The sequence below is a fragment of the Methylobacterium brachiatum genome (genome assembly GCF_020523825.1).
In the GTDB taxonomy this organism is placed as follows: domain Bacteria; phylum Pseudomonadota; class Alphaproteobacteria; order Rhizobiales; family Beijerinckiaceae; genus Methylobacterium; species Methylobacterium brachiatum.
Genome location: NZ_JAJALK010000014.1, coordinates 54,094 through 109,491, shown reverse-complemented (window position 1 = coordinate 109,491; position 55,398 = coordinate 54,094). Strand labels below are relative to the sequence as shown.

Below are 55,398 nucleotides of genomic sequence, written 5' to 3'. Positions count from 1 at the left end.
GCAATGGTCGGTGTATTGCGGGCAGGCCGCATTGCGCTCCTCCTCGCCCATCGCCCGGTAAAGGCCGGGGATCGACAGGAAGGCCAGCGAGTCCGCGCCGATATATTTGCGCATCGCCTCGAGGTCGTGGGTCGCGGCCAGAAGCTTCTCCCGCTCCGGCGTGTCGATCCCGTAGAAGTCCGGGTAGGTGATCGGCGGCGAAGCGATCCGGAAATGCACCTCGGCGGCACCGGCCTCGCGCATCATCCGGACGATCTTCACCGAGGTCGTGCCGCGCACCAGGCTGTCGTCGACCAGCACGATGCTCTTGCCCTCGATCGCCGCGCGGTTGGCCGAGTGCTTCATCCGCACGCCGAGCTCGCGCACCGACTGGGTCGGCTGGATGAAGGTCCGCCCGACATAGTGGTTGCGGATGATCCCCATCTCGAACGGGATGCCGGTCTCCTGCGCGAAGCCGAGCGCCGCCGGCACGCCGGAATCCGGCACCGGCACGACGACGTCGGCCGCGACGGAGGCCTCGCGGGCCAGTTCCCGGCCGATCGCCTTGCGCACCGCGTAGACGCTCTTGCCGTTCACCACCGAATCCGGCCGGGCGAAGTAGATGTACTCGAAGATGCAGGGCCGCATCGGCACCGCGTCGGCGAAGCGGATCGACTCGATCCCCTCCTCTGAGATAACCACGACCTCACCGTTCTCGACGTCGCGCACGTAGCGCGCGCCGATGATGTCGAGGGCACAGGTCTCGGAGGCCAGCATGTAGCGGCCGTCGAGCTCGCCCAGCACCAGCGGGCGGATGCCCAGCGGGTCACGGGCGCCGATCAGCTTCTTGTTGGTCAGCGCCACGATCGCGTAGGCACCCTGGATCGCCTGCAGGGCGTCGATGAACCGCTCGACGATCCGCGGCTTCCGCGAGCGGGCCGCGAGGTGGAGGATCACCTCGGTGTCGGAGGTCGACTGCGTGATCGCGCCGTCGCGCACGAGATCGCGGCGGATCGACAAGGCGTTGGTGAGGTTGCCGTTATGGGCGACCGCGAGGCCGCCGCTGGCGAGCTCGGCGAAGAGCGGCTGCACGTTGCGCAGGATCGTCCCGCCGGTGGTCGAGTAGCGCACATGCCCGATGGCGGCGCGACCTTTCAGCCGGGCGATGGTGTCGCCATCCGAGAAGGAATCGCCCACGAGGCCCGGGCGCCGCTCGGAATGGAACACCGAGCCGTCGAAGGAGACGATCCCGGCCGCCTCCTGGCCCCGGTGCTGCAGAGCGTGCAGCCCGAGCGCCACGATGGCCGAGGCCTCCGGGTGCCCGAAGATGCCGAAGACGCCGCATTCCTCGCGCAGCGTATCACCGTCGAGGTCGAAATCGGAGGCGTAAGCGTCGGATTGGGACATGCTGCGATCGATCACTTCACGAGTCCCGGCGGCGACGGGCCGGCGCGCCGGTCGTCGCGGATATCATCCGATCGTCTCCGGAACCGCTATCTAGGCGTTCCACGGAGAGCGACCAACGGCGCGCGCCGCAGGTCAGCGTCGCGTCGGGGTCGGCGCGGTCTCGGTGCGGCGCTGGGGCGCCACATCGGTCTCGGCGGGGGCGTCGGCCGCCTCGTTGGGCGGCGGGCCGGCCTTCGGCTTCTTGAACTGCTTCAGGAAGCCCTCCGGATTCTCGGGGAGCTGGGCCACCAGGGCGTCGCCGGATTTCTCCAGCATCGGGCGCGTGCGCGCCTGCGCCGCCCAATCCGGCACCTTGCCCTGCACCAGCCAGGACAGGAACACCCAGCCGATCACGCAGATCAGGAAGCCGCGGCCCGCCCCGAACAGGAAGCCCAGCGACCGGTCGACCGCGCCGATGCGCGAGTCGAGCACCACGTCCGAGATCTTCACGGTGATGATCGAGACGATGATCAGCGTGCCGAGGAAGATCGCCGCGATGGAGGCGACCAGCGCCACGGTATCGCTGTTGACGTGCTGCTTCACCAGCGGAAGCAGCATCGGATAGAACGACCAGGCGACGGCGGCGGCGGCGACCCAGGCGATGATCGCCAGCACCTCGCGGGTGACGCCACGCACGGCCGCGAGCAGCGCGGAGACCGCGACGATGCCGAGCACGACGAGATCCAGAACGGTAAACGGCATCTGTGAGCTTTTAGGAACCAGAGGGGATGCCGCGGCGGCCATGCGGCTCCCCGGGACCGGGGCCGAAGTATACCAAGCCGAAACTCGGCCGTCACCCTCGGGCGCGGACTGCGCGTGCGGCCTGTGCCGTCCGTGCATCAGCCCGCGCCGATCGTGAGTGACGAGAGGGCTTCCACCGGCCCCGTTTACCTCGTTCCGATCGCCGGCCTGTTTGGGGCGGTGCTGATGATCTCGCTGGTGCTGGCGGGCAAGATCGTCTGCGTGGGCGGCCTGACCTTCACGGCGGCGGTGATCGTGTTTCCCGCCTCCTACCTGTTCGGCGACGTGCTGACCGAGGTCTACGGCTATTCCAGCACCCGGGCCGTGGTCTGGACCGGCTTCCTGGCGCAGGCGCTCTGGATCCTGGCCTACGGGATCGCGGCGGCTTTGCCGCCCGCGCCGTTCTGGCCGCACCAGGCGGCGTTCGAGGCGGTGCTCGGCGCCACCCCGCGGCTCGCGCTGGCCGGGCTCGCGGCCTATCTCACCGGCGAGTTCCTGAACGCCTACCTGCTCGCCAAGCTGAAGCTGCGCTTTCGCGGCCGGGGACTGCCCGCGCGGCTCGTCGCCTCGACGCTGGTCGGCCAGGGCATCGATTCGGCCCTGTTCATCGGTCTCGGCTTCGGCGGGCTCTATCCCGCCGCGGATCTCGTCCGCCTCGCGCTCTCGATCTGGGCGCTGAAGGTCGCCTGGGAGATCGTGGCCCTGCCCCTCAGCGTGCCGCTGATCGGCTTCCTGAAGCGCGCCGAGGGCCGCGACGCCTTCGATACGGATACGGATTTCAACCCGTTCCGCTTGCGGGGGTGAGGGATGTTGCGGCATCGAAAAGGTGCTACCTTTGTAGCACTTTCCGGAGGAGCGTGACCATGCCGGCAGCCAAGCGAACGCCTGGCGTGACGAAGAGCGCCAAACCGCCGACTCAAGCGTCACCCACGGCGGTTGTGACCGTTCGGCGCCAAGGCGGAGCCCGCGTGATGACGCTCCCCCCCGCCGTTCTGGCCGCGATCGGAGCCGATACGGGCACCGACCTCACACTCGCCGTACAGGACGGCGCTCTGGTCGCGACACCGGTCGCGAAGCGAAAACGTCGCTATACCCTGGCGGAGCTTCTGGAAGGGGCCGAGCATCTGCCGGCCTTGTACGCGGATACGGCCAAGGCTCTGGAAGGCCCTCCAGTGGGCAATGAGATCGGGTGATGGGCCCGCGGCCGAAAGTTCCGAAACGTGGCGAGATCTACTCGATCAACCCCAACCCGGTCATCGGCCGGGAAATGCGCGATCGACATTACTGGATTGTCCTGACGCCGGAGGCCGTGAACGTTCACGGCACGGCAATCGCCGTGGTGATCTCCACGGTGGCGGCGGGCGCCCGCGCCGCGGGCCTCACAGTCCCCGTCACGGCGGATGGCGTGACCGGCGTGGCGGTCTGCACGCAGGTCCGCAGCTTCGATCTCCGGGCGCGCCTCGCCGATGGCAGTGCGAGCCTCGCCGGTATCGCGGATCCGGACACCGTGGGCGAGATCGCCGCGCGGGTTGCCAGTCTCGTCGACCCCTGAGAGCAATGCCGCGAACCGACTCGCCTCACGGGTCCGCATCGTGCATCCGTCCGCGGGGAATCGAGGATCGGGGGCGCTTCGGTGGCGGGTAGGCGATCGGTGACGGAATCCGGAACAGATATCGGCGCCCACGGCGCCCGGCTGACCATCGATCTCGGGGCGATCGCGGCGAATTGGCGGATGCTGGCCGCCCGGGGGACCGATTGCGCCGCCGTGGTGAAGGCCGATGCCTATGGCTGCGGCATCGCGCAGGTCGGGCCGGCCCTCTGGGCCGCCGGGTGCCGGACCTTCTTCGTCGCCCACCTGTCCGAGGGCGTCGCCGCCCGGGCCGCCCTGCCGGAGGCCGCGATCTACATCCTGAACGGCCTGCCGCCCGGCGCCTGCGCGACCTTCGTGGCGCACGACCTGCGCCCGGTGCTCGGCAGCCGTGAGGAGATCGCCGAATGGGCCGCCTTCTCGGGCGGGGGCCGGCCGTCGGCGCTCCATGTCGATACCGGCATGAACCGACTCGGGCTGCCGGTGCCGGAGGCGCTGGAGCTTGCCGGCGATCCGGGCATCGCGGCCGCCGGCATCGACCTGCTGCTCAGCCACTTCGTCAGCGCCGAGAAGCCGGAGGATCCGGTCAACGCCCGGCAGATCGCCGATTTCGCCCGGGTCCGGGCGGCCTATCCAGGCCTGCTTGCCTCGCTCGCCAATTCCTCGGGGGTCTTTCTCGATGGCGCCCGGCACGACCTGCTGCGGCCGGGCTACGCCCTGTTCGGCGGCAACCCGACCGCCGAATCCGCCAACCCGATGCGCCCGGTGGTGCGGCTGGAGGCCCTGATCGCCCAGGTGAGGCATGTCGAGGCCGGAACCAGCGTCGGGTATAACGGCCGCTGGACCGCGCCCGCCCCGAGCCGTCTGGCGACGCTGTCGCTCGGCTATGCCGACGGCTTCCCCCGGTCGATCAGCGGGCGCGGGCAGGCCCTGGTCGGGGGCGTGCCCTGCCCGATCCTGGGCCTCGTCTCCATGGACCTCATCATCCTGGACGTCACCGCGGCCCCCGCGGCCGGGCGCGGCGCCAAAGCCGTGCTGATCGGCGACGAACTCGACATCGACACGGTCGGCCGCGCCGCCGGGACGATCGGCTACGAGATCCTGACGGGGCTGGGTTCGCGTTATGTTCGAACCTATGTAGGGTGATCCGACCCCTTCTCGAATGCCGGACCGGCGGCACGCGGACCCGAATGGCCAAGATCCACCAGACCTTCGTCTGCCAATCCTGCGGGGCGGTCTACAACCGTTGGCGCGGTCGCTGCGAGGCGTGCAACGGCTGGAACACGATCGTCGAGGAGGCGGCCGCCGCGCCCGGCCAGTCCGGCCCGGTGGCGACGCGGCCGTCCCGCGCCCGCGGCCGGGTCTTCCCCCTCGAGGGGCTGACCGGCGAGACCAAGGAGGCGCCGCGCATCCCCTCGGGAATCGGCGAGCTCGACCGGGTCACCGGCGGCGGCTTCGTGCGCGGCTCGGTGATCCTGCTCGGCGGCGATCCCGGCATCGGCAAGTCGACCCTGCTGATGCAGGCTTCCGCCGCCATGGCGGGGACGGGCGAGCGGGTCGCCTACATCTCCGGCGAGGAGGCGGTGGGGCAGGTGCGCCTGCGGGCCGAGCGGCTGGGCTTGAGTTCCCGCCCGGTGGATCTCGCCGCCGAGACCAATGTCGAGGACATCATCGAGACCCTGAGCCAGGGCCGGCCGCCGGCTCTGGCGATCATCGATTCGATCCAGACCATGTGGACCGAGACCGTGGAATCGGCCCCCGGCACGGTCACGCAGGTGCGCTCCTCGGCTCAGGCGCTGATCCGCTTCGCCAAGACCACCGGCACGGCGGTGATCCTGGTCGGCCACGTCACCAAGGACGGGCAGATCGCCGGCCCCCGGGTGGTGGAGCACATGGTCGACGCGGTCGCCTCGTTCGAGGGCGACCAGGGCCACCATTTCCGCATCCTGCGCGCGGTGAAGAACCGCTTCGGGCCCACCGACGAGATCGGCGTGTTCGAGATGACCGATGCGGGGCTCGCCGAGGTGCCCAACCCTTCGGCCCTGTTCCTGGCCGGGCGCGACCATCAGGCCGCGGGCACCGCGGTCTTCGCCGGGATGGAGGGGACGCGGCCTCTGCTGGTGGAGATCCAGGCGCTGGTGGCCCCCTCCTCGCTGGGCATGCCCCGACGGGCGGTGGTCGGCTGGGACCCGAACCGGCTGTCCATGGTGCTGGCCGTGCTGGAGGCCCATGGCGGCATCCGGCTCGGCACCCACGACGTCTATCTGAATGTCGCCGGCGGCCTGCGCATCACCGAGCCGGCGGCCGACCTCGCGGTCGCCGCCGCCCTGGTCTCGTCCCTGTCGGGGGCGGTGCTGCCGCCGGAGACGGTCTATTTCGGCGAGATCGGCCTGTCGGGAGCGATCCGCCCCGTGGCCCAGGCCGGATCCCGGCTCAAGGAGGCCCAGAAGCTCGGATTCGCCAAGGCGCTGATCCCGCAGGGCCGCGGCGAGGGCGACAAGGCCCTTTCGGTGGAGACCCTGCGGCACATCGCCGATTTGGTCGCCGGGATCAGCGCCGGCGCGCCGCGGAAGGGCTCCGGGCAGCGCGGGCGGGCGCAATCACGCTACGCCGATGAGGAGGTTTAGGCTTGGCTGTCGCTTTGCTCGCGGCGACGGACGAGGCAATTTGAAGCGCGCGGCGGCTTGTGAAGGCCGCGACATGCCCCCTCTCCCGTGCGGGAGAGGGCTGGGGTGAGGGATCAGGACTTTCCGGAGAGGTCGCACCCCTCACCCTGTCCCTCTCCCGCACGGGAGAGGGGACCCGCGCTTTCCGCCTCCACGGTACAATCACAACGACGATCGAATCCTGTTGCGCCCGTGGCTCCCAAGGGGAGGAGAACGCGTTGCGCTACCCGCCGGTCACGCTCATGTGCCGGGGCACCGCGGCCGGGCGCTGACGCTCGATGACGAAGTCGTGGCCCTTGGGCTTGCGGGTGATCGCTTCGACCACGGCGGCGGCCAGCACGGCATCGTCCGGGGAGGCGCGCAGCACGGCGCGCAGATCCGCCGAATCCTCCTGGCCGAGGCAGAGGTAGAGCTGGCCGGTGCAGGTCAGGCGCACACGGTTGCAGCTCTCGCAGAAATTGTGGGTCAGCGGCGTGATGAAACCGAGCTTGCCGCCGGTCTCCTCGACCCGGACGTAGCGCGCCGGGCCGCCGGTGCGGTCGGACAACGGTGTCAGCGTGTAGCGGCTCTCCAGGCGCTGCCGCGCCACTGAGAGAGGCAGGAACTGGTCTGTGCGGTCGGCCTCGATCTCGCCGAGCGGCATCACCTCGATCAGGGTCATGTCCATGCCGAGCCCGTGGGCCCAGGCGATCATGTCAGGGATCTCGTCGGCGTTGACGTCCCGCAACGCCACCGCGTTGATCTTGACCTTCATGCCGGCCTTGCGCGCGGCCGCGATGCCGTCGAGCACCACCGGCAAATCGCCCCGGCGGGTGATCGCCCGGAATTTGCCTGCGTCCAGCGTATCCAGCGAGACGTTGATCCGGCGCACGCCGAGGCTCGCCAGCTCGTCGGCGTAGCGCGTGAGCTGCGTGCCGTTGGTAGTCAGCGTCAGCTCCTCCAGCGCGCCCGAATCGAGGTGGCGCGACAGGCGGCGGAACAGGTGCATGATGTCGCGGCGCACCAGGGGCTCGCCGCCGGTGATCCGGAGCTTGCGCACGCCCCGGGCGATGAACACCCCGCAGAGCCGGTCCAGCTCCTCCAGGGTCAGCAGGTCGCGCTTGGGCAGGAACTGCATGTTGTCCGACATGCAGTAGGCGCAGCGCAGATCGCAGCGATCCGTCACCGAGATGCGCAGATACGAGATCGCCCGCTGGAACGGATCGATCAGCGGCGCGGGCGACGGCGCGCGGGGCGCCTCGGCCGTAAACCCCTGCGGCGTGCTGGAGATGTCATCGAGCATGATTGAGCATATGATGCCCGATACGGTCGTGGGCAAGCCGACCCCGGGCCGCAATCCCGGAATGCTTGAGGAGTGTGACCTGTGAACGAGGATCTGTGGCCCACCGAGATCCGCCTGTCGGCCGATCGGCGGGTTCTCAACGTCGCCTTCGAGGACGGGTCGCGCTTCGCCCTGCCGGCGGAGTATCTGCGGATATCGAGCCCGTCGGCCGAGGTGCAGGGCCATTCGCCCCTGGAGCGCAAGGTGATCGGCGGCAAGCGCGCTGTGGCGATCCTGGCCGTAGAGCCGATCGGCAACTACGCCGTCAAGCTCGGCTTCGACGACATGCACGACACCGGGATCTACGGCTGGGAATACCTGCACACGCTGGGCCGCGAATACGAATCCCGCTGGCAGACCTACCTGTCCGAGCTGGCCGAACGCGGGCTCGACCGCGAGACCGCGCGTTCCGCCCCGGCCAAGCAGAGCGGCGGTTGCGGCTCGGGCTCGTGCGGCTGCCATTGAGCGCGAATGGTCAGAGGCTCGGAAGCTTCCGAGCCAGGACGACTTCTCTCGGCAATGATTCTGACGCACGATGACGGCATGACCGAGCTTCTCGACCGAGCCATCGCGCGCGTACGCACGCTGCCATCCGAAGCTCAGGACGAGTTGGCCAGCGTTCTCCTGCGCCTCGCCGGGGAGGAAGAGTCTGTCTACCGGCTCACCCCGGAGGAAGAGGCGTCTTTCGCGGACTCACGCGCCCAGGCAGCACGCCGTGATTTCGCGTCCGATGAGCAGATCCGGGCGATCTGGGCGAAGCACGGGCTTTGAGGGCCGACCTCACCACGGCTATCCAAACCGCCCCCTCATCCTGAGGTGCCGAAGCGTAGCGAAGGCCTCGAAGGAGCCCTCCAGGATTCGCCGAGGCTTCTGGAGGGCTCCTTCGAGGCCCGCTGACGCGGGCGCCTTAGGATGAGGGGGCGATTTGGATCTTCGTTGATCGACAGCACCAGCCCCGGAGCCATCATGGCCTTCACCTGCACGATCCCCGCTCTGCCCACGGTCCAGCAGGACGATGCCACGGTCCGGATCACCCGCTGGGACTTCCCGCCCGGGGCGGTGACCGGCTGGCACGAGCATGGCTGGCCGTATTTCGTGGTGATGCTGGTGGCCGGCGTGCTGCGCGTCCATGACGGGGCGGCGGTCAGCGAGACCGCGCTCGCGGCGGGGCAATCCTACATGCGCCCGGCCGGCATCCGGCACGACGTGATGAACGGGTCGGAGCACCCGATCGCGTTCATCGAGATCGAGGTGAAGCGCCCCGACGCGCTGGTCACGCTGCCCGACGCCTGAACGCAAAAGGGCCGACCTCGCGGCCGGCCCTCACCGAAACGGTCCGAAAGAAATCAGCGCTGGACGACGACCTTCGTGCCGACCTTGGCGCGGGTGTAGAGGTCGGTCACGTCGTCGTTGGTCATGCGGATGCAGCCCGAGGACACGGCGGTGCCGATGGTCTCCGGCTCGTTGGAGCCGTGGATCCGGTAGATCGAGCCGCCGAGATACATGGCGCGGGCGCCGAGCGGGTTCTCGATGCCGCCCTTCATGTAGCGCGGCAGGTCCGGCCGGCGGCGCAGCATGGTCGACGGCGGGCGCCAATCCGGCCATTCGCGCTTCATCGTGATGGTCTGCACGCCGCCCCAGGTGAAGCCCGGGCGGCCGACGCCGACGCCGTAGCGCAGGGCCTGGCCGCCGCCGAGCACGTAGTAGAGCCGCCGCTCGGCGGTGGAGACGACGATCGTGCCGGCGCCGTAGGGGCCGTTATAGGCGACCGTCTCGCGCGGGATCGCCGACATCTGCGGCACGGCCGCGTCGAGCGGGTCGGCGGGGTTGAGCGAGGCGTTGGCCACCGGCACCGCGACGGTCTCGACCGCCTGCGGGCGCACCCGCACGGTGAGCGCATCGTTCAGCGGCTGGCGGGTCAACGGATCGATCTCGTAGGCCAGTGCCGGCGCGGCGCAGGCGGCCGCGCCGATGAGCCCTACGAGGGCGGGAAGGAAACGACGCATCAAAGCCTCTCGGGGCAGGCGCGAAATGGGTTGGGAACGCGGCGAATTACCGGGGCACGATGCCGTGCCGATCCTCGCCAAGGGGTAAACGCTCGCGTCCCAAATCCAAGCCGGAAACCGCCACGCTTAGCCGGTTCCGCCCCTCCGTGACGGGATGGCAACACTGTGGCAGCTTAGCCATAACCGCGGGATTGCTCTGGGCGGTCGGGCGTGTCCCGACCTGCCCGGCCGCCGAGACCTCACGCCTCGTCGGCGGCGAGCCAGATGGCCGGTTCCAGCGGTGCCGTGCGGATGAGCGCGGGGACGGCGGGCAGGCCGCGGATCTGCGCCAGCTCGGCCAGTTCCGGAGCCTGCGCGGTGTCGTCGGCGGTGAGGAACAGGCCCCGGGCGCGGGCGGCGCGGCCAAGATCGGCCCGGCTGGTCCAGACGCTCTGGGCCGGGCTCGCCAGCAGCGCGAGGGCCAGCGGGGCCAGCCACAGGCCGAGCCAGGCATTGCCGGCCCAGACCAGGGCGAAGACGATCAGCGCCCCGACCACCACGGCGTCGGCCTGGAGCCGGAACGCCTCGGCCCAGGAGACCTGCCGGTCGTCGCGATCCTGGGTCTCCCAGCGCACCACCCGGCCCAGGAAGGTCGAGACCACGGCGCCGGCGGTGAACAGGGTGAGGACCGGCCACAGGAACACCCACACGACCTGCTCCAGGGCGGCGCTGGCCAGGAGCGATCGGGCGCCGCCGAAGGAAGCCCGGCGCTCCGGCGAGACCAGGACATGGCCGAGGCTCAGGACCTTGGGCAGGGCCAGCACGGCGAGGCTGAGGACGGCGAGGCCGTGTGCGGCCGCGCCGTGACCGGTCAAGCCGTAGGCGAGCAAGCCGAGATCGCCGGTCCGGGCCGCCTGCCAGGAGGCCAGGCCCAGGAAGGCGATCCAGAGCGGCAGCATGCCGTAGGCCAGGATGCCGACCGCGAGGTGCCAGCGGCTCGCGCCATGCAGCCCGGCCCAGGGCAGCACCCGCAGGTGCTGCAGGTTGCCCTGGCACCAGCGGCGCTCGCGTCCGAGCAGATCGATCAGGTTCGTGGGCATCTCCTCCCAGGTGCCGCCCATCTCGGGCAGCAGGCGCACCTCCCAGCCGGCGCGGACCATCAGGGCGCCCTCGACGATGTCGTGGCAGAGGATCTCGCCGCCCAGCGGCGCCCGGCCCGGCAGGACCGGAAGCTGCGCGTTCTCGGCGAAGGCCTCGATCCGCAGGATGGCGTTGTGGCCCCAGTAGCTGCCCTCCGGGCCCTGCCAGGTCTCCAGGCAGCGCAACGCCAGGGGCGCGTAGAGGCGCACGGCGAATTGCTGGATGCGGGCGAAGAGGGTGTCCCGGCCGGCCGCGTAGGAGACGGTCTGGATCAGGCCGGTGCGGGGGCTCTCGTCCATCAGGCGGACGAGCCGGGTCATGGCGGCGCCGGTCATCAGGCTGTCGGCATCCAGCACGATCATGTAGGCGTAATCCGCACCGTAGCTGCGGCAGAACTCGCCGATATTGCCGGCCTTGCGGCCCGTATTCTCGGTCCGGCGCCGGTAGCGGATCCGCGGCAGGGCCGGGTCGGCCTCAGCCCAGGCCTGGATGCGGGCGAATTCGTGCTCCTCCACCGCCGCGATCGCCCCGTCCCGCGTGTCGGACAGGACGAAGATATCGATGCTCTGCGCCTGCGCATCGGCCAGCGAGCGGGCCATCACCCGCAGCCGGGCGAAGACCGCCACCGCGTCCTCGGCATGGATCGCCACCACGGCGGCGGTGCGCCCGGCCCCGGCGGCGGGTCGCAGGGCGGATTCGGACCGGCGCTCCAGCACCGACTTCGCCCGGTCGCCCAGGAGGGCGGCCACGAGCCCGTAGACGTATTGGCAGGCGACGAAAGCCTGCCAGCCCATCACCAGGGCGAACAGGATCAGGATGGTCCAGGCCAGGGGGCTGGCGCCGGCCGGGTAGGCACGATCGGCCAGCCATGCGAGACCGCCGGCGGCGGCGAGGCTCGGGATTGCCAGGGCGAGACGCCGGGCCAGCAGGGCCCGGCTGCCGCCGGCCCAGGCCTCGGGTTCGAGCGGCGTGGCCGGACTCGTCACGATCTCGGGATCGGGAGCGCCCGGATGGGCGTTCCGGTGCGGCCGCTCGGCGGAGGAGGTGACCCGTGAGGACATGGCGCGAGGAACTCGACCGTGGAAGGCTGCCGGCTGCCTCGCCGCGGGCGGGCGGGAACCGATGAGCGTGGACACCGATATGCGGGACGAGGACACGCAGCCGACCCGGCCGCACAGGCAGCCGGAGGCCGAACGGATCGATCCCCCCTCCCGGCGCCGCGTTCTCAGAACCGTCCTGACCGCGGCTGCCGGCAGTATTGTACCTAGCGCTATAGATCTGAATGGCGCCCGAACATGGGCCGGGGCGGCGCTTCAGCCGCAGGGCCCGGCGCCCGGGGCCGCGCAGGACGGTGCGATGACCTTCGAGACCCTGTCGGCCGAGGCCGAGCGCCGCGCGGCTGCGCCCTACGCGGCCCCGCCCACCGACCTGCCCCCGGCGCTCGCGGGCCTCGACTACGACGGCTATCGCCACATCGTCTTCCGGCCCGCCGAGAGCCTCCATCTCGGCCGCCATTTCAGCGCGCAGCTGTTCCACCGCGGCTTCCTGCAGCGCAAGCGCGTGGCGCTCTACCTGCAGCCGCGCGGCGGCCCGGCCCGGCCGATCCCCTACGAGAGCCGGCTGTTCGATTTCGGCGGGCGGCTCGCCGGCCAGAGTTTTCCGGCCGATCTCGGCTTCGCGGGCTTCCGCCTGCACTACGCCTTCCCGGAGACGCCGGCCTGGCGGCCCAAGGGCTTCCAGGAGGAGTTTCTGGTGTTTCTCGGCGCCTCCTATTTCCGGTTGCGCGCCGCGGGCCAGGAATACGGGCTCTCGGCCCGGGGCCTCGCCATCGGCACGGGCGCACCGGAGGGGGAGGAGTTTCCCGATTTCACCGCCCATTGGCTGTGCGAGCCCGAGCCGGAGGCGCGCAGCCTCACGGTGCTGTCGCTCCTCGACAGCCCGAGCGTCTCCGGCGCCTACCGGTTCGTGATCACCCCCGGCGACCCGGCCCGGATCGCCGTCACGGCGGCGCTCTATCCCCGCAAGCCGATCCCGCGGCTGGGGCTCGCGCCGCTCACCAGCATGTTCCTGTACGGCCAGAACGGGCCCGGCGCCCGGGACGCCAAGCCGTTCGACGATTTCCGCCCGCAGGTGCACGATTCCGACGGGCTCTGCGTCGCCACCGCGGCCGACCGGCTGTGGCGGCCCCTCATCAACGGCCGCAAGCAGCCGCAGATCTCGGCCTTCGCGGCGAAGCCCCTCGGGGGGTTCGGGCTGCTGCAGCGGGAGCGGAGCTTTGCCGCGTATCTCGACGTCGAGGCGCGCCAGGAGGCCCGGCCGGGCCTGTGGGTCGCGCCGGAGCCGGGCGGCGCCTTCGCGGAGGGCGCTGTGCAGCTCTACGAGATTCCCTCGGCGGAAGAGTACATGGACAACATCGTGGCGGCCTACGTGCCGGCCGCGCCGGTGCAGCCCGGCGCCGCCCTGCGCCTCGGCTACACGCTGACCACCGTGGGGGCGGAACCGGCGGAGGCGATCCCGCAACCGGCATTGGCCCGGGTCACCGAAACCCGGTTCGGCTCGGCCGAGCGCCTGCGCCCGACCGACCCGCCGAACCCGGCCCGGCGGCTCTGCGTGATCGATTTCGAGGGGCCGTCCCTGCCCAAGGGCGCGGACGAGGCCGTGGCCGCCGAGGTCTCGGCCAGCGCCGGCACGCTCCACGAGCCGGTGGCCAACTTCGTGCCGCAGACCGGCGGCTGGCGCATCTACGTGGAGTGGCGCCCGCCGCAGCCGATGCCGGCGGGGGATATCGTCCTGCGGGCGCGGCTGGTGCGCGGGACGACCCCGTTGAGCGAGACCTGGGACGCGGTGGTGTGACCTACAGCGTTCGCGTATCGGTCCGTTCCGATCGCGACGCGCCCCCTCTCCCGTGCGGGAGAGGGTTGGGGTGAGGATCAAGACCTATCCGGAGAGGTTACACCCCTCACCCTGTCCCTCTCCCTCCAGGAGAGGGGACCCGCGCCAATCTCGCGAACGATCCGCCGGCGCGGGGCCTAACACCCCTCAGGCGCTGCGCCGCTCGCGCTCCAGGCGCTTGGCCAGGCGGGTGGCGCCGTAGACCTCGCTCAGGCGGCGGCGGGCGGCGTAGACCGGCGGCGCCTGCCGCTCGACATGGGCGGCCGCGATGACGCGCAACGCGGAGTCGACCGAGCGCTCCAGGCGGCGTTCGGCCGAGACGGCGAAATCCTGCTTCGAGTCCAGCATGCGATGATCCCTCGTGCGAGGCCGGGCCCGCCCTCTCGCGGGGCGGTGACCGGCGGCATGGGGCAGCTTCGGCATCCGGCTTGACCGCATCAAGGCAGCTTGGCCGTAAGCCGGGGCGCGGTGTTACCGCAGCTCCTCGTGCCAGGTCCGGCCGTCGCGCTCGATCAGCGCGATGGCGGCGGTCGGCCCCCAGCTCCCGGCCGGATAGGGCCGCGGCGCCTCCGGGCGGTCGGCCCAGGCCTTGAGCACGCCGTCGGCCCAGGCCCAGGCGGCCTCGACCTCGTCGCGGCGCATGAACAGGGTGGCGTTGCCCCGGACCACGTCCATCAGCAGGCGCTCGTAGGCATCCGGGTAGCGCTGCTTGAAGGTCTCCTCGAAGGAGATGTCGAGGTCGGTCGGGCGCAGCCGCAGGCCGCCGGGGCCCGGATCCTTGGTCATCACCTCGAGCTTCATGCCCTCCTGTGGCTGCAGGCGGATGACGAGGCGGTTGGGCTCGCGGCCGAACGCCTCCTCGGGGAAGATCGAGAAGGGCGAGGCCCGGAACTGGACCACGATCTCGGACAGCTTCTGGGGCAGGCGCTTGCCGGTGCGCAGGTAGAACGGCACCCCGGCCCAGCGCCCGGACTGCACCTCGAGCTTCATCGCCACGAAGGTCTCGGTCCGGCTCTCGTGGCCGAGCTCGGTCAGGTAGCCCTCCACCGGCTTGCCGTCGACGGCGCCCGCCACGTACTGGCCGCGCACGGTCACGGTCTGGATGTCGTGGGCGGTGATCGGCTTGAGGGCGCGCAGCACCTTCAGCTTCTCGTCGCGCACGGAGTTCGCTTCGAGGTTGAGCGGGCTCTCCATGGCGGTCAGGCACAGGAGCTGCAGCATGTGATTCTGCAGCATGTCGCGCATGGCGCCCGACGTGTCGTAATAGCCGGCCCGGCCCTCGACCCCCACCGTCTCGGCCACGGTGATCTGGACGTGGTCGATCACGTCCGAGGTCCAGAGCCGCTCGAAGATGGTGTTGGCAAACCGCAGGGACAGCAGGTTCTGCACCGTCTCCTTGCCGAGATAGTGGTCGATCCGGAAGATCTGCGATTCGGGGAAGACCTCGCCGACCGCGTCGTTGATCGCCTGGGCGGATTTTAGATCCTTGCCGATCGGCTTCTCGAGCACGACCCGGGATTTCGGCCCGATCAGGCCGTGGTCGGCGAGGTTGCGGCAGATCGAGCCGTAGAGGTCCGGCGAGGTCGCCAGGTAGTAGGGCCGCACCTGGTCGGGCCGCTCGCCGAGCTTGGCCGCGAGGTCGGCCCAGCCGCTCTCGCCGGCGCCGTCCACCGCCACGTAATCCACGTGGTCGAGGAATTTGTGGAGCACGTCCTCCGTCAGGTCGGAGGCGGGCACGAAGCGCTTGAGCGCGTCCCGGGCGTGCTCCCGGAACGCGTCGGCCGACAGGTCCGAGCGCGAGGCGCCGATGATTCGGCTGGTCTCCGGGATCTGCCCGTCCCGGAACCGGTAGAACAGGGCCGGCAGCAGCTTGCGCGCCGTGAGATCGCCGGTGGCGCCGAACACGACGCAGTCGAACGAGGCAACGGGGATGATCGTGGCCAAAAGAGCGGCTCCCTGGTGTCGTGCGCGGTTGCAGCGCGGCGCGCCGCACTGACCTAACCTGGGTGCAAACGCTTCGCCAGACGAGGGGCGGCCGTCAGCAAGGCCCGCGGCGCATGCCTTTGTGGAACGGTCGCGGCTCGATGCACCGGCCGTGAACCGCGCCCCGTCATTGCGAGCGCAGCGAAGCAACCCAGGGAACCGCTGCGCATAAGAGCGTCACGCAAGGCCGGGATACAAATCGCACCAATCCGGGTTCATCGCCTCGATCAGGGCGAGCTTCTTCTTCCGGGAGCCGCCCTTGATCTGCTTCTCGCGGGCGATGGCCTCGTTCATCGTCGGGTAGCCCTCGTACCAGACCAGGAGCTTGCATCCGTAGCGGCGCGTGAAGCCGGGATGGAGGGATTCGCGGTGCTCGTAGACGCGCCGGGACAGGTCCGCGGTGACGCCGGTATAGAGCGTCCCGTTGCGGCGGCTGGCCATGATGTAGACGGCCGGCGCGCGCATGGTGGCAGTCCCGTCCAGCAGAACGATCGGCCGCGCGGTTCCCTGGGTTGCTTCGCTCCGCTCGCAATGACGGGGTGGGCGTCATAGCGCGTCGCGCGAGGCGTTTCAGGCTTGCGCTGCTGCGCGAGCTTGCCGCCGCTGGATTGCGCCACGCTGGTGGGTTGGGTTCGGCCCGGGGGCGTTCAGGAATTTCTTGGTGGCGTGAGAGCATCCACCGTCATTGCGAGCGCAGCGAAGCAACCCAGGGCTCCGCGCGGCACATCGCTCCGCTCGACGGAACGGATGCGGAGAGGCGCAGGTGAGATGCGAGGTGGAGCGCTCCCGCCGACAGTGACGCTGCCCCAAAGCGGGATTTCAGTACGATCCGTCTTCCATCCTCGCTCGAAACATCTTCGCTCGCGAAGCCCTGGGTTGCCTTGCTCCGCCCGCAAGGACGGTTGCGATCACCCCGCCATGAACCGCTTGAACGCCTCGGAAAAGTCCGGATGCCAGCGCGACAGGGCGGGCCGGTTCTCGATGATGTCGCCGGCGGCCCAGGCGATGCGTTTCTCGTCCTGCGCCCGGGTGGTCTCGTTGTCGGGGCAGAGGATGTAGAAATCGCCCGCCTCCAGCCGCTCCAGCATGAAGGTGACGGTCTCCTCCGGCGTCCAGGCGCCAGCCGGCTTCTCGGCGACGCCCCTTGCCTTGGTCAGGCCGGTATAGACGAAGCCCGGGATCAGCAGGTGCGCGGTGGTCCGGCAGCCCTCGCGGGTGCGCAGCTCGTGGGCCAGCGCCTCGGTGGCCGCCTTCACGGCCGCCTTCGAGACGTTGTAGGGCGCGTTGCCGGGCGGCGTGGTGATGCCCTGCTTCGAGCCGGTGACGATCACCGCCCCGGGCTTGCCCCCCGCGATCATCCCGGGCGCGAAGGCGTGGATGCCGTTGACCACGCCCCCGAGATTGGTGGCGAGGATCCGGGTCCAGGTCTCGGCATCGGAGAAGAGTTTTCCGCCGGCCTCGATCCCGGCATTCAACATCACCACCGCCGGAGGGCCGGCCTTGGCGACATGGGCCGCGAGCGCCTCCACGGCCTCCCGGTCCGAGACGTCGGTGGGTAAAGCCCGGACCTCGACGGCGGCGAGCTCGGCGACCGCGCCGTGGGCCTCCTCGAGGGCCTGGCCGGGCAGGTCGGCGAGCCAGACATTCATGCCGGCCCGCGCGAAGGCTTTCGCCGCCGCGAGCCCGATGCCGCTCGCCGCCCCGGTGACGACCGCGCTGCGGCCTGGGCTGATGGCGGGATGCTGGCTCATGGGTCGGTCCTCGGCTGGATGGCGTCCCGAAGATGGGGCGGGTCGGGGCCGAAGGCGAGTTGGAACCGGCGTGATCGGTCCGCTGCCAGCGCCAATGGCAACTGGGGCGATCGCATAAGGAAATGGTATTCCTCCGGGCGTTGATAACGCCCGCGGCGAACGCTCCCTCGAAGCCCTCGAACCGAGAACCCGGCATGACCCCATCCCCCGGCCTGCCGAGCCGCCGGGCTCTCCTCGCCGGGGCGGCCTGCGCCGGCCTCGCCACGGCTGCGGGGGCTGCGCCCTCCGGCTTCGGGCCGCTCGGCAAGCCGTCCTGGTCGGCCGACAGCCTTCAGGCCACTGCGGCCGCCAAGGGGCTGCTCTACGGCTGCGAGGTGCCGTTCCATCGGTTCGACGCGACGCCGGCCTACCGGCAGGCCGTGGCCCGGGAATGCGGGATCCTGGTCTGCGGCACCGAGATGAAGATGGAGGAGGTGCTGCCCGCCCCGGGCCGCACCGATTTCGCCCGCGGCGACGCGATCCTGCGCTTCGCGCGGGCCAACGGCCAGCGGATGCGCGGGCACACGCTGGTCTGGCACGCCGCCCTGCCGCCCTGGGTCGTGCCGCTGCTCGGCCGGGCGAGCCCGGTCCAGGCCGAGGATTTCATGCGGCGCTGGATCGAGACCGTGGCCGGCCATTACCGCGGGCAGATCGTCGCCTGGGACGTGGTCAACGAGATTTTGGGCAACGAGGCCGATCCCGACCGGGGCGGGGGCCTGCGCGATTCGCCCTGGCTCGCCGCGATGGGGCCCGGCTACGTCGACCGCGCCTTCCGGATCCTGCACGAGACCGACCCGGCGGCCGCCGGCACCTGGAACGAGGACGCGGTCGAGCAGGGCGCGCCCTGGATGGAGGCCAAGCGCACCAAGGTGCTGCGCCAGCTCGAGGCGATGCGGTCGCGCGGCGTCCCGATCCGGCGGTTCGGGCTGCAATCGCACCTGACCAGCACGGTGCCGATCGACCAGGGCCAGCTCCGGCGCTTCCTGCACGAGATCGGCCAGATGGGTCTGGGGATCGCGGTCACCGAGCTCGACATCGACGACCGGGCCTTCCCGTCCGACGTGCCGACCCGGGATCGGATGGTGGCCGATTTCGCCCGCCGCTACCTCGACGTGGTCCTGGCCGAGCCCGCCCTGCTCGACGTGCTCACCTGGGACATCTACGACCCCGACACCTGGCTGAACGATCACGTCTACCGCAAGCGGCCGGACGGGCTGCCCCAGCGGGCGCTGCCGCTCGACGCGCAGTTCCGGCGCAAGCCGCTCTGGCACGCGATGCAGGCCTGTTTCCGTGCGGCGCCGGACCATGCGGCCGCGCGCGAAAGACTCAGGCGGGGGTGATGCCGGTTCGGTTTTGCCGGTCTTCAGAGGTTAGTGGACCACCCGGAGGCGCCGGACGAGGCGCGGGTCCCCTCTCCCGTGCGGGAGACGGACAGGGTGAGGGACGTGCCCTTTCCGGAAGATCCTGATCCCTCACCCCAACCCTCTCCCGCTCGGGAGAGGGGGCCGTGTCGCGCTCCGCATGGGATCGTGTGAGCGCCCCACGGTCCCGAGAACGGGCTCCGGCGGGCGGTCCGCCAGCAGCCGGCGGCGCAGGCGGGCGCAGGGGCGCTCGACCAGCCCGTACATCCCCCAGCACCAGAGCAGGGTCAGCGGGAAGGCCGCCAGCATCAGCGTCAGCCCGTGCAGGCCCGGCGCCAGGTGCAGCACCAAAGCCACCACAGCCATGTGGGCGAGGTAGAAGCTGTAGGACCAGAGGCCGAGCTGGCGCATCGGCCGGGCGGAGAGCCACCGCACCGCCCAGCCCTCCCCGTGCAGCAGATAGGCGAAGGGCACGAACAGGGCCGCGCTCTGGAGCGTGTAGCGCAGGGTCTCGCGGAAGGCGGGATCGCGCACGGCCAGGGTCAGCAGGATCACCGCGAGGCTCGCGGCGACAGGCCAGAGCGTCGGGCGCCAGGCCCGGTCGGCCGGGATCACCGGGTTGTTCCACAGGCCGAGGCAGCAGCCGAACAGGATCGCGTCGATGCGGGTGTGGGTCCAGGAATAGTTCAGGCTGTAATCGGGGAGCCGCCAGACGTTGACGCAGCGGATCGCCAGCACCGCCGCGCAGATCCCCAGGCAGGCCAGCGCCGCCCAGCGCGGCTGCAAGCGCCCCAGCCACAGGAGGTAGGCCACGGGGAAGACCAGGTAGAAATGCTCCTCGATGGCGAGGCTCCACAGCGGCACCGGCAGCACCGCCTCGGTGCCGAACAGGCCGGGATAGTTGGTCAGGAACAGGACCTGGCCGAGCACGGCCGCCGGCTCGACCCGCATCCAGTCGAGCAGCCTCGCCGCGTAGAGCGCCCCGGTGGCCGCGAGCGTCAGGTAGAGCGGCGGCAGGATCCGGAGGCTGCGCCGCAGGTAGAAGGCGGCGAGCGAGACCGTGCCGGTGCGCCCCCGCTCGATCCGCAGCAGCGTCGTGATCAGGTAGCCGCTGAGGAAGAAGAACACCGTGACGCCGAAGCCCCCCGGCACCAGGTGGCTGTAGCCGCAATGGGCTGCGAACACGATCAGGATGGCGAGCGCCCGCACCCCGTCGAGTTGGGGCAGGTACGGCATCGCACTCGGGACGTCCCCGGTGCGCTGGGATCCGGAATCCGGCATGGCGGCGGCTGATCGTCCTTCACGGCACGGCCCCGCAGGGTGCGCCCTTTCCGCGCCAACCGATATCGGCGGACGGCTCCGGGCGCAGCGCCCCTCGCCGGATGGTGAATACCGGTCCCGGCCAGCGCGATCCATCGGAGGAGATTGGTAACCGTACCGCCCCATCATCCCGCCCGACCGCGCCGCCCCGGGCGCCGTCGGGAGTGTTGTGTATGGTCCCGGCCCGTTTCCGCCTGTCCGCCCGCCTCGGCGCGGGTCTCTCGGTGCTGGCGCTACTCGGCGGCCCCATCGGCGCGCTGGCGCAGGGGACCCCGGCCGGACCCGCGGCTGCGCCGGCCCCGCCGCTCGCCGTCCCGGTGGCGGTGCCGCCGGCCCCCGATCCGTCGAAGAATGCCGAGCCCAAGCCCCAGGATTCGGCGAAGAATCCCGAGCCCCGTCCGATTGAGGCGAAGAGTTCCGAGGCCAAGCCGCCGGAAACGCCGAAAAAATCGCGGGAGCCGGCGCCGCTGGTCTACGCCAAGGTCTCCACCGACCCGACCCCGACGCTCACCGCCCGCACCTTCCTGGACACGCTCAAGGTCGCCGACCGCTACGCCGCCTTCGCGGAGGCCGGCGGCTGGGAGCGGCTGCCCGACGACCTCATCCGCCTGAAGCCCGGGGAGCGCAGCCCGGCGATCCCGTCGCTGCGCCACCACCTGACGCTGACCGGCGACCTGCCGGTGGACGCGCCGCCCAGCGACCGGCTCGACCCGCCGCTCATCGCCGCGATCGCGGCGTTCCAGGCGCGCCACGGCCTGCCCGACAGCGGCATCCTGGGCCGGCTCACGATCAACGCCCTGAACGTGCCGGCCGCCACCCGCCAGCGCCAGCTCGCGGCTTCCGCTTCCCGGCTGATGGGGTCGAAATTCCCGTTCGGCGAGCGCTACGTCGTGGTCAACATCCCCTCGGCGAATGTCGAGGCGGTGGAGAACGGCGCGGTGGCGCGCCGCTACGTCGCCGTGGTCGGCTCCCCCGACAAGGCGACACCCACGGTGGAGACCCGGATCACCGACATCAACTTCAACCCGACCTGGACCGTGCCGGCCTCGGTGGTGAAGAACGAGATCATTCCGCAGATGCGCAAGAACCCGGGCTATCTGGCCCGGAACCACATCCGCATCCTCGGCCCCAGCGGCGAGGTCGATCCGACCAAGATCGACTGGGCGGGCAACAAGGCCGCGGCCTACACGCTGCGCCAGGATTCCGGCTTCGACAATTCGCTCGGCCAGGTGCGGATCGACATGCCGAACCGCTTTGCCGTCTACATGCACGACACCCCGGCCAAATCGCTGTTCGCCGCCGCCGTGCGCTTCCACAGCCACGGCTGCGTCCGGGTCGGCCAGGTCAAGGAGCTGGTCGGCTGGCTGCTGCAGGGCACCGACGGCCCGAACGGGCCCGGCACGAGCTGGGGCCCGATCGAGATCGAGACCGGCATCGCCGACGGCGAGCGCCGCGACATCAAGCTGGTCAAGCCGGTGCCGGTGACCTTCGTGTACCTCACCGGCTACGCTACCCCGGACGGGAAGGCGCATTTCCGCGACGACATCTACAACCTCGACACGCCGCCCCCGGCACCGGAGCCCGCCGCCACCGGGGCGATCCCCCCGGCCGGCGCCGCGCAGCCCGCGGCGATGCCCAAGCCCGCGGCGGTCAAGCCGGCTGTGCCCAAGCCGGCCGCGGCGAAGCCCGCTCCTGCCAAGCCGGCGGCCAGCAAGGTGACGGCGGTGAAGCCGGCACTGGAGGGCCTGAACCCGGACGCGTCCCAGCCGCCGCGCTGAAAGGCGGCTCATTCACCGGGCAACTTAGGAAGGCCGTCGCGGTGATACACCTCACGCGGCCTGGACAGCAGCGCGCTGACCGGACAGGACTTTTCCTTTCGCGCCGTCATCGGGCATCATGGCGGCGCGCGGCAAGCGTCCGGCGATGCGGACGGGATATGTGTCGGGCCGCGATGCGGAATTCGGCATGGCTTCGCAGTTGGCAAAGATCGAGGCTGACGGGACGCTCGTCATCCCCGCCGATTTCCGGCGGGAACTCGGGCTTTCGATCGGTGACACCGTCATGGTGGAATTGGCCGAGGACGGTCTGCGGGTCCGCTCCTTGTCTGCAGCAGTCAGGGAAGCGCAGGCTATCGTCCGCGACTTCGCCCCGGCCGATCGGAGCTTGGCCGACGAGCTGATCGCGGAGCGTCGGGCCGAGGCGGCGCGTGAGTGAAGCCTTCGTCCTCGACGCCTCGGCGATTCTCCAACTCAACCCCCTCATCCTGAGGTGCCCGGCGATCGAAGATCGCTGGGCCTCGAAGGAGCCCTCCAGAAACCTCTGCGATCCCTGGAGGGCTCCTTCGAGGCCTCCGCTCTGCTTCGGCACCTCAGGATGAGGGATGGGGGGTGGGATGAACCGTGCAGCGTATCTCAGCCTGCATAGCCGGTTCGCCCGATCCTCTTCACTCGCCATGCTACTATGGCCCGTGCCGTCGCGACCGGAAACGGACCGAAGGGTCCAATCCGAAAAGACGATGCCGATCGGGCGCTACCCCCCTACCCCACCCCAAGCTCCAGCTTCACAGTCACAAGCCCCGGATCCTCCGGGTCCCGCCCCTGCGTGAAGCCGAGCCGGCGGCAGACGGCCAGCATCGGGCGGTTCTCGGCGAGCACCATGCCCTCGACCCGGCCGATCCCCTCGGAGCGGGCCCAGTCGATCATCAGGCGCATCAGCGCGAAGGCGAGCCCGGTGCCCCGTGCGTCGCGGCCGACCGCGATGGCGTATTCGCCGCTCTCATGGTTGGCGTCGGCGTGCAGCCGGACGGCGCCGAGCATGCGCTCGCCGCCTTGCGGGTCGACCTCGGTGGCCACGAAGGCGATGGCCCGGGCGTAGTCGAGCTGGGTCAGCCGGGCCAGGAAGGCGTGGCTGAACTCGCGCACCGGGCCGAAGAAGCGCAGCCGCAGGTCCTCCGGGTCGAGGCCCTTGAAGAAGGCGAGGAACAGGCCCTCGTCCTCGGGGCGCACCGGGCGGACCCGGATCGTCCGGTCCTTGAGCTTGAGGGTGCGGACCCATTCGGCCGGATAGGGACGGATCGCGAAGCGCGGGTGGCCGCGGCCGTGGCGACCCCGCTCCGCGCGCCCGATCCGCACCCGTGCGTCCAGCGCCAGCACGCCGGTCTCGTCGGCCAAGAGCGGGTTGATGTCGAGCTCGCGCACCTGCGGCAGGTCGGCGGCGAGCTGAGACAGCTTCACCAGGGTCAGGGCGATCGCCCCGATATCGGCGGGCGGCACGTCGCGGTAGCCTTCGAGGCGCCGGGCGACCCGGGTGCGGCCGATCAGGTCGCGGGCGAGCGCGAGGTCGAGCGGCGGCAGGCCCAGCGCGCGGTCGTCGATCACCTCCACCGCCGTGCCGCCCCGGCCGAACACCACCACGGGGCCGAACACCGCGTCCTCGGCAAGCCCCGCGATCAGCTCCCGGCGCTGGCCCCGGCGGACCATCGGCTGCACCGCGAAGCCGGTAACCCTTGCATCCGGCCGCTCCCGGCGGGCGCGGGCCAGGATGCTGCGCGCGGCCTCGCGGACATCGGCCTCGCTGGTCAGGTCGAGATGGACGCCGCCGATATCGGATTTGTGCACCACGTCGGGCGAGACGACCTTGAGCGCCACGGTGCCGCCCGCCGCGATGATCGGCCAGGCGGCGGCCGCGGCGGCGTCCTGATCGGGGGCGAGGGTGATCGGCACGGTCGGGATGCCGTAGGCCTCCAGCAGCCCGTTCACGGCAATCGGATCGAGCCAGGCGGCGCCCTGGCGCAGGGCGGCGGCGATGATCGAGCGCGCCCGGGCCATGTCGGGGGAAAAGTCCCGCGGCAGCGAATCCGGCGTGCGCATCAGGTCGTCCTGCGCCTCGCGGTAGCGCACGAGATGCAGGAACCCCTCGATCGCCTCGGAATCGGTGGTGAAATGCGGGATGCCGGCCTGCGCGAAGGCCGCACGCGCGGCCTCGGCATCGCCGAGCGACACCGCGAAGACCGGTTTCTTGCGGGTCTGGCCGGCGCGGGCGCGCTTGACCGTGTCGGCGATCGCCCCGGCCACCGCGCCGGCATCGGACCGGACCGTGGGGACGTGGATCGCCAGCACCGCGTCGCTCGCCCGGTCGGCGAGCAGCGGTTCCAGGGCGGCCGAGAAGGCCGGGCCGCCGGCATCGATGCCGAGGTCGATCGGGTTGCCGGGCGCCCGCCCCTCGATCTCGGGGATCTGCGCCAGGATGCCGGCGCGCTCGGTCAGCCGGTCGGCGGCGAGCAGGCCGATGCCGCGGCCGTTGGTCAGGATCGCCAGCCGGTCCCCCGGGAACGGCCGCTGGCGCCCCAGCGCCTCGACCGCCGAGAACATTCCGTCGAGATCCTGCACGGCCAGCAGGCCGGCCCGCCGGAAGGCCGCGGCATAGACCGCGTCGGGCCGGGCGAGCGCGCCGGTATGGGTCACGGCGGCCCGGGTGTCGGGGCGGTGCCGGCCGGCGCGCAGCACCACCACGGGCTTGGCGCGGGCGGCCGCCCGGGCCGCCGACATGAACCGGCGGGCATCGGCCACCCGGTCGAGGCAGAGCAGGATCGCCCGGGTCCGGTAATCGGCGGCGAAATAGTCGAGGCAGTCGGCCACACCGATATCGAGGACGCTGCCGAGCGACAGCACCGCGGAGAAGCCGGTCCCGTGCCGGGCGGCCCATTCGACGATGGCGGCCGCCACCGTGCCGGATTGCGAGACCAGCGCGAGGTCCCCCGCCGCCGGGGCGTGGGCGAACAGGCTGGCATCGAGCTTGGCGCCGGGCACCGCCAGGCCGGCGCTGTCGGGTCCGAGGAGGCGCAGGCCCTGCGCCCGGGCGATCCGGTGCGCGACCGGGCCGGGATCGTCCGGCCCGCGGCCGAGCCGGGCGGTGAGGATCACGGCCGCCCCGGCGCCGATTGCGGCGGCCTGGGCAACCACCTCGGGCACGCTCGGCGGCGGCACCGCGATCAGCACGAGATCCGGCACCATCGTGAGGTCGGCCACCCGCGGCACGCAGGGCAGGCCGTCCACGGAATCGTGATCGGGCTGGACCGGCAGGATCGCGCCGGGAAAGCCCGCCCGGCGCAGGCTGTCGAGCACGCTGCGCCCGAGGGAGCCCTCCCGCGCCACGGCCCCGACCAGCGCGACCGAGCGCGGCGCCAGGAGCTTGTCGAAGCGGTAGGTGCTCACGGCGCCGAAGGCTTGAATCTGTGCGCGCGCATGGGGTGCCCCTCGCCCGGGGTGACGCGCGCGGCCGGGGCGTGCGGCGCCCCGCCCGCGGGCGCACCCGTCGCCCTACCAGATGGCACAATCTCCCGCGCGTGCAACGCCCGGATGCACCGATACCGCGGCGCCCACTGGGCACCGGAACCGATCCGGGCCCCGATGCGACCGGGTTCGGCGCCAAACCCGTGTTGCGACGCGTTCGCGCGCCGGGCCGGCCTCCACTTGGGCGGCGAGCCTTCTAGCCGGCTCTGCACAGTATACGACAAAGCACGCCGCGACCAGGTCGGCTGTTGTGAGGACTTATAATTTGGTCTTGCCCTTATATTGATCGCACCATAGTACCTGCGCCTTTATAGGCCTGTATCAGCCTCAGCAGACACAGATTCCGGCCGGCACACGCCGAACGATGGCGGCCGAGACGAAGCGATGGGAGGTTTCGGAATGGATGCCACGGTCGGAGAGGACCTGGATTATCTCACGTTGTCCGTCGACATCGTGTCGGCCTTCGTGAGCAACAATCCGGTGCCCGCGCCGGAACTGCCCGGGCTGATCGCCGCGGTCCACGCGACCCTGCACGGCCTGAGCCAGCCCGCGGCCCCACCGGCGGAGGAACTCCGGCCGGCCGTCTCGGTCCGGCGCTCGATCCAGCCCGACTACATCGTGTGCCTGGAGGACGGGAAGAAGTTCAAGTCGCTCAAGCGGCACCTGCGCACCCACTACAACCTGACGCCCGAGGCCTACCGGGAGAAATGGGGCCTCGCCCCCGACTACCCGATGGTGGCGCCGAACTATGCCGCCGCGCGCTCCAGCCTCGCCAAGAGCATGGGTCTCGGCCACCAGCGCCGGAAGGGCCAGACGGGCTAGGTAAGCGGGCCGGCATCCACAGCTTTCCCGCCGGGATTCAGCATCGGGCAAGGGGCGCTTGCCAGGGTCGACGGGCTCATCCGCGACCCGAGATCCGATGCCCGGCAAGCCCAACCCCGTCGCCCGCCTGTTCTGGACGGCCGCGATCGGCTGCCCGTTCGGGCTCTGGTACGGACCGCCTGCCTTCGCGGCCACGGGGCTCGCCCTCGCGCTGGTGCTGATGCGCCATCTCGGGCGGCCCCGGCGGTTCCGGGCGCGGGTGCGCCGGATCGCCCGGGCCCATGCCGAGACCCTCGCGCTGCGGCGGCGGCAGGAGAGTTTTTGCGACGCCTACGGCAACCGGATCGAGGATGGCTGGCTGCGGGAGCGCGCGTATTTCCTCGACCGTACCGTCCTGCCGCAGATCGGGCCGCATTTTGCCGACCTCGCCGAGTCGGAGCGCCCCCGGATGCTGGCGATCGTGGAGGCGGAAGCGGCGGCCGTCGCGCTGCCCGAGGAGGACGAGGCGCCGGGCGACGGGATCGATTACGAGCGCTACTGCGCCGAGCGCCTGGCCCGGGCGGGGTGGCGGGCGCATCGGACCCCGCCGAGCGGCGACCAGGGCGCCGACATCGTGGCGGTGCGCGACGGCCTGCGCCTGATCGTGCAGTGCAAGCGGCTGGCGAAACCGGTGGGCAACGCCGCCGTGCAGGAGGCGGCGGCCGCCCTGCGCTACTGGGCGGGCGACCGGGCCGCGGTGGTCTCGAATGCCGGGTTCACGCCGGCGGCGCGCCGCCTGGCGGCGGCGACCGGCGTGCTGCTCCTGCACCACGACGCCCTGGACGACATCGACCTCGCCGGCGCGCACCGGAGCTAGCGCAATCAGGTCCCGGGATCCCGAAGGGCCGAGGCCCTTTGGCGGGGATCGGGGCGGGGCCCCGACGACCTCAGAGAACCTTGAGCAGCGCCTCGGCGCCGGAGACCTCGGTCTTCGACGGGGTCTCCTCGATGTTGAGGATCTTCACCACGCCGTCCTTGACCAGCATCGCATAGCGCTTCGAGCGGATCCCGAGGCCGAAGCCGGTGCCGTCCATCTCGAGGCCGATGGCCTTGGCGAAATCGGCATTGCCGTCGGCCAGGAATTCGAGGCCCTCCGCGCCGCTCGCCTTGGCCCAGGCGTCGAGCACGAACACGTCGTTGACGCTGGTGACCGCGATGGCGTCGACGCCGCGGGCCAGGATCTCGTCCTTCTTGGCGACGAAGCCCGGCAGGTGGTTGCGGTGGCAGCTTGGCGTGAACGCGCCGGGCACGCCGATCAGCACCACGCGCCGGCCCTTGAACACGTCGTCGGTGGTGCGGGCGATCGGGCCCTCGGGGCCTGTCACCCGGAAGGTCGCCTGGGGCAGGTGGTCGCCGACCTGGATCATCGCGGGTCCCTTCAGCTGACGCGCGCTCGGATCGCGCGCTGAACAATCGCGCCTGACCTAGCGTGGCGGGCCGGGCCTGTCGAGGACGGGGCGGCGGCGGTCGTCACGCGCCGAGCAGCCTGATGAAGGCGGCGCCGGCGCCGAAGAAAGCCGCGCCGTGAGCTTGGCCGCCGCGGCCATGCGCTTGCGCTGCCCGGTGGATCCGGGCGGCTGCGCCGCGCTGCCGAAGGCGGCCGGTGATGCCGCTTCCGCCAGGGAACGCCTCCCTCTCACGGCCGGATCGGGCCTGCGCGCGGTCCAAGGCCCGAAGGCCGAGAAATATAGCGATCCGTCCGCAGATTCGACAGCGCCTTTCGGGGGCGGCGCCGGCAACGGGCCCGCGCGCTTTGTCCGCTGGACAAGGCCCGGCGGCCGCGTAGCATACGCGCATGCCGAACCCAGCGTCGCCCACGCATTCCACGCTCACCGGCTCGAGCTTCCTCGACGGCCAGTTCCTCGTGGCGATGCCCGGGATGGCCGACGAGCGCTTCGCCCGCTCGGTGATCTATGTCTGCGCCCATTCGGCCGACGGCGCGATGGGCATCATCGTCAACAAGGCGGCCACCGACATCAGCATGCCGGACCTGCTGGTCCAGCTCGACGTCGCCCCGGAGGCGGACGCAATCCGGCTGCGCGAGCGGGTCGGGCACATGCCGGTGCTGATGGGCGGCCCGGTGGAGGGCCGGCGCGGCTTCGTGCTCCACACCGACGATTTTCACATCCAGCAATCGACGCTGATCATCGACGACGGCATCTGCCTGACCGCCACGGTCGAGATCCTGCGGGCCATCGCCAGCGGCGAGGGGCCGGCGAGTGCCGTGCTGGCCCTGGGCTATGCCGGCTGGCAGGCGGGGCAGCTCGAGAGCGAGATCATGGCCAATGGCTGGCTCAACTGCCCAGCCGACCCGGCGCTGATCTTCGACACCGACCTCGAGGCCAAGTACGAGCTGGCGCTGCGGGCCAACGGCATCGACCCGGCCATGCTGTCGATGAGTGCCGGGCGGGCCTGAGGCGGCGTCCCGAACGGGCGACCGCCGGCTTTCGGATCGGGACGATGCCCTGACCGGCCGCTATTCCGGCGGCATCTCGCCGGCCGTGTCCGGGTTCACCCCGTCGACGGCGGGTTCGGCGGCCGGCTTCGGCCGGGACCGGCGCGGGGCGACCGAAGCGGTCGGCACCGCGGTGTTGGCGCCGAGCCGGGTGGCGAGCGCCAGGGCCCGGTTCTCGGTGACCCGGAGGTGGCAGAAGCCGTGCGTGCCCTCGCGGGCGTAGCCGCGGCAGAGCTGCTCCCGGTCGGCCGAGAAGGCCGCCTGCTCACTCACGATCGGCCGGACGTCCTCGCGCCGGGCGCGCTGGGTCATCAGCTTGTAATTGTCGCGCACCGCCTTGTCGGCGACGCCCCGGGCGGTGTCGAACTCCCCGGCCCGGGGGATCAGCGTCGCGCCGGCCGGGCCCCAGAGACCCACGGGTGTCGTGGCGCAATCGGCGTTCGAGAAGGTGCAGACCGGCCCCTGGCCCAGGGACGAGACCAGGATTCCGCCCTCGACCACGTCGAAGCGCAGCGGGCACTCGGCCCCGGCGGCCTCGAAGCGTGGCGCACCCTCGGGCTTGCCCTCGGAGGACAGGGTGATGGGATTGCCGTTCGCGAGCGGCACCGTGCAGGATTCGGCCGGCTGGGAGATCTTGGTGCCGGGCAGCTTGATCCGCGCCGTCACGGATGGGCCGGCCCGCTCCAGCTTCAGGGTGCCGGACGTCCCGTTGAGCTGCAGCTCCTGCCCGATCACGCCGTCCTCGGAGGGAGCCTTCAGCACCACCGGGCGCGCCGGGACCGGCGCGGGCCGGGGCGCCTCGGGACCCGGGGCCGCCGGGCCCGGCTCCCCGGGGGCCGGGGCGGCGGGCGGGCCCTCGGGCACGCCGCGGGGCGGCACCGGCGGGCGCTCGGGCTTAATGCCGAACAGGCGCTCGAAGAAATTCTGGGCCTGCGCCGGCGGGGCGGCGAGCGTCGCGGGCAGCGCGAGGGCGGCTGCCAGAAGGGGGAGCAGGAGGCGGCGGGTCCGTGGCATCGGGCTCTGACGGGAAGACGAGGTGGCGGGGCCACGCTCAACCCCTTGTCGAAGTGTTAACACGCCATCGATGGCCTGGACGTGGCAGCGGAGCAACAAAATGCGGCGACGCCATCGGGCCAAACCCGGCCTCACGGCGGGATTTTTCAGGCCGGACAAGGCTTTGGCGAAAAACGCGCCGGCCGGCGCGAACGGGCCGGCTTCGCCTTGCGAGCCCGTCCGGGGGTTCTTATATCGCCCTCGACGCGGGATTATGCGCTGGATTTCAGCCGTTCACGGCCCTTGATCCGGCCCGGGTCCCATACTCACATCACACTCAACCCGCCATGGGCCGAGCTGCTTCGGGGCTCGGCGGTCTGCTTGAACGCGACAGAAGAGGGATCCCACCATGGGTAAAGTTATCGGTATCGATCTGGGCACCACGAACTCCTGCGTGGCCGTCATGGAAGGCACGCAGCCCCGGGTCATCGAGAATTCGGAAGGCGCCCGCACCACGCCGTCGATCGTCGCCTTCACGGATGACGGCGAGCGGCTCGTCGGCCAGCCGGCCAAGCGCCAGGCGGTCACGAACCCCGAGCGCACGTTCTTCGCCATCAAGCGTCTCGTGGGCCGCACCTACGACGACCCGATGACCCAGAAGGACAAGGGCCTCGTCCCCTACAAGATCGTCCGCGGCGACAACGGCGATGCCTGGGTCGAGGCCGACGGCAAGAAATACTCGCCTTCGCAGATCTCCGCCTTCACGCTGCAGAAGATGAAGGAGACCGCGGAGTCGCATCTCGGCCAGCCGGTCACGCAGGCGGTCATCACGGTCCCGGCCTACTTCAACGACGCCCAGCGTCAGGCGACCAAGGATGCCGGCAAGATCGCGGGCCTCGAGGTGCTGCGCATCATCAACGAGCCGACCGCGGCCGCGCTCGCCTACGGCCTGGACAAGAAGAAGGCCGGCACCATCGCGGTCTACGACCTCGGCGGCGGCACCTTCGACGTCTCGATCCTCGAGATCGGCGACGGCGTGTTCGAGGTGAAGTCGACCAACGGCGACACCTTCCTGGGCGGCGAGGACTTCGACAACCGGATCGTCGAGTACCTGACGGCCGAGTTCAAGAAGGAGCAGGGCATCGACCTGACCAAGGACAAGCTCGCCCTCCAGCGCCTCAAGGAGGCCGCCGAGAAGGCGAAGATCGAGCTGTCCTCGGCCACGCAGACCGAGATCAACCTGCCCTACATCACGGCCGACCAGACCGGCCCGAAGCACCTCGCGCTGAAGCTCAGCCGGGCGAAGTTCGAGTCGCTGGTGGACGACCTGGTGCAGCGCACGATCGAGCCCTGCCGCAAGGCGCTCAAGGATGCCGGCGTCTCGGCCTCCGAGATCGACGAGGTGGTGCTGGTCGGCGGCATGATCCGCATGCCCAAGATCCAGGAGGTGGTGAAGTCCTTCTTCGGCAAGGAGCCGCATAAGGGCGTCAACCCCGACGAGGTCGTGGCGATCGGCGCCGCCGTGCAGGCCGGCGTGCTCCAGGGCGACGTCAAGGACGTGCTGCTCCTGGACGTGACCCCGCTCTCGCTCGGCATCGAGACGCTGGGCGGCGTGTTCACCCGGCTCATCGACCGCAACACCACGATCCCGACCAAGAAGTCCCAGACCTTCTCGACGGCCGAAGACAACCAGAACGCCGTCACGATCCGGGTCTTCCAGGGCGAGCGCGAGATGGCGGCCGACAACAAGCTGCTCGGCCAGTTCGACCTCGTCGGCATCCCGCCGGCACCCCGCGGCATGCCGCAGATCGAGGTGACCTTCGACATCGACGCCAACGGTATCGTCAACGTGACGGCCAAGGACAAGGCGACGAACAAGGAGCACCAGATCCGCATCCAGGCCTCGGGCGGCCTCTCGGACGCCGATATCGACCGGATGGTGAAGGACGCCGAGGCCAATGCCGAGGCGGACAAGAAGCGCCGCGAGCTGGTTGAGGTGAAGAACCAGGGCGAGAGCCTGATCCACGCCACCGAGAAGTCGGTGACCGAGTTCGGCGACAAGGTTCCGGCCGCCGACAAGGGCGCGATCGAGACCGCGATGACCGCGCTCAAGACCGCGCTCGAGGGCGACGACGTCGAGACCATCAAGGCCCGGACCACGGACCTGATGCAGGCCTCGATGAAGCTCGGCGAGGCGATGTACAGCGCCAACCAGGGTGCCGGCGCCGAGGCCGGTGCCGAGGCCGGAGCCTCCGAGAAGAAGGACGACGTCATCGACGCCGACTTCCAGGAGGTCGACGAGAAAGACCAGAAGAAGCGCGCCTGAGGCGCAGTTTCGACAGAACCGAGCGGGGCCGGAGCGATCCGGCCCCGCCTCTGCTTGAGACGCGCTGTTGCGCGGGTGCCGCAGGAACCGGATATCGTCCGCCGTCAGCGTCGGGCCGGCCGGCTCATGCTAGATCGGCGGGATCGTCATGATCGCGACGATGCCTCGACCCGCTCACCCTGCTCAAGACCTGCCCCGAGGGACCCGCCGCGGCGGACCTGACGGGCCCAGGGATCGCAGCGCCTTCTGATTGTCCGGAGACTGGGTGGGATGTCGAAGCGGGACTATTACGAGATTCTGGGGGTCGCCAAGACCGCCACGGAAAGCGAGCTGAAGGTCGCTTTCCGCAAGCTCGCAATGACCTATCATCCCGACCGCAATCCCGGCGACAAGGAAGCCGAGATCAAGTTCAAGGAATTGAACGAGGCCTATCAGTGCCTCTCGGACGGCCAGAAGCGCGCGGCCTACGACAAGTTCGGCCATGCCGCCTTCAGCCAGGGCGGGGGCGGCCCCGGATTCGGCAACGAGTTCGGCGACTTCATGTCGGACATCTTCGACAACTTCTTCGGCGACGGCCGCGGCGGCGCCCAGCGCGGGCGCGGCGGTGGCGCCCCGGGTCGCGAGCGCGGCTCCGACCTGCGCTACAACCTCGAGATCACCCTCGAAGAGGCCTTCATCGGCAAGGCCGAGACCATCCGGATCCCGACCTCGGTGACCTGCGAGGCCTGCGACGGCTCGGGCGCCAAGCCCGGCTCGAAGCCGCGGACCTGCCCGACTTGCGCGGGCTACGGCCGGGTGCGGGCCGCGCAGGGCTTCTTCGCCATCGAGCGCACCTGCCCGAATTGCCACGGCCGCGGCGAGATCGTCGACGATCCCTGCACCACCTGCCAGGGCGCCGGCCGGGTCAACCGCGAGCGCACGCTCTCGATCAACGTGCCGGCGGGCGTCGATGACGGCCTGCGCATCCGGCTCGCCGGCGAGGGCGAGAGCGGCCTGCGCGGCGGTCCGCCCGGGGACCTCTACGTCTTCCTCTCGATCAAGCAGCACGAGTTCTTCCAGCGCGACGGCGCCGACCTGTTCTGCCGGGTGCCGATCTCGATGGTCACGGCCGCGCTCTCGGGCGAGATCACCGTTCCGGTGATCGACGGCTCGCAGACCCAGGTGCGGATCCCGGCCGGGACGCAGACCGCCAAGCAATTCCGGATCAAGGGCAAGGGCATGCCGGTGCTCCGCTCGCGGGAGGTCGGCGACCTCTACATCCAGGTCTTCGTCGAGACGCCGCAGAACCTGACCAAGCGCCAGCGCGAGCTGCTCCAGGAGTTCGACCAGTCGGCCTCCCCGGAGAACCACCCGGAATCGGCGGGCTTCTTCGCCAAGGTCCGGGACTTCTTCGGCAGCGCCGTCCGGCCATGAGGCTTTGATTGAACGCGCTCGCCGACGCCGAACCGGCCTCCCCTTCGGCTGCGCGCGCTCCAAGGCCGGATCCGAACCCGTGCACGCCCGTTATGCATCGGGCGAGCGTGGCATGCTTACCCTAGGCGCCGGGCCAGCTTGACTGTAAGACGGCGCGTTGCCTTAGCCTTCCATTCCCATCGGCTTCGAGGAATTCAGGACTTGCCGCCGCTCCGCCGTCCCAGCGCGAAGGCCCCTGCCGCCAGGGGTGACAGTCTTGGGCCGCGGCGCGACCCTCTCGAGGACGAGGCCCGCTTCCTGCGGTCCTGGTTCGAGCGGCCGCTCGTCACCGGCGCGGTGACGCCCTCGGGCAAGATGCTCGCCCGGACCATGGCGTCCTATGTCGATCCGCGCCGCGAGGGCCCGGTGGTCGAGCTCGGCCCCGGCACCGGCCCGGTCACGGAGGCGCTGATTCGCCGGGGCATCGCGGCCTCACGGCTGATCCTGGTGGAGTTCAACCCCGATTTCTGCCGCCTGCTGACCCGCCGCTTCCCCGGGGTCACGGTGATCCGGGGCGACGCCTACGACATGCGCGCGACCCTGAAGACGGTGCTGACCCAGCCCGCCGCCGCGACGATCTCGAGCCTGCCGCTGTTCACCAAGCCGCTCGAGCAGCGCCTCGACCTGCTCAACGCCGCCCACGACCTGATGCAGCCGGGCGCGCCCTTCGTGCAGTTCACCTACGCGGTGGTGCCGCCGATCCCGGCCCGGTGCGAGGCCGGCAGCTACACCGCCGACCGGTCGAACCGCGTCTGGCTGAACCTGCCGCCCGCGCGGGTGTGGGTGTACCGGCGGCCCTAGGGCACCACCGCTCGGCGATACCGGATCGCCCTCACCGTCATTGCGAGCGCAGCGAAGCAACCCAGCAGCGCGCGATTCCCTAACGTGGCGGATCCCCGGGTCGCTTCGCTGCGCGCGTGATGACGGCGTGGCTGGAGGGATCCCAACCACGCCCATTCCGCTCCTCGCCGAACCTGAACAACGCCTGAGGGCCAAACTCACGTCAGCGTCAACTTAAAGGCGTCACACCGGGGGCACAGCCGGTCGCGGCAGCGCGACCGGAGAGGCACAGGAGGACGCCGATGTTCACCAAGACCGCACGCCTACGCCTGGCCGCCGCCGCCCTGGCGCTCGGGGGGATCACCCTCGGGGCGCCCGCGATGGCCGCGCCGCTCGGCCTCGACACCGGCCTGCATCAGGGCGCCGGCGACATCGTGGATGTCCAGTACGGCTACGGATACGGCCATCGCCACGGCTTCGGCCCGCGTCACGGTTTCGGACCGGGCTTCCGCGGCCACCACCATCACGGCTGGGGCCGCGGACGCGGCCATCATTACGGCTGGGGCCACCATCGCGGTTTCGGCCATCACCGTCACGGCGGCTGGGGTCACCGTCACGGCTACGGCCGCTGGTAAGGCGGACGGGGCCGGGTCCTACCCGGCTCCCACCCGCTCGATGATCGGCGGCCGGCCGGATGGCGCTTCGCCCATCCGGTAGGCCGCCCGCAGACCCGCCTCCGCCCGGTCGGCGGCGGCCGCGTCGGCCGCATGGACGATCCCGAGCAGGCCGGACGCATCCCCGGGACCCGCGAGATCGGTGAACCCGACCCGCGGGTCGATCGCGTCCTCGGGCCGGGTCCGGCCGCCGCCGAGCCCGATCACCGCCAGCCCGATCGCCCGCGTGTCGATGCCTGCCACCGTGCCGTCCTGCCGGACCGGCCGCTGCACCGGCGCCGCGGGCAGGTAGCGCGCCGGCGCCTTCAGCAGATCACCCGGGCCGCCCAGCGCCACGACCATCTTAGAAAAAATCTCGGCCGCCCGGCCGGAGGCGAGAGCCGTCTCCAGGCGCTCGGCCGCCGCGTCCCGGTCCGGCGCGAGGCCGCCGGCGACCAGCATCTCGGCGCCGAGGGCCAGAGTGACCGCGTGGAAGCGCGGCTCCCGGCGGGCGCCGGTCAGGTAGTCGAGCGCGTAGGCCACTTCGAGCGCGTTTCCGGCGGCGCTGGCGAGCGGCGCATCCATGTCGGTGATCAGCGCGGCGGTGCGCAGGCCGGCCCCCTCGGCCACCGTCACGATGCTCTCGGCCAGCGCCCTGGCCTCGTCGAGCCCGGCCATGAAGGCGCCGGAGCCCTGCTTGACGTCCATCACCAGGCCCTGGAGCCCGGCGGCCAGCTTCTTCGACAGGATCGACGCGGTGATCAGGTCGAGGGATTCGACCGTGCCGGTGACGTCGCGGATCGCGTAGAGGCGCCGGTCAGCCGGGGCCAGCTCGGCGGTCTGGCCGATGATCGCGCAGCCGACCTCACCGACGACCCGGCGGAATGTGTCGAGCCCCGGGGTGGCGTCGTAGCCCGGGATGCTGGCGAGCTTGTCGAGCGTCCCGCCGGTATGGCCGAGGCCGCGGCCGGAGATCATCGGCACGAAGCCGCCGCAGGCCGCCACCATCGGGGCGAGCGGCAGGCTCACCGTGTCGCCGATGCCGCCGGTGGAATGCTTGTCGAGAACCGGGCCCGGCAGGTCCCAGGCGAGGACCCGGCCGGATTCGGCCATCGCCCGGGTCAGCGCCACGCGCTCGGGCAGCGCGAGGCCGCGGAAGAACACCGCCATGGCGAAGGCCGCCGCCTGCCCCTCCCCGACCGCGCCGTCGGTGAGGCCGCGGACGAAGGCCGCGATCTCCTCCGGATCGAGCGTCAGGCCGTCCCGCTTGGCCCGGATGGTTTCTTGCGGCAGGCGCATGCCCTCAAGACTCCCGTGCTTGCATCAGGGCGCCGAACAGGCTGCTCGCCCCGAGCCGGAATGTTTTTGCGCTCACCCAGTCGGCCCCCATGATCCGGTCGGCCAGCGCGAGATAGGCGCCGGCATCGGCGACGCTGCGCAGGCCGCCCGACACCTTGAGGCCGGCGGGGCGGCCGCTCGCCCGGATCTCGGCCAGCATCGCCGCAGCGGCCTCCGGGGTCGCCGAGACTGGGCTCTTGCCCGTGGAGGTCTTCAGGAAGTCGGCCCCCGCCGCCAGCGCCAGGCGGCTCGCACGCCGGATCGCGTCGGGATCGGCGATCTCGCCGGTCTCCAGGATGACCTTGAGGGATGCGGCTCCGCAGGTGTCGCGCACCGCCTCGATCATGTCGCGGGCGGTGTCCGCATCGCCGCGCAGGAAGGCGCGATAGGGCAGGACGAGGTCGATCTCGTCGGCGCCGTCGCGCAGGGCCTCGGCGGTGTCGTCGGTCGCCCGGGCGCAATCCTCGCCCCCGGCGGGAAAGTTGATCACCGTGGCGACCCGGATGCCGCTGCCCTTGAGCGCCCGGGCGCCCTGCGCCACGAAATGCGGCCAGACGCAGATCGCCGCGACGCCGCCGCTGCGCGCATCCCGGCACAGGGCCTCGATCTTCGGCTCGGTGCAGGTCTCGGTCAGGTCGGTGAGATCGAGGAGCGGCAACGCCCGGCGGGCGACCGCACCGGCATCGGGTTCATCCATGTTCGGTCTCCTCGGCGGGCAGGCCGGCCACGAAGGCCCGGAGCAGGCGGCCGAGATCCGCCGCGGCGCGGGCCGCCACCGCCTTGGTCTCGGCGTGATGGGGGGCGCCCCCGGCGATCCCGGCGGCGAGGTTGGTCACCACCGACACGGCCGAAACCGGCAGGCCGAGGAAGCGGGCCAGGATTACCTCGGGCACGGTGGACATGCCGACCAGATCGGCCCCGAGGATGCCGGCCATCCGGACCTCGGCCGGGGTCTCGAAGCTCGGGCCGGAGAACCAGGCGTAGACGCCCTCCGTGAGCGGAAGCCCGCAGGCCCCCGCAGCCGCCCGGAGCTGGGCGCGCAGATCCGAATCGTAGGCCTCGGTCATCGGCACGAAGCGGGCGTCGCTCGCCTCGCCGATTAGCGGGTTCATCCCCGACAGGTTGATGTGGTCCGCGAGCAGGACCAGGCTGCCGGGGCCGAGCTCCGGCCGCAACGACCCGGAGGCGTTGGTCAGGAGCAGGCGCTTTGCGCCGAGTCCGGCCGCGCAGGCGAGCGGCACCCGCATCGCCGCCGCGTCGCCCCGCTCGTAGGCGTGCGCCCGGCCCTCGAACACCAGCACCGGCCGGCCATCGAGGCGTCCGCGATGCAGCCGGCCGCCATGGCCGCTGACGCCGGCGCCGGGGAAACCGGGGATCCGGCCGTAATCCAGGGCGGTCGAATCCTCGAGTGCGGCCGCGATGCCGCCGAGCCCGGTGCCGGTGACGAGGGCGCAGGCGTAGCCGCCGCCGAAACCCGCGGCCCGCAGCGCGTCGAGGGCGGCGGCCTCAGTCACCCAGCGTCTCCGGCCCGAACGATTCGGGCAGCAACGCCGCCAGCGTGAAGGTCTTGGCGACGCGGTCCGGCCCGGCGGCGTGGATCGGCGTGTCCGGCCCGGCGAATTCACGGATGCGCTGGCGGCAGGCGCCGCAGGGCGTCACCAGGCCCGCGCCGTCGCCGCAGACCAGGATCTCGGCGATGCGCCGGCCGCCGCCCGCGATCATCGCGGCGATCGCCCCGGCCTCGGCGCAGGTGCCGACCGGGTAGGCCGCGTTCTCGACATTGCATCCGGCATGGATCGCGCCGTGCTCGTCGCGCAAAGCCGCCCCCACCCGGAACCGGGAATAGGGCGCATGGGCCCGTTCGCGCACGGCCCGCGCGGCCTCGAACAGGGCCGTCAGCCCGTCATTCCGTTGTGCTGAATCGGCTGCCTGCATGGCCGATCTTTGGCACCCGGCGGGGCGCCCTGTCGAGGGCCGGGTGCGCGGGCAGGTCTTCCGGTGGGACGCGCCGGCTCACAGGCGTCGACAGCCCAACCCCGTCATGCCGGGCTCGCCTACGGCGCCCCGGAATGACACGGCCGATGCTCAAGCGTCCCCGCGCGAATCGCTCAGCGCGCGGCCGCGTCGGCCCCGAGCAGGCCGGCGGCCTGACGCAGCACGGCGTCGTCCTGCGGGCCGCTCAGCGCGTAGGCGGTGTCGCCGGCGTTCCAGGACAGGAGGGCGCCGTCATCCGAGCCCGTGAGGGCGGCCGGACCGCCGCGCAGGCCCCGGGTCGCGAACAGCGAGGCCTCACCGAAGGTGCCGGCCTCGAAAGCGATCTCGATGCCGGTACCGTGGCGGCCGGGGAAGATCTGGATGTCGCGCACCTGCCAGCCGGCCGGCAGCGGCGGCAGGTCGATGCCGGTGACCGATTGGAGGCGGGCCCGGTCGTAGGCCGGATGGTCGCCCTGGTTGGCGATGCTCTTGCGCAACTGGGCCACGGCGCGGGCCTGGCGGGCATCGGCGATCAGCGCCGGATCAGGGGTCGCCGCCAGGGTGTCGGGCACGCCGAAGCGACCGATCTCGTCATGGGCGAGCCAGCCCGCGCCGACCAGCACCGCGATGGCGGCGGCGCGCTTGAGCCGCGAGGCGACCCGGTGCCAGCGCAGGTTGCGGTCGAAGCGGCGCGCCAGGACGACGTTGCGGTCGGGTCCCGGCCCGGGCAGGCGCCCGAAGGCGGCCCGGAGCGCGTCGCGATCGTGCAGGTCGGCCATCACCTGGGCGGCGGCCCCGGGATGGGCGGCCAGATGCGCCTCGACGTCGAGACGGCGCATCGGGTCGATCTGCCCGTCGACGAAAGCGATGAGATCGTCGTCTGTGATCGGATCCATCATCGGTGAAGTCCTCGGTTCCAGCGTGCCGCCGGGGCGGATCCGCCGGTCGTCATCGTCATAGGTGCCGGCTCTGCGATGCCGGCCTCGTGCGGGCCCGATGCCTCAGGCATCACCCGCGGCGCGTTTCAGGGGCGGCCGGTCCCGCGACTCGTCGGAGGTGACGAGGCGCAGGCCGGTGAAGGTGCCGCGCCGCGCATCGGGCCGGCTCGCCTCGGTCTCGGCCTCGGTCTTGGCCCGGCTGCCCTCCTCGAAGGCCCGGAGCGCCGCCCGGCCGCGGCCGAGGCGGGACATCAGCGTGCCGATCGGGATGCCGAGCACCGCGGCGGCGTCGGCATAGGCCATGCCTTCGAGTGTCACGAGGTGGAGCGCGGCGCGCTGCTCCTCCGGCAGGGTCAGGAAGGCCTGCCGGATCTGGGCGAGGCGCACCCGGCCCTCCTGGGCGGGGGGCGCCATGTCCTCGCTCATCCGCACCAGCGCGTCGGCGTGCCGCGCCTCGACCTGGCGGCGGCGCTGCTCGTCGATGAAGGCGTTGTGCAGCACCGTCATCATCCAGGTGCGCAGGTTGGTGTTCGGGCGCAGGGATCCCTGCATCTCCAGGGCGCGCACCAGGGTATCGTGCACCAGGTCGTCCGCCCGCAGCGCGTCGCGGGTGAGCGAGCGGGCATAGCGCCTCAGGGGCACCAGCAGATCGACGATGTCCGGATGCTTGTGCTTGTCTGATGCCATAGGGTGTGAACGCGGCAGGCCGGGCGTTTAATCCCGGGCCTCCGCTTTGCGGCCGCGGGACCCGGTCAGGCCTGATCGAGGGTGGCGGCGATGCCTGAGACCATCCGGGGATCGGTGGGCTCGACCTGCGTGGCGAAGGCGGCGGCCAGCGAGCCGTCCCGGGCGATCAGGTACTTGTGGAAGTTCCAGCGCGGCGTCTCGCCCGGCCGCTCCGACGCCGCCCATTGGTAGAACGGATGAGCGCCCGGCATCTTCACCCGGGTCTTGGCGGTCAGCGGGAAGGTCACGCCGTGGTTCTTCCGCGCGGCCTCCGCGATGGCCGGCCCGTCGAGCGGTTCCTGGTTGCCGAAATCCGGTGACGGCACGCCGATCACCGTGAGGCCCCGGTCGCCGAAGCGGGTCCACAGGGTCTGCAGCCCGGCGAGCTGCCCGGCATAGCCGCAGGCGGTGGCGGTGTTGACCACGAGGATCGGCCGGCCGGCATAGGCCGAGAGCGGCATCGCGCCGCCCTCCGGATGCTCGAAGGCGAAGTCGGTCGCCCGCCCGGAGGCGGCGCGGGCCGCGCCGGCAATCCCGGCACCGAGCCCGGCACCGAGCAGGATCAGGGCCTCGCGGCGCAACAACGTCATGGCGGCCTCGCAGGGTCACGGGCGCTGGCACGCCCGAGCAGGATCTAGGGCGCGCCGCGGAAGATCCCAGCACCGGGATCCCGAAGCGCCCGCGGCCCTTCGGCGGGGTTCGGAGCCCCGCGCTTCGCCTAGGCGGCCCGCACCGTGTCGAGGAAGCGGTGGACCTCCACGTCGAGCCGCTCGGCCTGGACCGAGAGCTCGGAGGCCGAGCCGAGCACCTGGGTGGCTGCGGCCCCGGCCCCCTCGGCGGCGCTGGCGACCCCGGCGATGTTGGCCGTGACCTCGCCGGCCCCGAACGCCGCCTGCCCGACGTTCCGGACGATCTCCTGGGTGGCCGAGCCCTGCTCCTCGATCGCCGCGGCGATCCCGGTGGACAGCCCGCTCATCTCGGTGATGCGGCCGACGATGACGCCGATCGCCTCCACGGTCTCCCCGGTCCAGGACTGGATCTCGCCGATCTGCCGGGCGATCTCGTCGGTGGCCTTGGCGGTCTGTCCGGCCAGTTCCTTGACCTCGGTGGCGACCACCGCGAAGCCGCGACCGGCCTCGCCGGCCCGCGCCGCCTCGATGGTCGCGTTGAGGGCCAGCAGGTTGGTCTGCGAGGCGATGCCGCTGATCAGGTCGACCACGGCGCCGATCTTGGCGGCACGGTCGCGCAGGCTGCGCACCAGCTCCGCGGATTTCCCGGCCTCGGTCACGGCGGCGTCGGCGAGGTCGGCCGAGGCCTGGACCTGGCGGCCGATCTCGTTGACCGAGACGCCGAGTTCCTCGGCCGCCGCCGCCACGGTGTTGACGTTCGAGGCCGCCTCCTCGGCCGCCGACGCCACCGTGGTCGACTGGGCGGCGGTCTCCGTGGCCGCGGCGCTCATGGTCTCGGCGGTGGATTTCAGATTCGTCGCGGCCGTGGTGACGGCGCGCACGATGCCGCCGACCGCGCTCTCGAAGGAGGCGGCCATCTCGCGCATCGCCGCCTTGCGCTGCGCCTCGAGCCGGGCCTGGGTCTGGGCGGCCTCCTCTTCCAGGGCCTTGGCGCGGGCGAGTCCGTCCCGGAAGACCTGCACGGCCCTCGCCATGGCGCCGATCTCGTCGCGGCGCCCGACCGCCGGGATCTCGGTGGAGAGGTCGTTGGCGGCGAGCCGGGTCATGGCCTGGGTCATCTGGTGGATCGGCTTGCCGATGCCCTTATGCAGGGCCAGCGACCCGACCAGGGCGGTGACGACGATCAGGCCGAGGCCGATCAGGTTGGCCGCCCGCGACGACGCGATGGCGGTCGCCGAGGCGGCGCTGCGCACCTTCAGCAGGTCCTGCTCGACCTGCGCGATCTCGGCCGCCTTCGCGCGCACGGCGTCCATCACCGCCTTGCCGACCCCCGAGCCTTCGAGGCGCCGCGCTTCCTCCCGGGTCGCCGGATCCTTCATCAGGGCAAGCTCGCGGTCCGCCACCTCGGCGCTCCAGCGCTCGACCAGCGCCTTCAGCTCCATGAGGCGCGCGGGCTGGGTGGGGTTGTTGGCCGTGAGCTTGCGCGCCGCCTCCCAGGACGCCGCGAAAGCCCTCCGCCCGGCCTCCTCGGGCTCGAGGAAGCGCGGATCGGCGGAGATCAGGTAGCCGCGCAGGGCGGTCTCCCGGTCGATCATCGCCACGACCGTCCGCTCGACCTCCGCCAGCACCTCGTGGGTATGGACGGTCCAGGCCTCGGCGTCCTCGATCAACCCGATGTTGCGCAGCGAGATCGCCGAGGCGCCGGCGGTGATCGCCAGCATCAGGGCCATGATCAGCGCGATCTTCACGCCGGTCTTGAGGTCGATCAGACGAAATCCCACGGCCCGTCCTCCCAGGAACAAGAATCACCGCGCCCTGTCGGTCTTCGGTGAAAGGTCCGAGCTAGCGCAGCTCCATGAAAGATATCTTACGCCCGGGAATTTCTGCTTTATGGCCGCAAATCAGACGGGCAATTAAGCGCCATATGACGCGAATATACAGCACTTATTGAACACCGGCCCTCAAATCGACCGCACCGACACCTGACAAAACTCGATCCCAGCGCCGGAGATACGGATTTTTACTGATACGCATCCCGCAGATTGAGCGTACAGGCCTGGCCGATCGTCCCGTAGGTCTCGGCGAGCCAGGCCTGCGCGGCCGCGCGGCCCTTGTCCCGCAGGCGCTTGAACACGGTCCAGCGCGCGTCGAGCTTGGAGGCGGCGTTGTAATCCTCCAGCGCGTCGGTCCCGTCGATGCGGTGCACCAGGACCCGGCGGTAGCCCCCCTGACCGAGGGTGCCGTCCTCGATCAGGCCGTCGATGAAGTCGATCGCCCGCAATTCCCGCATCAGGTTGGCGTTGAAGGTGATCTCGTTGAGCCGGTCGCGGATCTCGCTCTCCGTGCGCGGGGTCTCGCGCCGCTCGACCGGGTTGATCTGGACCAGCACGATGTCGCGCGTCTGGGCGGCCCGGTGCAGCGGGTAGAGCGGCGGGTTGCCGAGATAGCCGCCGTCCCAATAGGGCACCCCGTCGATTTCCACGGCCTGGAACACCGTCGGCAGGCAGGCCGAGGCCATCAGGTGATCGACGGTCAGGCGCTCGCGCTCGAACACCGCGAGCTTGCCGGTCCAGACATTGGTCGCCGAGACGAACAGGCCCGCGGTCTCGGCCTCGCGCAGGCGCTCGAAATCGATCTGCTCGGCCAGCGCCTTGCGCAGCGGGTTGATGTTGAGCGGGTTCGACACGTAGGGGCTGGGCGAGAGCATCTTGGCCCAGAATTCGGCCACCGGGTTGCCCTTCCACAGGTTGAACAACCCGCTGACGAAGTTGCGCTGCGTCGGCCCGAGATCGCCGTCGAGGCTGACCTCGCGCCAGAACCGCTCCAGCCCCTCCCGGGCGCCGTCCGGCCCGCCCTTCAGCCAGCCGTCGACCATCACGACGCCGTTCATCGCCCCGGCGCTCGCTCCGGTCACCGCCTCGAAGGCCAGGCGCCCGTCCTCGATCAGCGCGTCGAGCACGCCCCAGGTGAAGGCCCCGTGCGCGCCGCCGCCCTGCAGGGCCAAAGCCACCGGCTTCTCGGCGCGGGGGCCGGCGAGGAGCTGGTGGGCCGGCTGCACCGCCAAGGGCTCGATCCCATCCGAGACCGGAATTTCGGGGACGGCGGTCGCCGGGTTGTGCGGCTCACCGCCGTGGGGGTGCTCGCTCATGTCGGCCTCCAGGAACAGGATCCCGTAAATGGGATGCTGCACTGCAACATCAACCGCGCCGGGGCCGCCCGCCGGTCCGAGACCCGGCCGGACCGCGCGATTCGGCAACAGGGCGAACGAAAACCGATGTCGCGCCCTCGGCAAACTCGACATCCGCGGCCAGATACGACATGACAGCCGCGATGCTGTCATGCGTGGCGTCGGCTTGACGCTGCGCGGCGTCGTCCGCAGCTAAGTGCGGTCGGCCCGCAGCCCCGAAGCTCCGGCGAGGCGCGCGCCGCGAAACGCCCGGCCGGCCTCGAAAGGCTCCGGCGCTTCCGCAAAGCGCGCCCGCGAAGGTCCACGATGGAAGTCATGGAAGCCATCCGCTCCGAGAATCCCGCCCCCGAGTCCCTGCTGACCAGCGGTGGTCCGGAGATCGCCGGCCCCACGCCACGCCACCGCACCGTGGGCGTTACGGTCGGCGAGGGTGAAGGCGCGGTCACGGTCGGCGGCGGCGCCCCGATCGTCGTGCAGTCGATGACCAACACCGACACCGCCGACATCGACGCGACGGTGGCGCAGGTCGCCCAGCTCGCCCGGGTCGGCTCGGAGCTGGTCCGCATCACGGTCGACCGGGACGAGGCCGCGGCCGCGGTGCCGAAGATCCGCGAGCGCCTGGACCGGATCGGCGTGCACGTGCCGCTGGTCGGCGACTTCCACTATATCGGCCACAAGCTGCTCGCCGACCATCCGGCCTGCGCCGAGGCCCTGGCGAAGTACCGGATCAATCCCGGCAATGTCGGGTTCAAGGAGAAGAAGGACACCCAGTTCTCCTCGATCATCGAGCAGGCGATCAAGTACGGGAAGACCGTGCGGATCGGCGCCAATTGGGGCTCGCTCGACGGCGAGCTGCTCACCCACCTGATGGACGAGAACGCCAAGCTGCCGCGGCCGATCGATGCCCGCGCGGTGATGCGCGAGGCGATGGTGCGCTCGGCGATCGGCTCGGCCGACCGGGCGGTGGCGCTGGGCCTGCCGCAGAACAAGATCATCCTGTCGGCCAAGGTCTCGGCGGTGCAGGACCTGATCGCGGTCTACCGCGAGGTCGCCCGCCGCTCGGATTACGCGATCCATCTCGGCTTGACCGAGGCCGGCATGGGCTCGAAGGGCCTGGTGGCCGCCTCGGCGGCGATCGGCGTGCTGCTGCAGGAAGGGATCGGCGACACGATCCGCTACTCGCTGACCCCCGAGCCGGGCGGCGACCGGAGCGTCGAGGTCAAGGCGAGCCAGGAGCTCCTGCAGACCATGGGCTTCCGCACCTTCGTGCCGATGGTCGCGGCCTGCCCCGGTTGCGGGCGCACCACCTCGACCACCTTCCAGGAGCTGGCCCGGGACATCCAGAACTGGATCGTCACCTCCATGCCGGAATGGAAGAAGACCTATCCGGGCGTCGAGGGCCTGAACGTCGCCGTGATGGGCTGCATCGTCAACGGGCCGGGCGAATCGAAGCACGCCGATATCGGCATCTCCCTGCCGGGCACCGGCGAGACCCCGACCGCCCCGGTGTTCATCGACGGCAAGAAGGCCATGACCCTGCGTGGCGCGACGCTCGCCAAGGACTTCGAGAACGTCGTGATCGACTACATCGAGCGCCGATTCGGCCAGCAGGGCGGCGGCACGCGCACCGCGGCCGAGTAGCGCGACGCAGGTCGCGCCGGGCGGCTGGGCGATCACATCAAAGAACGGCAGCGAAATAAATCACCCCGTCATCCCGGGGCGCCGCAGGCGAGCCCGGGATCCAGATCCGCTGACGGCGCAAGATCTTGCTGCACCTATGTATCTGGATCCCGGGCTCCGCTTCGCGGCCCCGGGATGACAAGGTGAGTGATTGAAGGGTGGGAGTTTCCTGAGACCAAGGAAGAAGGATACTTGCTTCTGCCGAACGCCCACCAAATCCGAAACTGCGACTGAGCCGGTCGCCTCCGCGTCCACCCAAACCCCGATCTTCGCAATGCCCCCGGTTCCCGGCCGCCCGAGGCCGTGATAGCAAGGCCGCACGATCCCGTGAGTGGTCGGCCTGGTGGCCGGCCCGCGTGGTTCGGCGGAGTTTTCGCGTCCTCCTGCCCGGCCCCACCAGGCCCCTGAGCCGACCCGCGAAACGCCGGCCACGCCCGAGCCTCCGACATCCCGCATGAGCCAGACCTTCGCACCCGGCGTAGCAGCCCAGCCCGTGCCCGCGGCCTCTGACGCCCCGCCCGATTCCGCCCCGGCGGTCGGCGAGACCGGCGGCACCGGCCCGGCGCAGGGGCCCGCGCCCGGCGGCGCCCTCGACGCCCCCGAGAAGGCCGAGACCCGCCACGGCCATGCCGGCTTCTGGACCCTGCTGGTCGGCTCGGTCGGCGTCGTCTACGGCGATATCGGCACCAGCCCGCTCTACGCCTTCCGCGAGGCGCTGGTCCCGGCCCGCACCGACGGCATCCTGCTGCCCGAGGAGGTGATCGGCACCGTCTCGCTGATCCTCTGGGCGCTGTTCCTGATCGTGACGGTCAAATACGTCCTGATCCTGCTGCGCATGGACAACAACGGCGAGGGCGGCATCCTCTCGCTGATGGCGCTGGCCCGGAAGGCGCTCGGCGGCTCGCGCATCGTGTTCATGCTCGGCCTGCTCGGCGCCTCGCTGTTCTACGGCGACGCGGTGATCACCCCGGCGATCTCGGTGCTCTCGGCCGTGGAGGGGCTGAAGCTCGTCACCCCGGCGCTGGACGATTACGTGCTGCCGATCACGGTGACGATCATCGTCGCCCTGTTCCTGGTGCAGAACCGCGGCACCGCCAAGGTCGCGGCCTTCTTCGGGCCGATGACCATCGTGTGGTTCCTGGCCATGGCGCTCGCGGCCCTGCCGCATATCGGCCTGCACCCGGAGGTGTTCCGCGCCGCCAACCCCTGGTACGCGGTGCATTACCTGCTCGGCCACGGCACCGGCGCGCTGGTGGCCCTGGGCGCGGTGTTCCTGGCGGTGACCGGCGCCGAGGCCCTGTTCGCCGATCTGGGGCATTTCGGCCGCAAGCCGATCCAAGTCGCCTGGGTCTGCCTCGTGTTTCCGGCGCTCGCCCTGAACTATCTCGGCCAGGCCGCCCTGGTGCTGGAGAAGCCCGACACCGCCGACCCGTTCTTCCAGCTCGTCCCGGCCTGGGGCCTTCTGCCGATGGTGGTGCTGGCGACTTTGGCCACCGTAGTGGCGAGCCAGGCGGTGATCACCGGCGCCTTCTCCCTGTCCCGGCAGGCGATCCAGCTCGGCCTGCTGCCGCGCCTCGAGATCCGCCACACCTCCGAATCGCATGCCGGGCAGATCTACCTGCCGCAGATCAACGCGCTGCTGATGATCGGCGTCGTGCTGCTGGCGGTGCTGTTCAAGACATCCTCGTCGCTGGCCTCGGCCTACGGGATCGCGGTGACCGGCACGATGCTGCTCACCGCCTCGATGACCTTCCTGGTGATCTGGCGGATGTGGGGCTGGTCGCCGGTGGCCGCCGCCCTGGTGATGCTGCCCTTCATCGTGGTCGAGTTCCTGTTCCTGCTCTCCAACCTGATCAAGGTGGTCGAGGGCGGCTACGTGCCCCTGATCCTGGCCGGCGGCCTCGTGATCCTGATGTGGACCTGGGTGCGCGGGGTCACGATCCTGTTCAACAAGACCCGCAAGACCGACGTGCCGCTGGTCGAGCTGGTCGGCATGCTGGAGAAGAGCCCGCCCCACCATGTGCGCGGCACCGCGGTGTTCCTGACGAGCGACCCCGAGATCGCCCCGGCCGCGCTCCTGCACAACCTCAAGCACAACAAGGTGCTGCACGAGAAGAACGTGATCCTCACCGTCGAGACGGTGGACACGCCGCGCTCGAACGAGGCCGACAAGGTCCGGATCGAGCCGGTGGGGCCGCATTTCTTCCGGGTGGTGATGAAGTTCGGCTACATGGAGACGCCGAACATCCCCAAGACCCTGGTGCTGCTGCGCCGCCAGGGCTTCAAGTTCGACATCATGGCGACGTCGTTCTTCCTGTCCCGCCGCTCGATCCGCCCGGCGACCCATTCGGGCATGCCGCTCTGGCAGGACCGCATCTTCATCACCCTGGCCAAGAACGCCAACGACGCGACGGACTTCTTCCAGATCCCCACCGGGCGCGTGGTCGAGGTGGGCACGCAGGTGACGGTGTAGCGCCGGCCCTGGTGTAGATCTGCGCGTGCGATTATCTACATCGCTCGTCGAGGGCGAACCGGCATGCCGATCATCGTCAACAATCCCGAAGCCGATGCGCTGACGCGCCAGTTCGCTGCCCTGGCGGGAGTCGGCATCACCGAAGCGATCGTCATCGCCATGCGGGAGGCGATCGCGCGCAGGCACCAGGGGGAGACGCCGCAAGCGACCGCCGCACGGTTGCGCGAGAAGCATGGAATCACCCTCGGCGAGGCCGCCCGGACGCCCCTCCCGCGTGATGTCTACGACGCGATGTGGGAAAGCCGCTGATGTTCGTGGATGCCTCCGCGCTCGTCGCCCTGCTCGCGGACGAGCCGGAGGCCGGCCGGATCTCTACCGCGCTCGCCTCGGCCAACCGGTGCAGGATCTCGCCCGTCGCGATCCTGGAAACGGTGCTGGCCCTCGCGCGGCCCGACAAGTTCGACATGACGGTCGAAGCCGTCGGGCCGATCGTCCTCGAATTCCTCGAAGCCCGAGGCATCGAAATCTGCGATCTTCCCCCCGCCAACGCGACGACGGCCCTCGCCCTGTCGGCGGCGCATCGATACCGGGCAGGCCGTCACGGTCTCAATCTCGGCGACTGTCTCCACTACGCCGCAGCGCGGTTCTTCAACGTGCCGATCCTCGCCACGGCCGACGAGTTCCGCAGGACGGATCTGGAGACGGTCCCGTAACGCTCCGCCAATGGCGGTGCCGGGTTTCCAAAGGGCTCAGCCCTTTGGCGGGGTTCGGGGGGCGGAGCCCCTGTGTGATCGGCAGGGCTCTGCCCTGCACCCGCAAACGGTCACCGACCTTTTGAAACCCTGATCGTCACGGCGGCGCGAACAGGTTCTCCGCCATGAAATCCACGAAGACGCGGATCTTCGGCGCGAGCTGGCGGCTCGACGGCCAGAGAATGCGGAAGGTGCCGCAGCGATGCACCGCACCGTCCAGCACGCTCATCAGCGTCCCGGCCTCGATCTGCGCGCGAACCGCGAAATCCGGCAGGCAGGCGATGCCGAGGCCGCGCTCGGCCAGGCAGACCAGCGGCTCGATGGTGTTGGACGTCGCCGCGGTGCGCAGCTCGATCGGATCGCCCGGATCCGGCAGCCAATCCTCCAGCCGGCCTGTGGTCGGGAAGCGATGGCGCAGGCAGCAATGCCCGGCGAGGTCCCCGGGCGATTCCGGGATTCCGTGGGCCGCAAAATAGGCCGGCGCGCCGACCAGCTTCAGGTCGTAGCTGCCGAGCACCCGGGTCATCAGCCGGGAATCCCGGGCCTCGCCGGTGCGGATCACCGCGTCGAACCCCTCGTCGATCACGTCGACCAGCCGGTCGGTGAAGTCGAGGTCGAGCTCGATCTCCGGCCAGGCTTCCATCGCGCCCGCATGTGCGCCGCCGCACGCGGCATGTCCCCGGCGCGGGCCTCCGGCGGCGTGCCGCATCCACCTTGCGTTGCACAAGACTCCCGGGGTGGATTAGAATTCTTCCTATTCTGAACCCAGAGGCCCGTTCGTCGGGTTAGCCCGCACAGGCGGATGCGTGGACCGGACGACCGGTCGGCGCCTCTGGCTCGGCTCGGACCCGACTGAACGCCGTCCCGGCGTCGCCAGACAGGATATTTCGATGATCAAACTCACCGTGAACGGGGCTGCGCGCAGCTTCGACGGCGATCCCGACATGCCGCTGCTGTGGTACTTGCGCGACGAGCTGGGCCTCACCGGCACCAAGTTCGGCTGCGGCGTGTCGCTGTGTGGCGCCTGCACGATCCATCTCGGCGGCGCGGCGACCCGGGCCTGCATCACGCCGATCTCGGCGGCCGCCGACCAGGAGGTCGTGACCATCGAGGGCCTGTCGCCCGACGGCAACCACCCCGTGCAGGTGGCCTGGCGCGACCTCAACGTCGCCCAGTGCGGCTACTGCCAGTGCGGCCAGATCATGCAGGCCGCCGCGCTGCTCAAGGACACGCCGAAGCCGTCCGATCAGGACATCGACGACACGATGAGCGGCAACATCTGCCGCTGCGGCACCTATCCGCGGATCCGCGCGGCGATCCATCAGGCCGCCGGCCAGACGGCGCCCGCCGGCAAGGGAGAGCGCCTGTGATTCACGACGCCCAGATGATGGCCGAACTGGCCAACGCCAAGCCGACCGCCAAGCCGGTGCTCGCCAATGTCAGCCGCCGCGGCATCCTCGGCGGCGCCGGTGCCCTGGTGCTCGCCCTGTCCCTGCGCGACGCCCGCGCCGACGAGGGCCAGACCGCCGAGCAGAAGGCCCAGAAGTTCGGCGCCGACGGCATGCCGCATGGCTGGCGCGACGACCCGAAGATCTTCGTGTCGATCGCCCCGGACGGCACCGTCACGGTGACCAACCACCGCTCCGACATGGGCCAGGGCGTGCGCACCTCCGTGGCGCTCACCGTCGCCGACGAGCTCGAGGCCGACTGGCCGAAGGTGAAGGTGGTCCAGGCCTGGGGCGACGAGCAGCGCTTCGGCAACCAGGACACCGACGGCTCGCGCTCGCTGCGCCACTTCTTCCAGCATTTCCGCCATGCCGGCGCCGCCGCGCGGCTGATGCTGATCGAGGCCGCGGCCAAGCAATGGGGCGTGCCGGCCTCCGAGGTGACGGCGGCCAACCACACGCTCACGCATGCCAAGTCCAAGCGCAGCCTCGGCTACGGCGCCGTGGCGCAGGCGGCCTCCGAGCTGCCGGTTCCGACCAACGTCACGCTGAAGAACCCGAAGGATTTCCGGTACATCGGCACCGGCAAGATTGGGCTGATCGACAATCTCGACATCACCACGGGCCGGGCCGTCTACGGGCTCGACACCAAGCTCGACGGGATGCTGTACGCGATGGTCGCCCGTCCGGCGGTCTATGGCGGCAAGGTCAAGTCCTTCGACGACACCGAGGCCAAGAAGGTCCCGGGCGTCGTCAAGATCTTCAAGATCGACGGCGGCGAGATCCCGAGCGAGTTCATGCCGCTCGGCGGCGTCGCGGTGGTCGCCAAGAACACCTGGGCTGCCCTGAAGGCGCGCGACGCGCTCAAGATCACCTGGGATGACGGCCCGAACGCCGGCTACGACACCGACGTGTTCCGCAAGGAGCTTGAGGCCGCCGCGCGCAAGCCCGGCAAGGTGGTGCGCAACCAGGGCGACGTCGACGGCGCGATGGCCAAGGCCAAGACCAAGGTCGAGGCCGAGTACTTCGTGCCCCACCTCGTCCAGGCCCCGATGGAGCCCCCGGCCGCCGTGGCCCGGGTCAAGGACGGGTTCTGTGAGGCCTGGGCCTGCACGCAGGGTCCGCAGGCGGCTAACGATCGCCTGATGAAGGCGCTCAAGCTGCCCGACGACAAGGTCAAGGTGAACGTCACGCTGCTCGGCGGCGGCTTCGGGCGCAAGTCCAAGCCGGATTACGTGGTCGAGGCCGCCCTGTGCTCGCAGGCGGTGGACGGCGCGCCGGTCAAGCTCGCCTGGACCCGCGAGGACGACATCCACCACGGCTACTACCACACGATCTCGGTGGAGCGCCTGGAGGCCGGCCTCGACGAGAAGGGCATGCCGGTGGCCTGGCTGCACCGCTCGGTGGCGCCGACGATCGGCTCGATCTTCGCGCCCGATCCGAAGCACGAGCTGCCGTTCGAGCTCGGGATGGGTCTGGTGAACACGCCGTTCAACCTGCCCAACGCCCGGATGGAGAACCCGGAGGCCGCCGCCCATGTCCGGATCGGCTGGTTCCGCTCGGTCTCGAACATCCCCCACGCCTTCGCGATCCAGTCCTTCGTGTCGGAGCTGGCGCATGCCGCCGGCCGCGACCCGAAGGAGTACCTGCTGGACCTGATCGGCCCGGCCCGGACAATCGACCCGACCTCCATCGGCGACGTCTGGAACCACGGCGAGGATCCGAAGCTCTACCCGATCGATACCGGCCGCCTGCGCGGCGTGATCGAAGCCGCCGCCAAGGGCGCCGGCTGGGGACGGCAGATGCCGAAGGGCCGCGGCCTCGGCATCGCCGGCCATTACAGCTTCGTCACCTATACGTCGGTGGCGGCTGAGGTGGAGGTCGACGACAAGGGCCAGGTGAAGGTCCACGCCATCGACATCGCGGTCGATTGCGGGCCGCAGGTGAACCCGGAGCGCATCCGGTCGCAGATGGAAGGCGCCGTGGTCATGGGGATGGGGCTCGCCCTCACCTCCGAGATCACGTTCAAGCAGGGCCGGGCCCAGCAGAACAACTTCGACGGCTACGAGATCATCCGGATCGACGCCGCCCCGAAGGTTGTCCGTGTGCACCTGGTGCCGACCGGCTCCTATGACGGCCCGCTCGGCGGCGTCGGCGAACCCGGCGTGCCGCCGGTGGCGCCGGCCATCGCCAACGCGGTCTTCGCCGCCACCGGCCGGCGCGTGCGGCAATTGCCGATCCGCGACCAGCTGAGCGCCTGAACCGCACTCCCTCGCGATGCGTTGGGGGACTGGGGACCTGATCCCCGGCCCCCCGACATGAGAGAGTTCGACACGATGATGCGTCCCGCCGCCTTCACGGTTTCCGTCACGGTGCCCCTGGCCCTGGTCATGATGGCGGCCCCGGTCCTCGCCTCCCCGTGCTCGGACAAGATCGACGCCCTGTCCAAGCGGGTGACGTCGGAGGCGACCGCCTCGATCTCGGCCTCGACCAGCGGCCAGGGCAACGCCGCCAAGCGCGGCGGCGAGGGCATGACCGGCACCGAGGGCGAGCGCGCCAACGAATCCCCCCAGGCGCCGCCCGAGAAGTCGGCCCAGGCCGGCGAGGGCGCGGATGCCGCGCAGCAGGCCAAGGTCGCCTTGGATGAGGCACGGACCGCCGATTCCAAGGGCGACGCGCAGGGCTGCGAGGCCGGCGTGGCCCGCGCCGAGAGCCAGCTGAAGAAGGCGCCCTGAGGCGCTGCCGGTTCGGCGTAGCACCGGTGCGATGATGCCGTGGCCGCCCGGGAGGCGGGCTGGCTGCGGTGCTTGCAGATCTACCTAGGGACGGGGCGCCGTGCCCCCTCTGCCGTGCGGGCTAGCGGGTTCACAGAACGCGGTCCGGACGGTTCTAGGCCGCAAGAGATGTCTCTCCGAGGCCGACACACACCTTCCCTCCCCCCTCTGCGGGGGAGGGTGGCCCCCGAAGGGGGTCGGGAGAGGGGAGCGACGCGGCAGAACAGGGCTTTGCCCGTTATGCCCGTCATGCCGGCCGCGCCCTGTCCTGAACCCGGGTTCCCCTCTCCCGACCCTCGCTCACGCGAGGCCCACCCTCCCCCGCAGAGGGGGGAGGGAGGCGCGCTTGGGGCTAGCCTCGGCCTGTATCCGGCAGCGATGTGTGAACATCGCAGCCCATCCGGGAGACGAGACCCGTGCCTCGTTCGGAACCGGGTGGATCCCCGAGGTCCGCGGGGATCGGCGCCGCGTCCCGATCGGTGAAACGCGGTCGGGGATCGCTCCGGCGGCGGCATCGCTCATCTCGGAGGTCACGATCCCCGGTCCCGGCGGCTAGGCGGCCGGGACGATCCGGGGCGGCGCGAAGCCCGCCCCGCGCGGCGACCTCAGGCGGCCGCGGCGGCGAGCGCGTGGGGGTTGCCGTTCAGACCGGCGCAGAGGTCGTCGATCTCGGCGAGATCCAGGGCGTCCCCGGCCCGGGACGCGATGGTGTCGATCAGGTGGTCCTGGCGGGGGTCGAACGGATGCCCCTGCATCCGGTAGAACTGATAATAGCGCAGGGCCGCCAGGACGGTGTCGCGCTCGCGGGCGGTTACGGTGAAGTGCTGCATGGGTCTTTGTCTTCCCCTTGTGGCTTCAACGAACGCTTGGGCGGGCCGCGACGCCGAACCCAAGCTTGACCGTTGTAACCGGTGGGCAACTGTCCGACCAGTTCTTGACAGCTCGCGCGGATGTGATTCGCATCATTTAAGACTCTGGTCCTGTCGCGAGGGACGGGCTCCCGAATCGAAATCGTTTACCCTCTCAACGGTTTGCAGCGATCCGGCGGGTCACAGCCCGAGATCGGCGAGAAAGCGCGGCAGCGCCATGCTGGCCGGCCCGTAGCGGGCATCGTCGAACGCATCGGCGTTGTCCGAGGGCTCCAGGTTGATTTCACAGGTGGGAATGTTGCGGGCCCGAGCCTCCCGCACGTAGCCCGCCGCCGGGTAGACCGCGCCCGAAGTCCCCACGGCCACGAACAGGTCGGCGGCGGCAAGCGCATCCTCGATCGCGTCGAGATGCATCGGCATCTCCCCGAACCAGACCACGTCCGGCCGCATCCGGCCGACGCCCCCGCAGGCCGGGCAAATCGAGGCCCGGTCGAGGTCGTCGCGCCAGGGCGTGACCGTCCCGCAGGCGGTGCAGCGGGCCTTGAGCAGCTCGCCATGCATGTGGACGACCGCGCGCGATCCCGCCCGCTCGTGCAGGTCGTCGACGTTCTGCGTGCACAGGAACAGGCGCCCGCCCCGCGCGGCCAGCCGCGCCTCGGCCCGGGCCAGGGCGACATGCGCCGCGTTGGGCTCGGCCGCGATCACGCCGCGGCGGCGATGGTCGTAGAAGTCGAGCACCGTGTCGGGATCGGCGGCATAGGCCTCCGGGGTGGCGAGCTTCATCGGGTCGAACCGCGCCCAGATGCCGCCGCGGTCGCGGAAGGTACCGAGCCCGCTCTCGGCCGACACGCCCGCCCCGGTCAGCACGAAGATGTTGTTCGGATCGCCCATGCCGTATCCTCCGTGTATGGCCGGATATGTCCGCTGGTTGGCTGTACGGTTTCTTTCGTCCGCCCTGTCAGAGCGTGATCCTGCCGCTCGCTTTACCAAGCGGGAGACACGAAATGTCCGATGTTGCGTTGCTGGTCATCGATGTCCAGGAGTCCTTCCGTCACCGGCCGTTCTGGAGCGAGGCGGATGTGCCGCGCTTCACCGAACGCCTGCAGGCGCTCATCGACGGCGCGGTCGCGCGCAAGATTCCGGTGCTGCAGGTGTTCCACGTCGCGGAGACGGGTCCCTTCTCGGTGGAGTCCGGCCATGTCCGCACCCTGGAGCCCATCGTGATCGCGCCGGACGCCATCTTCCACAAGCGCCGGCACAGCGCGCTGGTCGATACCGGGCTGGCGGGCTGGCTGACAGAGCACGGGATCCGCCGGCTGATCGTGTCGGGGATCCGCACCGAGCAATGCTGCGAGACCACTACCCGCCACGCCTCGGATAGCGGCTGGCAGGTGGATTACGTCACCGAGGCGACGCTGACCTTCGCGATGACCCACCCGGACGGCCGCCGGTTCATGGCAGACGACATCAAGGCCCGCACCGAGCTGGTGCTGGTGGACCGCTTCGCCCGCATCGCCACGGTGGAGCAGGCGCTGGCCGGCCGGGACCTGCCGGTCGCCGCATGAGCGCGGCGGCGCGGCGCATTCCGGT

At 70.8% G+C, this 55,398-nt stretch carries 53 protein-coding genes (2 of these 53 cut by a window edge); 28 read left to right on the top strand and 25 right to left on the bottom strand.

Annotation, left to right across the window (positions count from 1 at the left end; genetic code table 11):
• Positions 1 to 1,386 carry the 5' portion of an amidophosphoribosyltransferase gene (gene purF, locus LGR69_RS24855; protein ID WP_007560282.1) on the bottom strand. The gene continues 84 nt to the left of window position 1, outside the view, so the window shows 1,386 of its 1,470 coding nt (coding positions 1-1,386); it begins with the start codon at positions 1,384 to 1,386; the stop codon falls past the left edge of the window.
• Between the two features lie 132 nt (positions 1,387 to 1,518).
• Entirely contained in the window at positions 1,519 to 2,127 is a 609-nt protein-coding gene (locus LGR69_RS24850) for a CvpA family protein (RefSeq protein ID WP_039902383.1), read from the bottom strand.
• 153 nt (positions 2,128 to 2,280) lie between these two features.
• Here LGR69_RS24850 and LGR69_RS24845 point away from each other — a divergent pair, with 153 nt between their 5' ends.
• From LGR69_RS24845 to radA, 5 genes are all read left to right on the top strand, one after another.
• Positions 2,281 to 2,970, top strand: coding sequence for a queuosine precursor transporter (locus LGR69_RS24845; RefSeq protein WP_230367675.1), 690 nt, complete (start codon positions 2,281 to 2,283; stop codon positions 2,968 to 2,970).
• A 167-nt stretch (positions 2,971 to 3,137) separates the two neighbouring features.
• On the top strand, positions 3,138 to 3,359 hold the full coding sequence (locus tag LGR69_RS24840) for an AbrB/MazE/SpoVT family DNA-binding domain-containing protein (protein ID WP_007560288.1): 222 nt from the start codon (positions 3,138 to 3,140) through the stop codon (positions 3,357 to 3,359).
• Complete coding sequence (locus tag LGR69_RS24835) at positions 3,359 to 3,718, top strand: type II toxin-antitoxin system PemK/MazF family toxin (protein WP_122162014.1); 360 nt, start codon at positions 3,359 to 3,361, stop codon at positions 3,716 to 3,718. The genes LGR69_RS24840 and LGR69_RS24835 overlap by 1 nt, the downstream gene beginning before the upstream one ends.
• A gap of 99 nt (positions 3,719 to 3,817) precedes the next feature.
• Positions 3,818 to 4,900, top strand: coding sequence for an alanine racemase (gene alr, locus LGR69_RS24830; RefSeq protein ID WP_230367674.1), 1,083 nt, complete (start codon positions 3,818 to 3,820; stop codon positions 4,898 to 4,900).
• 44 nt (positions 4,901 to 4,944) lie between these two features.
• A complete protein-coding gene (radA, locus tag LGR69_RS24825) occupies positions 4,945 to 6,381 on the top strand; it encodes a DNA repair protein RadA (RefSeq protein ID WP_230367673.1) in 1,437 nt (478 codons plus the stop codon).
• A 262-nt stretch (positions 6,382 to 6,643) separates the two neighbouring features.
• Here radA and moaA read toward each other — a convergent pair whose 3' ends face one another.
• On the bottom strand, positions 6,644 to 7,702 hold the full coding sequence (gene moaA, locus LGR69_RS24820) for a GTP 3',8-cyclase MoaA (RefSeq protein ID WP_230367672.1): 1,059 nt from the start codon (positions 7,700 to 7,702) through the stop codon (positions 6,644 to 6,646).
• An 81-nt stretch (positions 7,703 to 7,783) separates the two neighbouring features.
• On the opposite strand from moaA, the gene LGR69_RS24815 reads away from it, so the two are divergent.
• From LGR69_RS24815 to LGR69_RS24805, 3 genes are all read left to right on the top strand, one after another.
• Entirely contained in the window at positions 7,784 to 8,206 is a 423-nt protein-coding gene (locus LGR69_RS24815; RefSeq protein WP_230367671.1) for a gamma-butyrobetaine hydroxylase family protein, read from the top strand.
• 78 nt (positions 8,207 to 8,284) lie between these two features.
• The gene (locus LGR69_RS24810) at positions 8,285 to 8,512 is read left to right on the top strand and encodes a hypothetical protein (protein WP_230367670.1); all 228 of its coding nucleotides are present in this window, start codon (positions 8,285 to 8,287) and stop codon (positions 8,510 to 8,512) included.
• A 195-nt stretch (positions 8,513 to 8,707) separates the two neighbouring features.
• Positions 8,708 to 9,034 (top strand): cupin domain-containing protein, encoded by a 327-nt coding sequence (locus LGR69_RS24805; protein WP_230367712.1) that lies wholly within the window; start codon positions 8,708 to 8,710, stop codon positions 9,032 to 9,034.
• A 53-nt stretch (positions 9,035 to 9,087) separates the two neighbouring features.
• Here LGR69_RS24805 and LGR69_RS24800 read toward each other — a convergent pair whose 3' ends face one another.
• Together LGR69_RS24800 and mdoH are read right to left on the bottom strand one after the other, a co-directional pair.
• Positions 9,088 to 9,747 (bottom strand): L,D-transpeptidase, encoded by a 660-nt coding sequence (locus LGR69_RS24800; RefSeq protein ID WP_007560308.1) that lies wholly within the window; start codon positions 9,745 to 9,747, stop codon positions 9,088 to 9,090.
• 239 nt (positions 9,748 to 9,986) lie between these two features.
• Positions 9,987 to 11,927 carry a glucans biosynthesis glucosyltransferase MdoH gene (gene mdoH, locus LGR69_RS24795; RefSeq protein ID WP_230367669.1) on the bottom strand — a complete coding sequence of 647 codons (1,941 nt, stop codon included), beginning with the start codon at positions 11,925 to 11,927 and terminating at the stop codon, positions 9,987 to 9,989.
• A 295-nt stretch (positions 11,928 to 12,222) separates the two neighbouring features.
• Here mdoH and LGR69_RS24790 point away from each other — a divergent pair, with 295 nt between their 5' ends.
• Positions 12,223 to 13,719 carry an OpgD/OpgG family glucan biosynthesis protein gene (locus LGR69_RS24790; RefSeq protein WP_230367668.1) on the top strand — a complete coding sequence of 499 codons (1,497 nt, stop codon included), beginning with the start codon at positions 12,223 to 12,225 and terminating at the stop codon, positions 13,717 to 13,719.
• Positions 13,720 to 13,905: 186 nt separating this feature from the next.
• Here LGR69_RS24790 and LGR69_RS24785 read toward each other — a convergent pair whose 3' ends face one another.
• The 4 genes from LGR69_RS24785 to LGR69_RS24770 form a co-directional block, all read right to left on the bottom strand.
• A complete protein-coding gene (locus LGR69_RS24785; protein ID WP_007560314.1) occupies positions 13,906 to 14,106 on the bottom strand; it encodes a hypothetical protein in 201 nt (66 codons plus the stop codon).
• Between the two features lie 123 nt (positions 14,107 to 14,229).
• Positions 14,230 to 15,702 (bottom strand): glucose-6-phosphate dehydrogenase, encoded by a 1,473-nt coding sequence (gene zwf, locus LGR69_RS24780; RefSeq protein WP_091864001.1) that lies wholly within the window; start codon positions 15,700 to 15,702, stop codon positions 14,230 to 14,232.
• A gap of 216 nt (positions 15,703 to 15,918) precedes the next feature.
• Positions 15,919 to 16,206: a GIY-YIG nuclease family protein gene (locus LGR69_RS24775; protein WP_091864002.1), complete on the bottom strand. Its 288-nt coding sequence runs from the start codon at positions 16,204 to 16,206 to the stop codon at positions 15,919 to 15,921.
• A 443-nt stretch (positions 16,207 to 16,649) separates the two neighbouring features.
• Positions 16,650 to 17,492, bottom strand: coding sequence for an SDR family NAD(P)-dependent oxidoreductase (locus LGR69_RS24770; RefSeq protein WP_122162007.1), 843 nt, complete (start codon positions 17,490 to 17,492; stop codon positions 16,650 to 16,652).
• A gap of 194 nt (positions 17,493 to 17,686) precedes the next feature.
• On the opposite strand from LGR69_RS24770, the gene LGR69_RS24765 reads away from it, so the two are divergent.
• The gene (locus tag LGR69_RS24765) at positions 17,687 to 18,871 is read left to right on the top strand and encodes an endo-1,4-beta-xylanase (RefSeq protein WP_230367667.1); all 1,185 of its coding nucleotides are present in this window, start codon (positions 17,687 to 17,689) and stop codon (positions 18,869 to 18,871) included.
• 132 nt (positions 18,872 to 19,003) lie between these two features.
• Here LGR69_RS24765 and LGR69_RS24760 read toward each other — a convergent pair whose 3' ends face one another.
• Positions 19,004 to 20,173 (bottom strand): acyltransferase family protein, encoded by a 1,170-nt coding sequence (locus tag LGR69_RS24760; RefSeq protein WP_230367666.1) that lies wholly within the window; start codon positions 20,171 to 20,173, stop codon positions 19,004 to 19,006.
• A gap of 212 nt (positions 20,174 to 20,385) precedes the next feature.
• Between LGR69_RS24760 and LGR69_RS24755 the strand changes: the two genes are divergently transcribed.
• The gene (locus LGR69_RS24755) at positions 20,386 to 21,990 is read left to right on the top strand and encodes a L,D-transpeptidase family protein (RefSeq protein ID WP_230367665.1); all 1,605 of its coding nucleotides are present in this window, start codon (positions 20,386 to 20,388) and stop codon (positions 21,988 to 21,990) included.
• A 118-nt stretch (positions 21,991 to 22,108) separates the two neighbouring features.
• Positions 22,109 to 22,426: an AbrB/MazE/SpoVT family DNA-binding domain-containing protein gene (locus LGR69_RS24750; RefSeq protein WP_230367664.1), complete on the top strand. Its 318-nt coding sequence runs from the start codon at positions 22,109 to 22,111 to the stop codon at positions 22,424 to 22,426.
• Positions 22,427 to 22,749: 323 nt separating this feature from the next.
• On the opposite strand, the gene LGR69_RS24745 is transcribed toward LGR69_RS24750, so the two are convergent.
• A complete protein-coding gene (locus LGR69_RS24745; protein WP_230367663.1) occupies positions 22,750 to 25,425 on the bottom strand; it encodes a bifunctional acetate--CoA ligase family protein/GNAT family N-acetyltransferase in 2,676 nt (891 codons plus the stop codon).
• A 477-nt stretch (positions 25,426 to 25,902) separates the two neighbouring features.
• Here LGR69_RS24745 and LGR69_RS24740 point away from each other — a divergent pair, with 477 nt between their 5' ends.
• Together LGR69_RS24740 and LGR69_RS24735 are read left to right on the top strand one after the other, a co-directional pair.
• The gene (locus LGR69_RS24740; RefSeq protein WP_007560331.1) at positions 25,903 to 26,325 is read left to right on the top strand and encodes a Ros/MucR family transcriptional regulator; all 423 of its coding nucleotides are present in this window, start codon (positions 25,903 to 25,905) and stop codon (positions 26,323 to 26,325) included.
• Between the two features lie 97 nt (positions 26,326 to 26,422).
• Complete coding sequence (locus LGR69_RS24735) at positions 26,423 to 27,181, top strand: restriction endonuclease (RefSeq protein ID WP_007560334.1); 759 nt, start codon at positions 26,423 to 26,425, stop codon at positions 27,179 to 27,181.
• A gap of 70 nt (positions 27,182 to 27,251) precedes the next feature.
• Here LGR69_RS24735 and LGR69_RS24730 read toward each other — a convergent pair whose 3' ends face one another.
• Positions 27,252 to 27,731, bottom strand: coding sequence for a peroxiredoxin (locus LGR69_RS24730; protein ID WP_230367662.1), 480 nt, complete (start codon positions 27,729 to 27,731; stop codon positions 27,252 to 27,254).
• A gap of 428 nt (positions 27,732 to 28,159) precedes the next feature.
• On the opposite strand from LGR69_RS24730, the gene LGR69_RS24725 reads away from it, so the two are divergent.
• Positions 28,160 to 28,780, top strand: coding sequence for a YqgE/AlgH family protein (locus LGR69_RS24725; protein ID WP_230367661.1), 621 nt, complete (start codon positions 28,160 to 28,162; stop codon positions 28,778 to 28,780).
• A gap of 60 nt (positions 28,781 to 28,840) precedes the next feature.
• Here the strand turns inward: LGR69_RS24725 and LGR69_RS24720 are convergent, their stop codons facing one another.
• Positions 28,841 to 29,833 carry a hypothetical protein gene (locus tag LGR69_RS24720; protein ID WP_122161999.1) on the bottom strand — a complete coding sequence of 331 codons (993 nt, stop codon included), beginning with the start codon at positions 29,831 to 29,833 and terminating at the stop codon, positions 28,841 to 28,843.
• Between the two features lie 388 nt (positions 29,834 to 30,221).
• On the opposite strand from LGR69_RS24720, the gene dnaK reads away from it, so the two are divergent.
• The 4 genes from dnaK (at position 30,222) to LGR69_RS24700 (ending at position 35,005) form a co-directional block, all read left to right on the top strand.
• Complete coding sequence (gene dnaK / locus LGR69_RS24715) at positions 30,222 to 32,138, top strand: molecular chaperone DnaK (protein ID WP_007560342.1); 1,917 nt, start codon at positions 30,222 to 30,224, stop codon at positions 32,136 to 32,138.
• A 270-nt stretch (positions 32,139 to 32,408) separates the two neighbouring features.
• The gene (gene dnaJ / locus LGR69_RS24710) at positions 32,409 to 33,551 is read left to right on the top strand and encodes a molecular chaperone DnaJ (protein ID WP_007560344.1); all 1,143 of its coding nucleotides are present in this window, start codon (positions 32,409 to 32,411) and stop codon (positions 33,549 to 33,551) included.
• 201 nt (positions 33,552 to 33,752) lie between these two features.
• A complete protein-coding gene (locus LGR69_RS24705; RefSeq protein WP_007560347.1) occupies positions 33,753 to 34,391 on the top strand; it encodes a class I SAM-dependent methyltransferase in 639 nt (212 codons plus the stop codon).
• Between the two features lie 281 nt (positions 34,392 to 34,672).
• Positions 34,673 to 35,005: a hypothetical protein gene (locus LGR69_RS24700; RefSeq protein WP_007560349.1), complete on the top strand. Its 333-nt coding sequence runs from the start codon at positions 34,673 to 34,675 to the stop codon at positions 35,003 to 35,005.
• An 18-nt stretch (positions 35,006 to 35,023) separates the two neighbouring features.
• Here LGR69_RS24700 and deoA read toward each other — a convergent pair whose 3' ends face one another.
• The 9 genes from deoA to LGR69_RS24655 all read right to left on the bottom strand — a co-directional run bounded on the left by deoA (position 35,024) and on the right by LGR69_RS24655 (position 43,776).
• Positions 35,024 to 36,322 carry a thymidine phosphorylase gene (gene deoA / locus LGR69_RS24695; RefSeq protein ID WP_230367660.1) on the bottom strand — a complete coding sequence of 433 codons (1,299 nt, stop codon included), beginning with the start codon at positions 36,320 to 36,322 and terminating at the stop codon, positions 35,024 to 35,026.
• A 4-nt stretch (positions 36,323 to 36,326) separates the two neighbouring features.
• A complete protein-coding gene (gene deoC, locus LGR69_RS24690; protein ID WP_007560353.1) occupies positions 36,327 to 37,058 on the bottom strand; it encodes a deoxyribose-phosphate aldolase in 732 nt (243 codons plus the stop codon).
• Positions 37,051 to 37,875 (bottom strand): purine-nucleoside phosphorylase, encoded by an 825-nt coding sequence (locus LGR69_RS24685; RefSeq protein ID WP_230367659.1) that lies wholly within the window; start codon positions 37,873 to 37,875, stop codon positions 37,051 to 37,053. The genes deoC and LGR69_RS24685 overlap by 8 nt, the downstream gene beginning before the upstream one ends.
• Complete coding sequence (locus LGR69_RS24680) at positions 37,868 to 38,296, bottom strand: cytidine deaminase (protein ID WP_091864017.1); 429 nt, start codon at positions 38,294 to 38,296, stop codon at positions 37,868 to 37,870. The genes LGR69_RS24685 and LGR69_RS24680 overlap by 8 nt, the downstream gene beginning before the upstream one ends.
• A 173-nt stretch (positions 38,297 to 38,469) precedes the next feature.
• Positions 38,470 to 39,234 carry an anti-sigma factor family protein gene (locus LGR69_RS24675; RefSeq protein WP_007560359.1) on the bottom strand — a complete coding sequence of 255 codons (765 nt, stop codon included), beginning with the start codon at positions 39,232 to 39,234 and terminating at the stop codon, positions 38,470 to 38,472.
• Between the two features lie 102 nt (positions 39,235 to 39,336).
• Entirely contained in the window at positions 39,337 to 39,960 is a 624-nt protein-coding gene (locus LGR69_RS24670; RefSeq protein WP_007560362.1) for a sigma-70 family RNA polymerase sigma factor, read from the bottom strand.
• Between the two features lie 65 nt (positions 39,961 to 40,025).
• Positions 40,026 to 40,589: a glutathione peroxidase gene (locus LGR69_RS24665; RefSeq protein ID WP_091864019.1), complete on the bottom strand. Its 564-nt coding sequence runs from the start codon at positions 40,587 to 40,589 to the stop codon at positions 40,026 to 40,028.
• Positions 40,590 to 40,717: 128 nt separating this feature from the next.
• The gene (locus LGR69_RS24660) at positions 40,718 to 42,358 is read right to left on the bottom strand and encodes a methyl-accepting chemotaxis protein (RefSeq protein ID WP_370881400.1); all 1,641 of its coding nucleotides are present in this window, start codon (positions 42,356 to 42,358) and stop codon (positions 40,718 to 40,720) included.
• 290 nt (positions 42,359 to 42,648) lie between these two features.
• Positions 42,649 to 43,776 carry a patatin-like phospholipase family protein gene (locus tag LGR69_RS24655; protein WP_091864064.1) on the bottom strand — a complete coding sequence of 376 codons (1,128 nt, stop codon included), beginning with the start codon at positions 43,774 to 43,776 and terminating at the stop codon, positions 42,649 to 42,651.
• A 345-nt stretch (positions 43,777 to 44,121) separates the two neighbouring features.
• On the opposite strand from LGR69_RS24655, the gene ispG reads away from it, so the two are divergent.
• From ispG to LGR69_RS24635, 4 genes are all read left to right on the top strand, one after another.
• A complete protein-coding gene (gene ispG, locus LGR69_RS24650; protein WP_230367657.1) occupies positions 44,122 to 45,456 on the top strand; it encodes a flavodoxin-dependent (E)-4-hydroxy-3-methylbut-2-enyl-diphosphate synthase in 1,335 nt (444 codons plus the stop codon).
• A 493-nt stretch (positions 45,457 to 45,949) separates the two neighbouring features.
• A complete protein-coding gene (locus LGR69_RS24645; protein WP_091864021.1) occupies positions 45,950 to 47,968 on the top strand; it encodes a potassium transporter Kup in 2,019 nt (672 codons plus the stop codon).
• Between the two features lie 63 nt (positions 47,969 to 48,031).
• Complete coding sequence (locus tag LGR69_RS24640) at positions 48,032 to 48,277, top strand: type II toxin-antitoxin system VapB family antitoxin (RefSeq protein ID WP_230367656.1); 246 nt, start codon at positions 48,032 to 48,034, stop codon at positions 48,275 to 48,277.
• Positions 48,277 to 48,681: a type II toxin-antitoxin system VapC family toxin gene (locus tag LGR69_RS24635; RefSeq protein WP_230367655.1), complete on the top strand. Its 405-nt coding sequence runs from the start codon at positions 48,277 to 48,279 to the stop codon at positions 48,679 to 48,681. The genes LGR69_RS24640 and LGR69_RS24635 overlap by 1 nt, the downstream gene beginning before the upstream one ends.
• A 136-nt stretch (positions 48,682 to 48,817) precedes the next feature.
• On the opposite strand, the gene LGR69_RS24630 is transcribed toward LGR69_RS24635, so the two are convergent.
• A complete protein-coding gene (locus tag LGR69_RS24630; RefSeq protein WP_230367654.1) occupies positions 48,818 to 49,363 on the bottom strand; it encodes a LysR substrate-binding domain-containing protein in 546 nt (181 codons plus the stop codon).
• A gap of 247 nt (positions 49,364 to 49,610) precedes the next feature.
• On the opposite strand from LGR69_RS24630, the gene LGR69_RS24625 reads away from it, so the two are divergent.
• The 3 genes from LGR69_RS24625 (at position 49,611) to LGR69_RS24615 (ending at position 52,900) form a co-directional block, all read left to right on the top strand.
• The gene (locus LGR69_RS24625) at positions 49,611 to 50,090 is read left to right on the top strand and encodes a (2Fe-2S)-binding protein (protein ID WP_007560376.1); all 480 of its coding nucleotides are present in this window, start codon (positions 49,611 to 49,613) and stop codon (positions 50,088 to 50,090) included.
• Positions 50,087 to 52,426 carry a xanthine dehydrogenase family protein molybdopterin-binding subunit gene (locus LGR69_RS24620; RefSeq protein ID WP_230367653.1) on the top strand — a complete coding sequence of 780 codons (2,340 nt, stop codon included), beginning with the start codon at positions 50,087 to 50,089 and terminating at the stop codon, positions 52,424 to 52,426. Before LGR69_RS24625 ends, LGR69_RS24620 begins: the two co-directional genes overlap by 4 nt.
• A 75-nt stretch (positions 52,427 to 52,501) precedes the next feature.
• A complete protein-coding gene (locus LGR69_RS24615; RefSeq protein ID WP_230367711.1) occupies positions 52,502 to 52,900 on the top strand; it encodes a hypothetical protein in 399 nt (132 codons plus the stop codon).
• A gap of 644 nt (positions 52,901 to 53,544) precedes the next feature.
• Here the strand turns inward: LGR69_RS24615 and LGR69_RS24610 are convergent.
• Complete coding sequence (locus LGR69_RS24610; protein WP_230367652.1) at positions 53,545 to 53,769, bottom strand: hypothetical protein; 225 nt, start codon at positions 53,767 to 53,769, stop codon at positions 53,545 to 53,547.
• A 219-nt stretch (positions 53,770 to 53,988) separates the two neighbouring features.
• Positions 53,989 to 54,699, bottom strand: coding sequence for an SIR2 family NAD-dependent protein deacylase (locus tag LGR69_RS24605; protein ID WP_230367651.1), 711 nt, complete (start codon positions 54,697 to 54,699; stop codon positions 53,989 to 53,991).
• A gap of 113 nt (positions 54,700 to 54,812) precedes the next feature.
• Here LGR69_RS24605 and LGR69_RS24600 point away from each other — a divergent pair, with 113 nt between their 5' ends.
• Complete coding sequence (locus LGR69_RS24600; protein ID WP_230367650.1) at positions 54,813 to 55,373, top strand: isochorismatase family protein; 561 nt, start codon at positions 54,813 to 54,815, stop codon at positions 55,371 to 55,373.
• On the top strand, positions 55,370 to 55,398 hold the start of the coding sequence (locus LGR69_RS24595; RefSeq protein ID WP_230367649.1) for a GlxA family transcriptional regulator. The gene runs 976 nt beyond the window's last position; the window shows 29 of its 1,005 coding nt (coding positions 1-29); the start codon lies at positions 55,370 to 55,372; its stop codon lies beyond the right edge, outside the window. Before LGR69_RS24600 ends, LGR69_RS24595 begins: the two co-directional genes overlap by 4 nt.

Coding starts and splice junctions, on each gene's coding strand:
- LGR69_RS24640 (WP_230367656.1), top strand. CDS start 48,032: ATGCCGATCATCGTCAACAATCCCGAAGCCGATGCGCTGACGCGCCAG.
- LGR69_RS24665 (WP_091864019.1), bottom strand. CDS start 40,589: ATGACGTTGTTGCGCCGCGAGGCCCTGATCCTGCTCGGTGCCGGGCTC.
- LGR69_RS24790 (WP_230367668.1), top strand. CDS start 12,223: ATGACCTTCGAGACCCTGTCGGCCGAGGCCGAGCGCCGCGCGGCTGCG.
- dnaJ (WP_007560344.1), top strand. CDS start 32,409: ATGTCGAAGCGGGACTATTACGAGATTCTGGGGGTCGCCAAGACCGCC.
- LGR69_RS24630 (WP_230367654.1), bottom strand. CDS start 49,363: ATGGAAGCCTGGCCGGAGATCGAGCTCGACCTCGACTTCACCGACCGG.
- LGR69_RS24750 (WP_230367664.1), top strand. CDS start 22,109: ATGGCGGCGCGCGGCAAGCGTCCGGCGATGCGGACGGGATATGTGTCG.
- LGR69_RS24700 (WP_007560349.1), top strand. CDS start 34,673: ATGTTCACCAAGACCGCACGCCTACGCCTGGCCGCCGCCGCCCTGGCG.
- LGR69_RS24725 (WP_230367661.1), top strand. CDS start 28,160: ATGCCGAACCCAGCGTCGCCCACGCATTCCACGCTCACCGGCTCGAGC.
- LGR69_RS24785 (WP_007560314.1), bottom strand. CDS start 14,106: ATGCTGGACTCGAAGCAGGATTTCGCCGTCTCGGCCGAACGCCGCCTG.
- LGR69_RS24600 (WP_230367650.1), top strand. CDS start 54,813: ATGTCCGATGTTGCGTTGCTGGTCATCGATGTCCAGGAGTCCTTCCGT.
- dnaK (WP_007560342.1), top strand. CDS start 30,222: ATGGGTAAAGTTATCGGTATCGATCTGGGCACCACGAACTCCTGCGTG.
- LGR69_RS24660 (WP_370881400.1), bottom strand. CDS start 42,358: ATGGCCCTGATGCTGGCGATCACCGCCGGCGCCTCGGCGATCTCGCTG.
- LGR69_RS24805 (WP_230367712.1), top strand. CDS start 8,708: ATGGCCTTCACCTGCACGATCCCCGCTCTGCCCACGGTCCAGCAGGAC.
- LGR69_RS24680 (WP_091864017.1), bottom strand. CDS start 38,296: ATGCAGGCAGCCGATTCAGCACAACGGAATGACGGGCTGACGGCCCTG.
- deoC (WP_007560353.1), bottom strand. CDS start 37,058: ATGGATGAACCCGATGCCGGTGCGGTCGCCCGCCGGGCGTTGCCGCTC.
- moaA (WP_230367672.1), bottom strand. CDS start 7,702: ATGCTCGATGACATCTCCAGCACGCCGCAGGGGTTTACGGCCGAGGCG.
- LGR69_RS24835 (WP_122162014.1), top strand. CDS start 3,359: ATGGGCCCGCGGCCGAAAGTTCCGAAACGTGGCGAGATCTACTCGATC.
- LGR69_RS24810 (WP_230367670.1), top strand. CDS start 8,285: ATGACCGAGCTTCTCGACCGAGCCATCGCGCGCGTACGCACGCTGCCA.
- LGR69_RS24730 (WP_230367662.1), bottom strand. CDS start 27,731: ATGATCCAGGTCGGCGACCACCTGCCCCAGGCGACCTTCCGGGTGACA.
- deoA (WP_230367660.1), bottom strand. CDS start 36,322: ATGCGCCTGCCGCAAGAAACCATCCGGGCCAAGCGGGACGGCCTGACG.
- LGR69_RS24670 (WP_007560362.1), bottom strand. CDS start 39,960: ATGGCATCAGACAAGCACAAGCATCCGGACATCGTCGATCTGCTGGTG.
- LGR69_RS24605 (WP_230367651.1), bottom strand. CDS start 54,699: ATGGGCGATCCGAACAACATCTTCGTGCTGACCGGGGCGGGCGTGTCG.
- LGR69_RS24675 (WP_007560359.1), bottom strand. CDS start 39,234: ATGATGGATCCGATCACAGACGACGATCTCATCGCTTTCGTCGACGGG.
- LGR69_RS24610 (WP_230367652.1), bottom strand. CDS start 53,769: ATGCAGCACTTCACCGTAACCGCCCGCGAGCGCGACACCGTCCTGGCG.
- LGR69_RS24755 (WP_230367665.1), top strand. CDS start 20,386: ATGGTCCCGGCCCGTTTCCGCCTGTCCGCCCGCCTCGGCGCGGGTCTC.
- LGR69_RS24775 (WP_091864002.1), bottom strand. CDS start 16,206: ATGCGCGCGCCGGCCGTCTACATCATGGCCAGCCGCCGCAACGGGACG.
- radA (WP_230367673.1), top strand. CDS start 4,945: ATGGCCAAGATCCACCAGACCTTCGTCTGCCAATCCTGCGGGGCGGTC.
- LGR69_RS24615 (WP_230367711.1), top strand. CDS start 52,502: ATGATGCGTCCCGCCGCCTTCACGGTTTCCGTCACGGTGCCCCTGGCC.
- LGR69_RS24645 (WP_091864021.1), top strand. CDS start 45,950: ATGAGCCAGACCTTCGCACCCGGCGTAGCAGCCCAGCCCGTGCCCGCG.
- LGR69_RS24840 (WP_007560288.1), top strand. CDS start 3,138: ATGACGCTCCCCCCCGCCGTTCTGGCCGCGATCGGAGCCGATACGGGC.
- LGR69_RS24625 (WP_007560376.1), top strand. CDS start 49,611: ATGATCAAACTCACCGTGAACGGGGCTGCGCGCAGCTTCGACGGCGAT.
- mdoH (WP_230367669.1), bottom strand. CDS start 11,927: ATGTCCTCACGGGTCACCTCCTCCGCCGAGCGGCCGCACCGGAACGCC.
- ispG (WP_230367657.1), top strand. CDS start 44,122: ATGGAAGTCATGGAAGCCATCCGCTCCGAGAATCCCGCCCCCGAGTCC.
- LGR69_RS24740 (WP_007560331.1), top strand. CDS start 25,903: ATGGATGCCACGGTCGGAGAGGACCTGGATTATCTCACGTTGTCCGTC.
- LGR69_RS24735 (WP_007560334.1), top strand. CDS start 26,423: ATGCCCGGCAAGCCCAACCCCGTCGCCCGCCTGTTCTGGACGGCCGCG.
- LGR69_RS24770 (WP_122162007.1), bottom strand. CDS start 17,492: ATGAGCCAGCATCCCGCCATCAGCCCAGGCCGCAGCGCGGTCGTCACC.
- LGR69_RS24800 (WP_007560308.1), bottom strand. CDS start 9,747: ATGCGTCGTTTCCTTCCCGCCCTCGTAGGGCTCATCGGCGCGGCCGCC.
- LGR69_RS24760 (WP_230367666.1), bottom strand. CDS start 20,173: ATGCCGGATTCCGGATCCCAGCGCACCGGGGACGTCCCGAGTGCGATG.
- LGR69_RS24720 (WP_122161999.1), bottom strand. CDS start 29,833: ATGCCACGGACCCGCCGCCTCCTGCTCCCCCTTCTGGCAGCCGCCCTC.
- LGR69_RS24655 (WP_091864064.1), bottom strand. CDS start 43,776: ATGAGCGAGCACCCCCACGGCGGTGAGCCGCACAACCCGGCGACCGCC.
- LGR69_RS24765 (WP_230367667.1), top strand. CDS start 17,687: ATGACCCCATCCCCCGGCCTGCCGAGCCGCCGGGCTCTCCTCGCCGGG.
- LGR69_RS24850 (WP_039902383.1), bottom strand. CDS start 2,127: ATGCCGTTTACCGTTCTGGATCTCGTCGTGCTCGGCATCGTCGCGGTC.
- LGR69_RS24635 (WP_230367655.1), top strand. CDS start 48,277: ATGTTCGTGGATGCCTCCGCGCTCGTCGCCCTGCTCGCGGACGAGCCG.